Raw genomic sequence first — 56,092 nt, 5'->3', positions numbered from 1 at the left:
CTTTTCACTGGTGTGAATCGCATTGCCGTGTGCTGCCTTCCCACTCTCAGTAGCGGGTAGCCTGAATCCCATACCCCAAGGACAGGAGGCCCCGGTGGCTGGAACAACAGTGGCTTCAACATCTGTGCCTGACAAATCTCTTCTCGAGACCACCGTGGCCGAGCTTATGGCTGAACTGGCGGCACTGGAAGAACCCCGCGCCCGTGAGGTGAATGAGAAGCATGGCGATGACCATGGGGTAAACCTCAGCAAGCTGCGCGCCGTCGCGAAGCGGCTAAAGACCCAGCAGGATCTCTCGCGGGAGCTCTGGGACACGGGTGACACCGCCGCCAGGTTGCTGGCACTCCTGATCTGCCGTCCCAAGGCCTTTGAGCGGCAGGAGTTGGACAGCATGCTGCGCGAAGCCCGGACTCCCAAAGTGCAGGACTGGCTGGTGAACTACGTCGTCAAGAAAAGCCCGCACTCCGAAGATCTGCGGCTGGCATGGTTCTCCGATCCAGACCCCGTGGTGGCAAGCGCCGGCTGGGCGCTGACCTCCGAACGAGTCGTCAAGAAGCCCGAAGGCCTGAACCTCGTCCAACTGCTCGATGCTATTGAGGCCGAAATGAAGGGCGCTGCGGACCGCCTCCAGTGGGCCATGAACCACTGTCTGGCACAGATTGGAATTGAGTTCCCGGAACACCGGGCCAGGGCCCTGGACATCGGTGAGCGCTTGGAAGTGCTGAAGGACTACCCGACGCCGCCTAACTGCACGTCGCCTTTCGCGCCGGACTGGATCAATGAGATGGTGCGGCGAAAGGCAGTCAACTAGGGCTGGTCAGCCCCTGTTCCGGTGCATCATCCGGTAGGTGAGCTCCGCAAGGAGCTCTTCGTCGGAGAGGTGCGAGGCCCGGGCGACGGGAGCACTGGGAACTGTGACGCGGGGAGGTCCTGGGCGTGATTCGTCACCTGAGCGCATGTCGTCAGGGGTGATCATGTCCGGAGCGAAGTTCGACTTACCTTTTAGGACCTCCGATACGGAACCTGCCCTCCAGCCCAAGGCGTGCTCAAGCTTGCGCTGGTTGATCTCCTGCGTCCTGCGGGTCCCTGACTCCAGTGTTCGGACTGTCTTGATGGCAGTACCAGCCTGCTTGGCCAACTGGACCTGGCTCAGGCCTTGGGCCAGGCGTTCTTCTTTGATCAGGCGGCCGATAGTCTGCAGTGCTTCAAGTTCATCCACGATTCCCAGTTTTCCATAGGCAATAGTAGGCAATCAAATCAGGGCTCGCGGAATGGTGGGGCGCTGAGTCTGCCCACAGCCACCTATGCGACCGGAAGAGGTCTGTACGCAGAAAAGAGAAGGCTACTTGGTATCAATGCGGTTACTTTATGTGTAAGCGCTTGCATTCGGTGAAGGATCATGGCTAGTGTGAGCGTCACCACATCAATTGCGCCGCCGAATCTTTGTACTCAGCGAGGAGTCTTTAGCATGAAGAAAACCAAGTACCTGCTACCGGTCGCAGCCGCCGGTGTTCTGGCACTTACCCTTTCCGCCTGTAGCGGAGATGGTGGCGGTGGAGGATCCACCGCCGGCTCGGATGATTGCTCCGCCTACGAAAGCTATGGCAAGCATGACGGCAAGACCGTCTCCGTTTACTCGACCATCGTCGACATCGAAGCCACAAACCTCGAAGAATCCTGGAAGCAGTTCGAAGACTGCACAGGTATCACCGTCAAGTACGAGGGCAGCAAGGAATTCGAAACGCAGATCGGTGTCCGTGCCCAGTCCGGCACCGCCCCTGATGTGGCGATCTTCCCTCAGCCCGGCCTTCTTGCCACCCAGGCACGGGCAGGCTATTTGAAGCCCGCTCCGAAGACCGTCTCTGATCTCGTGGACAAGAACTGGTCCCCGGACTGGAAGAAGTACGGCACCGTGGACGGCACGTACTACGCCGCTCCGATGCTCGCGAACGTCAAGGGCTTCGTTTGGTACGCGCCCAAGACCTTCAAGGACAAGGGCTGGGAAGTTCCCAAGACTTGGGACGAAATGATCGAACTGTCCAAGAAGATCGCTGCGGATGACCCGAACGTGAAGCCTTGGTGCGCCGGTTTCGAATCCGGTGAGGCAACCGGCTGGCCTGGCACGGACTGGATCGAGGACGTGGTCCTGCGCGCCCACGGACCCGAGGTCTACGACCAGTGGGTAGCTCACCAGATCCCCTTCAACGACCCCAAGATCGTTGACTCCTTCAACAAAGCCGGCGACATCCTGCTCAACCCGGACATGGTGAACGGTGGCTTCGGTGACGTTCGCACTATCCTCAGCACCGGTTTCGCCCAGGCTGGCCAGCCGGTTCTGGATGGCACCTGCGCCATGCACCACCAGGCCAACTTCCAGGCAGCCAACTGGCCTGCAGGAACCAACGTTGCTGAGGATGGCGACGTATGGGCGTTCATCACCCCGCCGATTGACGAAAGCAAGGGCAAGGCAGTCACCGGCGGCGGCGAGATGGTGGGCGCATACAAGGACACCGCTGAAGTTCAGTCGTTCCTGGCATACCTGGCCAGCGCAGACTTCGCCAACAACCGCGTAAAGCTTGGTGGCGTAGTCAGTGCCAACAAGGGCCTGGATCCCAACAACGCACAGTCGAACCTTGACAAGCTGACTGTCCAGATCCTTCAGGACCCGGAGACTGTTTTCCGTTTCGACGGCTCTGACCTGATGCCGAGTGCAGTTGGTTCCAACTCCTTCTGGAAGGGAATCGTGCAGTGGATCAACGGCACGTCCTCGCAGGATGTTGCCAACAGCATCGAATCCAGCTGGCCTAAGAGCTAACTCCCACAGTGCTGCCTCCCCTGACTGGAACTGCCAGCCGGGGAGGCAGTGCTTTTCCCGGCACTTAGTGATTCACTCACGCCCCGGAGGTTGGGTATGGAATTTATTGGAGAAAAACTCCTACAAGTAGTGATAGCCCTGGCGATATTCGCAGCGGTTATCGGCCTCATCATGCTGCTGGTGGACAGGGCACCTAAATCGGTCAAGGACAAAGTAACCGTTGCGGGCTTCCTTGCCCCCGCGGCCATCCTGATGCTGGTTGGCCTGGTCTATCCGGCCGTTCGCACCTCAATGCTGGCTTTCACGGATGCCGGCGGCAACGTCAACGGCTTTGATAACTTCGTATGGATGTTCACGCAGCCCGAGGCTCTGACCACGCTGCGGAACACCGTAATTTGGACCGTCCTGGTTCCGTTGCTGTCCACGGGCTTTGGGCTTGCCTACGCGGTGTTCATTGACAAAGCCCGTGGCGAGCGGGTTCTGAAGTCACTGGTCTTCATGCCGATGGCCATCTCCTTTGTGGGCGCCGGCATCATTTGGAAGCTCGTGTATGACTACCGCGGTCCAAACATCGAGCAGACCGGTGTCATCAACTTCTTCCGGGACGCCTTGGGCATGGACCCTAAGCAGTTCCTCTTGGACGCCCCGGAAAACACCTTCTTCCTGATCATCGTCATGGTCTGGATCCAGACCGGCTTTGCCATGGTGATCCTTTCTGCAGCCATCAAGGGGGTCCCCGTGGAACTCATCGAGGCAGCCCGCCTGGATGGGGCCAACGCCTGGCAGCAGTTCCGTAACGTCACGATTCCAGGTATCCGCGGTGCCCTGGTGGTGGTTCTGACAACTATCACGATCGCCACGCTGAAGGTGTTCGACATTGTCCGAACCATGACGGCAGGCAACTACGACACGTCTGTGGTCGCCAACGAAATGTATACGCAAGCCTTCCGCGCCGGTGAGCCGGGACGTGGTGCCGCCCTGGCTCTGGTCCTGTTCCTCATGGTGCTGCCGATCGTCGTGTACAACGCTCGAGTCCTTCGCAAGCAAAGGGAGATCCATTGACAGCCACGCCAGCCCCGAAAGAGGCCTCGAAGGCCACCCGGCAGCGTCCTGGATCCGACCCCACGGAGGACGCCCAACCGATCACGCGTCGGGTCAAAACGAAGCTCACCTCGAAGTGGGCAACAGCGGCAGCCATCATCATCGCCGTCGTATGGTCCGTGCCGACGTTCGGCCTCTTTGTCACCTCGTTCCGTCCGGCAGCCAAGCAAGTGGGTCCCCGCTCCGACGGCTGGTGGAATGCGTTCACTGATTGGCAGTTCACGTTCAAGAACTATGTGGATGTCCTGACTCCCGCAGGTTCACAGTCCGCCAATCTCTCGCAGTACTTCGTCAACTCCATCGCGATCGTCATCCCGGTCACCATCTTTGTGCTGGTGTTGGCGTCCATGGCCGCGTACGTTTTCGCGTGGGGCAAGTTCAAGGGCCGCGACGCACTCTTCATCTTCGTCTTTGCCCTGCAGATCATCCCGCTCCAGATGGCGCTGATTCCGCTCCTGCAGTTCTTCACGCAGACCCTGCAGCTCCCGGCCGGCTCCTACGCGCAGCTGTGGATTGCCCACACCATGTTCGGCCTCCCGCTGGGCATCTTCCTGCTTCACAACTTCATCTCGGAAATTCCCGGTGAAGTCATTGAGGCAGCAAGGGTGGACGGCGCTGGACACAGCACCATCTTCTGGCGGATTATCCTGCCGCTATCGGTTCCTGCGCTCGCCTCGTTGGCTATCTTCCAGTTCCTTTGGGTCTGGAATGACCTGCTGGTGGCATTGGTGTTCTCCGGCGGTACGGCAGATGTTGCTCCCATTACGCAGCGTCTGGCAGAAATTTCCGGTACGCGTGGTGCCAGGGACTACCTGAACCCTGCAGCAGCATTCGTCTCCATCATCATTCCGCTCCTGGTGTTCTTCGGATTGCAGCGCTACTTCGTGCGCGGCCTGCTTTCCGGCGGCCTCAAGGGTTAGGAACTGCAGCCTCGGTTACGCAGCGCGTTACATCGCTGCGTAACCGAGGGCTGCAAAGCACAAGTACACATTTAGGGTGAAGGCGGAGCAACGGCGGCCGGAGAGGGGAGCCTGTGTCAAAAACAACGGGTAGGTCCCAACGCGGCGGTCATACCGGCGTCAGCATTGAGGACGTTGCCGCTGCTGCCGGAGTTTCCACCGCGACAGTTTCCAGGGCGGTCCGGGGACTGCCCCGGGTGTCGCCCGCGACCCGGGAAAAGATCCTCGAAGTAGCCAGTTCCCTAGGGTACGTGGCGTCGTCGTCGGCCTCGGGACTCGCGACAGGCCGCACCCGCACCATAGGCGTGCTGGCCCCCTTCGTCAGCCGGTGGTTCTTCTCCAAGGCCATCGAAGGTGCGGACCGGGAACTACATTCACGCAAGTACAACCTTTCGCTGTTCAATCTGGGCGGTCACGGCAGCAACCGGGAGCGGCTCTTCAGCTCCACCATGGTCTACAAGCAAATCGACGCTCTGCTGGTGCTGTGTATGTCGTTGACCGAGGAAGAGCTGGAACACCTCCACAAGATCGATATCCCGCTGGTAGTGGTGGGTGGTCACGTTGAGGACTGCGCGTACATAGGCATCAATGATTACGACGCCGCGTCCACCGCCGTGCGGCATCTGCTGGACCTGGGCCACAAGGACATCGCGTTGCTCCATGGCGACGACGAAACGGACCTGAACTTCGACGTCCCCCGGGTGCGTATCCGTGCTTTCCAGGAAGTAATGACCGACGCCGGCCTGGAAGTCCGCCCCGAGTGGGACCAATGGGGGGATTTCACGGTGGCCAGCGGACAGCAGGCTTTCAATCGGCTCTGGAGTCAGCCCGGCCGCAAGCCAACGGCCATTTTCTGTTCCTCGGACGAGATGGCGATGGGTGTCATTTTCGAAGCAGCCCGCCACGGGGTCCGGGTACCCGAGGACCTCTCGGTCATTGGGATCGACGACCACGATTTCTCGTCGTCAGTGGGTCTCACCACGGTGGGGCAGCGTCCCGATAACCAGGCCGAGCTCGCCACCAAAATGCTGTTGGATGAACTGGACGGCAACCCGGGAGCGGTGCATTCAGAGGTGGCACCCCACAAACTGATCGTGCGCGAGACAACGGCCCCGCCAAGCTAGTGCCGAAGCCGGGCTAGTGCCGAAGCCAAGCTAGCGCCACGCCAAGCTAGGAAGCGCGCGCCAACTGCCGGATGGGAATCCACCGCGAGGCGAGTCGTCGGTAGGCGGCCGCCGCTCCGGTCATGTCGCCTTCAGCGAGGCACTCGATCCCCAAGCGAACATCCATGGGGGACTCGTCCGGGTACACCTTGTCAGCTACGGCACCGTAATCCAGCTCCACCATGGACTGGACGTGGAAAAGCTCCAGCCATTCCGTAAGCTGCGTCAGGTCATCCAGCATGTCCAAATCCGGTGCGGCCAGCGCCAAATGGGCCACGGCGAACCGCGCCCGGTCCAGGGCCTCAGTCAGGGGCGTCCATACCCGGACGGTCAGGATGCGCCCCTCGGATTCCACCACGTCCTTGCGGTCGGACTCGCTGAATAGCGAGAACCAGCTGAACGGGATTCCCCATGTTGAGGCACGGGTATGCACGCGTTTGGCGGCCTCCCCGGCATTGATGCGATCGATCCTTGCCTGGTGCTTGTCGCGCTGCGAGACCGGAATGAGGAGGTCGGCCAGCGGGCTGTGCACACCGTCCATGAGCGCGTTGGCCGCCAAGCCAGCCCGAATCACCAGCTGGCTGGGGCAGTAAAGCAACCGTCCGGCGTCGTTATCTTCTTTCTCGGACACAGCGGCGTGACGCCCGCTGGGCACACGCGTCATCCGGACCAAGTCCGTGCGGCCCGTGGGGAAAGGATCGCCGCCGGAGCGCGTGATGCGTCCCAGCGAGGCCTGGAGCTCTGCATTCTCGACGGCGGCCCTGGACCCGTTCTTGCTGCCCTCCGCAACGAGTTGGCGCTGCTGTTCAGGCGGGAACGCCTCCAGGGGCTCGTAAATGCGAAGCGACGAAGAGAACGGCAGACCTGCCTGGCCCCGATACAGGTTTCCAGTCATGTCAGCCGCCCCTTTCGTTAGTGACCTTGTAGTTGGTCTGCGAGGTACTTAGCCTGCGAGCTCCACGATGACGGGAGCGTGGTCCGAAGCGCCCTTGCCCTTGCGCTCTTCGCGGTCGATGGAAGCTCCAATGACGCGTGATGCCAGCGCCGGGGAGGCGAGGCAGAAGTCGATGCGCATGCCTTCCTTCTTGGGGAAGCGCAACTGCGTGTAGTCCCAGTACGTGTACACCCCGGGGCCCGGAGTGTAGGGACGGACGACGTCGGTGAACCCTGCGGTTTCGAAGGCGTGGAAGGCGGCGCGCTCGGGTTCGCTGACGTGGGTGTAGTTGTTGTTGCGGAAGAGCTCGATGTCCCACACGTCGTCGTCGAACGGCGCAATGTTCCAGTCACCCATGAGCGCGATCTGGGCGGTCGGATCAGACTTCACCCATTCGGCCGCGTGGCCCTGAAGAACGTCAAGCCACTTGATCTTGTACGGCATGTGTTCGTCGTCCAATGAGCGGCCGTTGGGAACGTAGAGGCTCCAGATTCGGATGCCGCCGCAAGTGGCTGCGATGGCACGGGCTTCCTGCGCGGGATCCTTGCCTGCCTTGCCGAACGCAGGCTGGTCCAGGAAAGTGCGCTGCACGTCCTCCAAGCCCACACGGGAAGCGATGGCAACACCGTTCCACTGGTTCACGCCAAAGTGCGCAACCTCGTAACCCATGCGCTCGAACAGCTCCCAAGGGAAGTTCTCGTCCTTGCACTTTGTCTCCTGGATGGCCAGGACATCACAGTCGCTGCGCTCAAGCCAGGCTTCTACACGGTCGGCACGGGCGCGGAGGGAGTTCACATTCCAGGTTGCTATCTTCACAGCCACTAACTTACCGAACTTGGCGCTAAGCGCATCCCCTGCCGCCCTTTTTGCCGTTCACAACCGGCGCATAACCACCGCGGGCCCACCGCGCAACCAGCGCTCAGCTAGCGCGCGAACAGCGGCGGTGAACTGGCCAGCTTGCGGAGCCCGATGCCTGAAGCGATGAGGAGCAACCCTGTCAGGATCGCGAACCCTGCCAGCATCCACACCAGGCTGAGGAAGCCGAGTCCGGGGTTGAAAAGGACAACAATCCCGAACACCGTAGTGACGAGTCCCGTCAGGAACCAGATACCCCAATTACGAATGAAGCTCCTGGCGGCCAAGGACAGAATGATTTGGGAAAGGCCCAGGACCAAGGCCCACAATCCGATGAGTAGGCCGATTGCTGCTGCGGTAATTCCGGGCAATGCAATGGCCACAATGCCGGCGGCGATGGAGATCAGGCCACCCACTACAGTCCAGCGGGAACGGCCGGCGGGGTCGTAGAAATAATGGGCCACGCTGGTAATGCCGTCAATGATTGCGAAAATGCCGAACATGACAACTACCACCAACGCAGTAGCGCTCGGCAAAACAATGATCAACAGGCCAAAAACTATGGAAAGGGCTCCCCGGACGAGCAAGGCAGTTCCCGGGTTTTTGAACATTTTGCGATCCGCTACGTCCGACATACGGTCAGCGTAACCAACGGCGTGCCTTTACCGCATCCCCTCGCGCCGGATAGCTGTGGCAATTGCTGCGGCCCGCGTCTCCACACCGAGTTTGGCGTAAATGTGGGCGAGGTGGGTTTTGACTGTTGCTTCGGAAATGAACAGGCGTTTTCCAAGATCGCGGTTGCTGAGTCCCTCTGTGAGGAGGCTGAGTAACTCGGCTTCGCGGGGAGTGAGGATCTCGTCAGGGTTCCGCAGTTGTTGGAACAGGCGTGAGGCCACCGGTGCACTCATCACGCTCTTCCCCTGCACAGCGCCGCGCACGGCTGCGAAGATCTCCTCCGGGGCGGCGTCCTTGAGCAAATAGCCCATGGCTCCGGCATCTACTGCGCGGACGATGTCGGCGTCGGAATCGTAGGTGGTGAACACGATGACGGCCTGCTTGGGGTTCCACTGCCTGAGCAGCTTGATGGCTTCGATGCCATCCATTCCAGCGCCCATCGCGAGGTCCATGAGGATAACCGCGGGCGTATGCTCCTGCGCGGCTTCCAGTGCTTCCTCGCCGGAGGCCGCTTCCCCGACGACGGCGATATCACCTTGGGTGCCCAACAGCGCCTTGAGCCCGCTCCGGACTACGGTGTGGTCGTCCACGAGGAGCACGGAGATAGTGTTCACAGCGCCTCCTTCAGGACATTTGCCGGGTCAGCCAGCCGGGTCAGCGGGAACTGCGCCGCAATGATGGTTCCTTCGCCTGGCGAGCTCTCCACAGACAACTCTCCGCCCAACTGTTCCACACGCTGTCGCATGGCCCGCAAGCCGTATCCTCCGTTTGCCGACGGCGGAGGTACCGCTGCGGGATCAAAGCCGCGGCCGTCGTCGAACACGTCCAAGGTGACCGCGTCCGGGAGGTACCCCAAGGTCACACTGGCGTGCTCCGCGTGTGCATGGAGTTTGATGTTGGCAACGGCGCTTTGGGTGACGCGGAGCAAGGCATGCCGCACCTCGGAAGGAAGGGGCCGGGGGTCACCCGTGACCTGAATGTTGACGGTCTCAAAGTACTGCCGGGCGGCGTGTTCCAAGGCCTCCGGGAGCGGGCCTGTCTCAAGGCCCGGGGCGGAAAGTTCGTGCACCAGGCTTCGGGTATCGGCGAGGTTGCGCCGGAGCAAGTCTGTCGCCTTGCGTACGTCTTGGTGGGCGGTTTCAGCGGGCCACGCGCGCTGGGCGGCCTCGAGGAGGAGAAGGCTGCTGGCCAAGCCCTGGGTGACGGTGTCGTGGATCTCGCGGGAAACGCGCTCGCGCTCCGTAGCAATTCCGGCTTCACGTTGCTTGGTGGCGAGCTGCTCCTGGGCTTGGGTGACGTCGTCGAAAAGCCTGCGTTGCAGTGCCGCGTCACGCTCGATCTTGTCGTAGATCAGAGTGAGCAGCGCACCCGCAGCGAGCGGACCGAGCAGCATGGCGATGTCCGTCCAGTCGCTCATCCGGAAGAGACCGAGGGCGGTGGCGGCCGCCGTCGCACCTCCTGCAACATAGCCGGCCCAGCCCCGGAATGCCGTCCGAGTGAGGAAGAAAATGGCGAAGGAACACCACGCGAAGCTCGGGGCGATGACCACCAACGCGGCCCAGGCTGCAACCAACGCCACCATCCACGGAACCCACAGCTGTTGCTTGCGATGGTCCGGGTGCTGACGGTGGACCAACAAGGCGGTTACCGCGTACAGCGCGCATACCGCAATGGCCAGGGCAACAGTCCACAAGTTGTCCGCGGGGGAGTGGCGCATGACGTACCTGACCGCAGAGGCCACCATCAGGACGGCAAAGCCCAAGTGCACAACTGCATCGATGCGGCCATCAATCCGCATGCTGCTCCCATTGCTGGGCTTTGGCCGTGGACGTGCAGTTGGCATGGGTGGTTCCCGTTCCGGGTTTCGGTGGAAGACGTTCTTTCCATGCTAGATCCCGATGCAGCCATTGGTCTCTCCACCTTTTGGCTGATACCGGCGGCGGAAAGGCTGAGGCCGGGAGGGGCGCCCGGCCGATGTGGCAGCGGGCCATCCGCGGAAGCATGGAGCTGTACCCGATGCTTACAACGAGGAGACCCCGTGAAGAAGTCCAACAAGATGATTGCCGCCGCCGCTGCAGGAGCACTGTTGCTCACCGGCGGTGTCACTGCCGTGGCCAACGCAGTGTCACCAGCCGCCGCGCCTGCCGCCGCACCGGTGAAGGTTGCCGCTGACGTTCTTCCTGCCCCGGAGAACGTCGTAGCCCAGAACCGCATCTCCGTGGGGGCGTCCAGCAAGGCCGTCAATGCCGCGCTCGCAAAGTGCCAGGCCGACAAGCTGCCGTTCGTGACCGTGGCACTGGTTGACCGCTTCGGAACCGTGCAGGCGCTTCTTCGGGGTGACAACGCCGCCGAGCACACCATCGAAGCCGCCAAACAGAAGGCCTACACGGCAGCAGCTTTCGGTGCTCCCACCAGCGAGCTTGCCAAGCGCGTCAACGGTAACGGCCCGTCCATCGCCGACCTCCCCGGCACCTTGTTCCTGCCCGGCGGCGTTCCGCTGAAGGTCAACGGCGTTTCAGTGGCGGGCATCGGAGTTGGCGGCGCACCCGACGGTGCCCTCGACGAAGCCTGCGCCACCGCCGGTGCTGATGCGTTGGCTGCGGCCGCGAAGTAGCCTCGACAGTATGGATTCCCTGAAGGGGCGGGGCCTGGCCGCGGGTTCGGTGATCGGCGCTGGTTTGCTGATCGCCGGGCTCGTGGCCGGCTGCGCACCGTCGTCGCCTGCTGATCAGACGTCAGGCACATCCGGCACGCCAGGTGCAGGCACGACGCCGGCCGCCTCCGCTTCCGCCCCGGCCGCCTCCGCTTCCAGCCCGGCCCCGGCTGCCGTACCACCCGGCTCGACCGCGACGGCGAGCGCAAGTCCCGGCCCGACGTCGTCGGCTGCGTTGCCACCCAAACTGTCACCGGAGGCCCAAATCGAAACCGACCGACTCCTGATCCTCGCCGCAAAGGCCAACGACGTTGCCCGTGTTCGCGGACTAATCGCGGCGGGTGGGAACGTCAACGCGAAGGACGACATCCAAGACTCCGCGTTCCTCTACGCCGGCGCTGAAGGCTTCAACGAGGTCCTGCAGCTGACGTTGGCTGCAGGCGCGGATGTTCGCAGCACCAATCGGTACGGCGGCACCGCGCTGATCCCGGCCAGCGAACATGGACACACCGGGACGGTCCGGGTTCTGATCGCAGCAGGTGTGCCCGTGGACCACGTCAACAACCTGGGCTGGACGGCCATGCAGGAAGCCATCCTGCTCAACAACGGCGGGCCCAATCAGCAGGACGTGGTCCGGCAACTCCTGGCTGCCGGAGCCAACCCGGACATCCGCGACCCCCAAGGCCGAACCGCCCTGCAGAACGCAGAGCGGCTCGGGTTTGCCGAGATCGCGGCGCTGATCCGGAACCGCTGAGATGAGCTACCCAACTAGGTCGCAGATCAGGTCGTTCCCAGCGCTGCGAACGACCTGATCTGCTACTTACTTGGGTTAGAGGGCTTCCAGCACACTCACATAGTTGGCGATGCCCACTCCGCCCATGTTCTGGACCGCGCCCCGGCGGGCGTTGGACAACTGCATGTCACCCGCTGTGCCGCTGAGCTGCATCGCGGCGATCACGTGCTGCGACACGCCGGTGGCTCCCACAGGGTGGCCTTTCGCCTTGAGTCCGCCCGAGACGTTGACGGGTAGCTTGCCGTCCTTATAAACCCAGCCCTCCTGGACCGCCCGCGAGCCCTCGCCACGGGGAGTGAGGCCCATGGCTTCGTACATGATGAGTTCGGCGATGGTGAAGCAGTCGTGCACCTCCGCAAAGTCCAGGTCCTGAAGGCCCATTCCTGCCATGCCCAGCGCACGCTCCCACGAAGCCCTGGTGGCAGCGAACTCAGTGGGATCGCGCTTCTCCGCCGGAAAGAAGTCGTTGGCGTGGCCGAAACCAGCCAGGCGCACCGGCGCGGTTGCGCCTCCGGTAGCGGACGTGGAAAGCACGACGGCGGCGGCACCGTCTGAGACCGGCGAACAGTCCGTGCGCCGCAAGGGTTCGGCCACCATGGGGTTCTTCTCGGAAATGGTCCGGCAGAACTCTTCGCCGAAATCCCGATGCATTTGGGCGTAGGGGTTGTCCATGCCGTTGTGGTGGTTCTTGGCAGCAATTGAACCGAGGACATCACCGAGGCCGCCTTCGAATCCCGGACCGGTGATGTCGGCCCCATAGCGCTTCCCGTAATGCTTGGCGACCTCAGCGAACAAGCCTGTAAATCCCGTGGAAGAGGCTTTTCCTGCCATCTCGTATGAAGCGCCGAGCAAGGCCGCCCCCACAACGTCGGCGCCGGCGTCGGTCATCTTCTCCGCCCCGATCACCAGGACGTTGCGGGCAGTCCCGGACAGGACGGCTTTGACACCTTGCTGGAAAGCCGCGGAACCGGATGCGCAGGCATTCTCGGTGCGCGTCGCGGGAACGTTAGCCAGATCTGCGGACAACTGAAGTGCCAGCGACGACGTGAATCCCAGAGGCTGCATTCCGGAGTTGAACTGCCCGAGGTAAATTTCGTCGATGTCCTTGGGATCGAGCCCAGAGTTCTTAATCGCTTCGCCGGCAACCTGGACAATCAGCGACTCCAAGGTGTCATCAGCCAGTTTGCCGAACTTGCTGTGCCCCCACCCAGTGAGCAGGATGTCCTTGCCGAATTGGTCCTTCAGGCTCATGCGCTTGCTCCTTCAAGTGTTTGTTCAACAGAGGCGAGCGCCACTGTGAACTCTGCCTCGGTCTTGCTGCGGATCTCTTCCACTGTGACGCCAGGGGCGAGGCGGGTCAGCAGCAGCCGGGTGCCGCCGTCGGGTGTTTCCGCCGTGGACTGTGTTTCCTCGATGTCGAAAACGGCGAGGTCCGTGATGATGCGGTCAACGCACTTGAGTCCCGTGAGCGGGAGCGTGCATTCAGTGACGATCTTGGCCGAACCGTCCTTGGCGTTGTGCTCAGTGAGGACCACCACCCGCGGTGTCCCGGCTACCAGGTCCATGGCCCCGCCCATGCCTTTGACCATCTTGCCGGGGATGGTCCAGTTGGCCAGATCCCCCGAGCCGGATACCTGCATGGCACCCAGGATGGCCACCTTCACGTGTCCGCCGCGGATCATGCCGAACGACGTGGCGGAGTCGAAGATGCTGCCGCCGGGGGTGATGGTGACGGTTTGCTTGCCGGCGTTGATAAGGTCGGCATCTTCCTCGCCCTCATACGGGAAAGGGCCCATGCCGAGCAGGCCGTTCTCACTTTGGAGGACCACCCGCACGCCTTCGGGCAGGTTGTTGGCCACCAACGTGGGAATGCCAATGCCGAGGTTGACGTAATCGCCGTCGTGCAGTTCTTCGGCCGCGATGGCGGCCATTTGGTCTCGTGTCCATGCCATGGTGATGTTCTCCTTTGCTTCTAAACCGTGAGTGCTTCGCGCCGGGGCCGGACCGTGCGCTGTTCAATGTCCTTGACACGATCCGTGGCTTGGACCAGCCGCTGGATGTAAACGCCCGGGGTGACGATGTGGTTCGGGTCCAGCTGGCCGGGTTGAACAATGACCTCAGCCTCGGCGATGGTCACTGCACCCGCTGTGGCAACCACCGGATTAAAGTTGCGGGCTGTGTACCGATAGATCAGGTTTCCGTCCGTATCCGCAGTGTGGGCGTGGACCAGGGCGACGTCGGCGGTGATGGCGCGCTCGCGGACGTACGTCACGCCGTCGAACTCTTCCAGCGGCTTGCCTTCGGCAACCAAGGTCCCCACCCCGGTTCGCGTGTAGAAGGCTGGAATGCCGGCGCCGCCAGCGCGGAGACGCTCGGCGAGTGTGCCCTGCGGCGTGAACTCCACTTCCAGTTGGCCGGCGAGGTACCGCTCGGCGAAGAGCTTGTTCTCGCCCACATAGGAAGCGATGACCTTCCGGACCTGGCCTGCTTCGATGAGGACGCCGAGCCCCTTGCCGTCTACGCCCATGTTGTTGGACACGATGGTGAGATCCTTGGCACCGGACTCGCGGACGGCGTCGATCAGGTCAGCGGGGATGCCGCTGAGTCCAAAGCCTCCGACGGCGATGGTCAGGCCGTCTGCCATCAGGTCATGTAACGCTTGGGCGGCGCTCGCTTGGATCTTGGTCATGCTCGACTCCTCTTTGAGCTCATTGCCGATGCATCCACTTTGTGGACTGCTCTAACTCCTGAGAAGGAGCCTAGGTTGCCTCTGATAGTCGGTCAACGGACCTACCCGCCACATACTCAGGGTATGGACACTAGAATGGAAGGTGTCCATAATATGGATGAAATCTCTTGTGGAGGGTGCTGTGGTGGTTCAGGGAGCACAAGTGGTGGGCCGGGTGGCCCTGCTGCTTCGGCTAGTGGGACGTAAGCCCGAAGGCATGTCCCTGGCGGGCTTGGTGCGGGAGTCCGGCTTGACCCGGCCGACCGTTCACCGGCTTCTGACCTCCTTGGCCGCGGAGGGTTTACTGGAACACGATGCGGCCTCCGGGAAGTGGGTGTTGGGGCCGGAGATCTTCCTGCTGGGATCAGTGGCCGCTGCACGTTTTCCCATGGAGGACATTGCGCGGCCGTCGCTGCGGAGGCTGGCTGCCGAAACTGGAGAGAGCGCCTTCTTCTCCATTCGTCGTGGCAACGAAACCGTGTGCGTGCTGCGGGAAGAGGGCTCGTTCCCCGTGCGGTCCTTCGTGCTGCACGAAGGCGTGCGCTTTCCGCTGGGGGTCGCTTCGGCCGGCACTGCCATCATGGCTTTCCTGCCTCCCGACGAACAGGAATCGTTGTTGGGCGACTGGGCTGCGCATGCCGGCGACTTTGCGGCAGGCCACCCTGCAGAAGTAGTTCGGGGCAATCTGGAACGGACGCGGCTGGCTGGATACTCCGTCAATCCCGGTTTGATCCTGGAAGGCAGCTGGGGCATGGGTGCGGCTGTGTTTGATAGGCAGGGACGGCCAGCGTGGGCTCTTTCCTTGACGGGAATTGAGCCGCGATTCCGTGCAGACCGCCAGGAGTTCCTCGGGAAACTGTTGCTCGAGGAAGCGCACAGGATGACGGCGCGCCTACAGGGATCCTGACCCAAGTAGGTAGCAGATCAGGCCGTTCCCAGCGCTGAGAACGGCCTGATCTGCTACCTAGTTGGGGGAGTCGAGGTCCAGCCGCATCAGCACTCTCGGGAAACCGTTCAGGACCGACGTCGTCTCAGCCACCTTCTTGAAGCCGGCCTTCTCGAATAATCTGCGGGTACCCACGTACGCCATGGTCAGGTCCACCTTGCCGCCTTTGTTGTCCACGGGGTATCCCTCAATCGCGGGCGCGCCGTGGCTCTTCGCGAAGTCAATCGCCCCGCGGAGCAGCTCGTGGGAGATTCCCTTGCCGCGATGCCCGGGCCGCACCCGGATGCACCAGACCGACCACACCTTGGTCTCATCTACGTGGGGGATCCTGCGGTTCTTCGCAAAAGTAGTGTCCTCGCGAGGGTGGACCGCTGCCCACCCAACTACTTCGTCGCCGTCGTACGCCAGAACGCCGGGAGGCGGGTCTTCGGCCACGAGCTTCTTCACCAACTTCCCGCGCTCCTGTTTCTGGAGCTCTTGGTTCAGTTTCGATGGAATCCTGTAGCTGAGGCACCAGCACACGTTGGCATCGGGGCTCTTGGGCCCCACCATGGTCTTCACGTCATCGAACACCGTCGCGGGCCGAACCTCGATTGCCATGCGGACCATCCTGTCATCGGGTCTGGATGCAGGCAACGGTTTCCGCCGAAGGCGAGAGTCGTCAGCTTCGGAGATACGCGAGCACGGCCAACACTCTTCGGTGGCCCCGGTCCATGGCGGACAATTGCAGCTTTTGGAAGATGTTGCCAATGTGCTTGCTGACAGCAGTTTCAGTAACCACCAACCGCGCGCCGATGGAAAGGTTGTCCAAGCCTTCGGCCATCAGGCCAAGGACCTCGCGTTCCCGGGGCGTAAGCGTGCTGATGGGATCGCTGGCTCCTCGGCGGCTCATTAGCTGGGAGATCACTTCGGGGTCCATGACGGTCGCGCCGCCGGCCACGCGTCGGAGGGTGTCCGTAAACTCGGCCACCTTTCCCACGCGTTCCTTGAGGAGGTAACCCAGGCCGGCGGCACCCTCGGACAACAGATCACCGGCGTAGCGGTCCTCCACATACGCGGAGAGGACCAACACTGGAAAGCCGGGTCGCCGTCGTCGGGCTTCACGCGCGGCCAGCAGGCCTTCATTCGTGAAGGTGGGCGGCATTCGGACGTCCAGGACGGCGGCGTCGGCATCATCCAGGACTGAAAGGAAGTCGACGGCGTTGTCCACAGCCGCGATGACATCGAAGCCTTCGCTTTTGAGGAGAAGTGACAGGCCTTCACGGAGGAGGGCGTCGTCCTCGGCGATTACAACCCGCACGGCAGTTCCACCTTCACAGTTGTAGGCCCGTTGGCCGGGCTTTGAAAATCGAGGACTCCCTCGAAAGCGGCCGCCCGACGTCGAATTCCTGCGAGCCCGCCGCCGGGACGTTCAAACGCTCCGCCGCGGCCATTGTCCTCCACGGAGATCAGAAGTTTGTCTACGGAACCAGGAGTCGCCCCACCGCGTTTGACCATAACGGACAGCCGGGTAGCGGCACTGTACTTATTGGCATTGGTCAAGGCTTCGGCCACGATGAAGTAGCTGGCCGACTCCAGTGCAGCCGGCACCCTGCTCAGATCAGACACCATCAAGTTGCAGGGAATCGCTGAGCGTCCCGTCAGGGCCGAAAGGGCTCCCTCCAGGCCCAGCTCGTCCAGGATTGGCGGGTGGATGTCGTGTACCGCTGTTCGCAACCCGGCCAAGGCGTCAGTTGCGGCTTGTTGGGCCCTGCGGACGTGGGGAAGTGCGTCTTCCGGACTCTTTTCAAGGGTTCGTTCGGCCAACCCGAGCATCATGACCACTCCAACCAGCCGGTTTTGGGCGCCGTCGTGTAAATCGCGCTCTATCCTCTTGAGCTCTGCGGAATGCGCATCCAAAGCAGCGGCACGGCTGGCGGTCAGCGCCGTCACCCGCTCCACGAGGTACGACCTCCCGGGAAGGGACAGCATCTTCGCCTGGAGCCAGGCAAGCCCGGCAGCCGCTCCCGGAATCAACCACCAGGAAACTGCTGCGTACCCGGCGCCAATCAGCAGCATCCACCACGCGCCGTCCCAGGACGTCACGGGATAAAGGCTAACCACCGGTTGGTCCGGAGGAAGGAGGTACCAGTAGGTGGGAATGAGCAACGAGTTCAAGGCTCCAAAAGGAAACGCGATACACAGGAGCGTGACGATCGGCATTCCCAACCCATGGGCCGTCAGCCATAGCAGGTCCCGGCCTGTGCTGCGGGAGAAAACCAACCGGAGCCTCTCTTCGAAGGAAGGGTTCTTGGGGATGGGAACGTAGTTTTCGATCACGGGCATACCGGAGTGGCTGGCTGTTCGACGGCGGGCTATCGCCGCCCACCAGCGCAGGCCGGCCACCGCCCGGGGTGCAATGAGCCATCCGCCGCTGAAGAGGAACAACGGTATGAGTAGCGCGGCAACCATGAACATGGCCATGGAGATGATGCTGGCCAGCAGTTCACCAACAAGGTAGCCGTAGGCGCGCAGCCATGGCCGAAAACGAGTTTTGATCATGCCTTCAGTCTGCCGCAGCGGTATGAGCCTTGGCGGTATAGCCAGCTCCACCTTTAAGAGGGTGGCCCGCACCATCGTGCTCGTTTTCGCCGGTCCGTAGCGTCGAAGACATGAAAAGTGACGCATCTGCAAAAGTGCACCGACCGGTGGAAACCGTCCCCGGAGCCGCCCGAATTTCCAGCAGTCGGGACCCTCGTGGCTCGGGCACTGCGCGTGATGTGAGCGTGGACTTCATCCGAAGCTTCTGTCTTGTGGTTGTGGTTGCCCTCCACGCCCTGATGGTAGGTGTCAGCATTGGTCCGGAGGGACCTGTACTTGAGAATGCCTTGGACGGCAACCCTGGGTTCGCCTCCCTGTCCTGGCTGGTCCAAATCATGCCGCTGTTCTTTATTGCGGGCGGCTTCAGTTCCATCACGCAGTGGCGTCGAATGCAGCTCCGGGGCGGTACCGCCGGCGATTACATCCGGCTCAGGCTGCTGCGGCTACTCGTTCCCGCTGTGGTCCTGGTGGCCGTGGTGGGAGCGGCATTGTTGGGTATGGGGGTAAGCGGTGTTCCTGCAGAAATTGTTGGAACTGCCGGGTATCGGATCAGCCAGCCATTGTGGTTCCTGGCCGTCTACCTGGGATGTTCTGTGCTTGTTCCCCTGATGGCGTTCGCGCACGGGAAGGCAAGAATACGCAGCCTGGTAGGGCTCGGACTTGCCATTGCCGCGGTGGACAGTGGGCGGATGCTCCTGGAACTTCCTGCTTTCGGGTATGCAAATCTTGTCTTTGTGTGGATCTTCATCCAGCAGCTGGGTTTCTGGCTTGCCGATGGCTCCATGGGGCGGATGTTCAGCGCGGCGCGGAAATGGGCTGCTGGATTGTCGCTGATGCTGATGATGTACCTCTTCGCCTCCGGTTGGTACGCAGGGGACATGTTCAGCAACCTCAACCCGCCGACCGGCGCCTTGGCGCTCCTGGCAATCGCGCAATTAATGATCTTCTCCCTTGCCCAAAAGCGGATCAGGTGGTGGGCGGAAAATCCAAGGGCCAGGTACCTCATCGAAGTGGTGGGCTCCAAGGCCATGACGATCTACCTCTGGCACATGCCTGTCATGGTTGGCCTTGCGGGGCTGCTGCTCGTAGTGCCGGTACACCTGCCGGTGCCTGGCAGTGCAGATTGGTGGCTGGGCAGGCCCTTGTGGCTCTTGGCTGTTGCCTGTTTGCTCCTTCCCCTGGTTCGCGCCTTGGGGCGATTCGAGCAGGTCAAGGCCGCCTCCCGTCCCGCTTTCACCTACCCAAGGGCCGTGCTCAGCACCGTGAGCGGTGTTGTGGGGGTAGTGGTTCTGCTTGTTGACGGGATCACGCCGGTCACGGCTGCTGCCAGCGTTTTTCTTTTTTGCTTCGCGCTCCGCGGTCAGCTCCTCCTGAGGAAGTGAAATAGCGGCTGCGGCATGGCGGCCCCGCGAAGAATTTAAAAACTTTTTCAATCCGCACCCATCCACCCCGTCGCAACCTCCGAATAGCTGGTGAGACACAAACCGCTGGTGAAGCAAAAGCAACACTTGCAGCCCGTGTCCCACCACCCACTGGACCCAACGCCCTGGTTCCAAAAACAAGGAGAATGACATGTTGTCCACAAAGCGCCCCGCCCTCGCCTTCGTTGGCCTCACTGCAGCCGCCCTTCTCGGTCTCACTGCCTGTGGTGGTTCAAGCAGCTCCAGCACGCCGGCTGCTTCCTCTGCCGCCCCGGAAACCTCCATGGCGGCACCGTCGCCGTCGGCCTCCGCTATGACTTCCGCCGCCATGGATCCGGCCGCTAACCTTGTGGGCCCCGGCTGCGCCGGTTACGCCGCACAGGTTCCGGACGGTGCCGGTTCGGTAATGGGCATGGCCCAGGACCCGGTGGCCGTAGCAGCGTCCAACAACCCGTTGCTCAAGACCCTGACCGCCGCCGTTTCGGGCAAGCTCAACCCCAAGGTGGACCTGGTTTCCACCCTGAACGGCAGCGAATTCACGGTGTTCGCACCGGTTGACGATGCCTTCGCCAAGATCGACCCCGCAACAATCGAGACGCTCAAGACGGACGATGCCCTGCTGAGCAAGATTCTCACCTACCACGTGGTCCCCGGCCAGCTGACCCCGGACCAGATCGTCGGCACCCACAAGACTGTCCAGGGTGGCGAAGTGACGGTTGGCGGCACCAAGGATGCCCTCACGGTTGACGGAGCTTCCAACGTGATCTGCGGTGGCGTTCAGACCGCCAACGCCACGGTTTACCTGATCGACTCGGTGCTGATGCCCAAATAGGCTTTAGCTTCCACCAGCACTAACAAAAAGCAGGCGCCGGAATCCGGCGCCTGCTTTGTTGTGTTGGAATCAGCGTGTTGTTGCTAGCGGCTGAAGTCAGTGTCGACGTAGGCACCGGCCCTGTTGTGTTCCGATCCGCAGGGGCAGCGGTCAACCTCGATCCGGACTGTCACCGGTTTGGAAGCGTCCAGGGTGAGGGTCACGTCCTCGTTGGCCTGGTTGCCGGGGCTGGCCTGGGTGTTGAGACGGAGAGTGCCGTTGGCAGAAGTGTTGGACATGGTGGACCTTACTGACGTGTGAATGGGGGTCAGCCGAAAAGCTGGGTTATTTGTGGTCGGAATCCTGTTGGGGCTTGCCGACCAGGGGAATGGTTCCCGTGGGCGTTCCCCCGGGGCAATCGGAGTCCGTGCACTTTTCGGCGCAGTCGTGTTTGGTGACGAGGTCGAACTGAACGCCGCCATGTTGCTCAACGCCCGTTCGGATGGCTCGTTGCACCACCGAGGTGGCCAAGCGCTTGTGCAACTGGAGCGGGTCCCGGCGAAGGTCCTTGACCAGTGCGAAACAGAGCAGCAGCATGACGATCACGAAAGGCAGGGCTGCCACGATGGTTACTCTTTGCAGGCCCGACAAGGCTTCCGATGGTTTATCGCCGCCGGCAAGCAGCATGACCGCGGCCACTGCGCCGGTGAGGCTTCCCCAGAAGATCACCACTCCCCGACGCGGATGCTCAGCACCATTGGAGCTGAGGGATCCCATCACGATGGAGGCTGCATCGGCGCCGGTGACGAAGAAGATCGCCACCAGGACCATGGCCAGGACGATGACCGCTGCTGTCAGCCAGCCGGGCATGCCCAGGTTCTTCACGAGGTCGAAGAGTGCGCCATCAAAGTTGATGGAAGGAGCTCCATCCACCATGGTCACAAGACCGGGCGTACCGGCCTTGTCTGCTTCTTGCTGGACGTGGAAGGCGGCACCGCCGAAGATGCCGAACCAGATGACGCTAACGACGCTGGGCACCAGCAGAACGCCGGTAACGAACTGGCGGATGGTGCGTCCACGGCTGATGCGGGCGATGAACATGCCGACGAAGGGCGTCCAGGAGATCCACCAAGCCCAGTAGAAGATGGTCCAGCTGGTCATCCAGCTGCGCAGGGACTCGTCTCCCACGGCTTCGGTCCGTGACGACATTTCAGCGAGGTCCCTGGCGTAGTCGCCTACAGCGGAAGGGATCAGGTTAAGGATGAACAGGGTTGGTCCGGCTACAAACACAATCAGGGCGAGAACAACAGCCAGGACCATATTGATGTTGGAGAGCCACTGGATGCCTCGGCTGATGCCTGACACAGCGGATGCCACGAAGCAGAAGGTCAGGATGGCCACAATGACCACGAGCACGGGAGTGCCGATTTCACCCAGCCAACCATTCGACGTCATGCCGCTGCCGATCTGGAGGGCGCCGAGACCCAGCGAAGCGGCAGTTCCGAAGAGCGTGGCGAAGATGGCCAGGATGTTGATGAACTTCCCGAGCGGCCCTTCCACCATGCGGATGCCGAAAAGTGAGGTGAAGGCTGCCGAAACCAGTTGCTTGCGGCCCAAACGGTAGGTCCCGTATGCCATGGCGATACCGACCACTGCGTACATGGCCCACGGGTGCAGGGTCCAGTGGAAGATCGATGTTGCCATGGCGGTTTGGATGGCTGCCGGAGTGCGGCCGTCCACGGTTCCCGGCGGCGGCGAGATGTAGTGGTACAGCGGTTCGGCCACACCGTAGAACATGAGCCCGATGCCCATGCCGGCGGCGAACATCATGGCCACCCAGGAAATGGTCCGGAACTCGGGCTTCTCGCCGTCCTTCCCCAGTGGGATATTGCCAAATTTGCCGAGGGCAAGCCACAGGACGAAGACGACGAACAGTGAAGCCAGGACCATGAAGAGCCAGCCGGTGTACTCCATAACCCAGTTCAGGGCGCCTTTGGAGGTATCTGACAGGCTGTCCCGTCCGACAAATCCCCAGACCACGAAGGCGACGGCGATGGCGCCCGTGATCCCGAAGGTGACTTTGTCGAGCGTAAGTTTGCGGTTCCGGCGGGCCGAAACGGCCTGCTCGGTCTTGGCGTGGCGCAGCTCTTCCATGATCTGTTCGTATTCCTCAGAATCGGGAAGGGTCTCAGCGCCTCCATCCTCAACGTCGAGGGCGGCCAAGTTTGTGTCGTCGGGGGAGATCCTGATGATTTCCTCAGGGTTCTCCGCGTGGGCAGGTAACTCCTCGGGTGTTAGAGGTTTTGTGTCGCTGTTTATAGCCATGAGCGGGTCCTTTGCTCGGCGAGTCATGGGTTTGCGTTTATACATGGCCCTGGAAGGTGAGGCCGAAGGGAAGGCTGGGGGGCTTCCCCGCTGACCATGATTTGCTGTCCCGGATCTGCACTTCATGAGCGTAGATGGGCAGTTTCATGGGGCACCTCATTGGTCGGACGGGTTGGTTGAACGCTGGGCTCATGGAGCCCTGAAGGGCGTTCCGCATGAATCAACAACATTCGCGCTAAGCAACAGAGTGCGCCCCGTCACACTCAAAGTCAAGGACTTTTCCTTGTTTGCCGACACTTTGACGCAGCGACTGGGAGCCTGAGTGTTTGTTGCGTATGATGGTCTACGTTGCGCCTAGAGCATCTTGAATCCCCGCAGCAAAGGCTTAGCGGTGCCTGTAACCCATCCGCGCACTGATGGTTAGCCCCGCCTCGCGGAGGCCGTCGATAAGCCCCGGCTGGTCCTCGGGCGAGAAGCGGAACGCCGGGCCCGAGATACTTACCGCGGCGATAACACTTCCCGAGTGGTTGAAGATCGGTACGGCTACGGCAGTGAGGCCGATTTCAAACTCTTCATGAACCGTGGCGTAGCCGTTGCGTGCAACGTCCAGCAGCTGCTTTTCCAACTCTCCGCGGTTTGTAACCGTACGTGGCGTTCGGGCGGGTAAGCCCACGGCCTTGAGAACCTGGGTTCTCTCGTCGGCGGTCAGCGCGGCAAGAAGGACCTTGCCACTGGATGTGGCGTGCAGCGGCGTCAGACTGCCCACCCAGTCGTAGGTGGCCAGTGTTGAGGGCCCCATTGCCTGGTCCACGTTGACGGCGTAGTTCGACCGCAGCACAGCCAAGTTGACGGTTTCCTTGTATTCAGCCGCCAGGGCCTCCAGGACTTGGCGCGCCTCATGAACCACGCTCAGCCTTCCAGGGATGGAAGACGCCAGGCGGAGGATTCCAAAGCCCAACTGGTACTTGCCGCGTTCACTGTTCTGCCGGACCAGTTCGCGGTTGACCAAGGAGCCGACCAACCGGGAGACGGTGGACTTGTGGACGCCCATTTCTTCAGCGATGTCGCTCACGCCGGCATCGCCTTCCCGGGCCAGGATTTCCAGGATTTGGAGTGCGCGGTCTACTGACTGGACGCCTCCGCCCTGGGCGTCTACGTCCTTGTCGAAGTCCGGGTTGCTGCGTGCGGCCATGGTGCCTCGTGTCGTTGTCCAGGCAGGCCGCCCTGAGCCGGTAGCCCCGTTCGGCCTGCACCCTCGTCTTTCCTCATCCTAGACGGAGTTTGCACGGACCCTTTCACACCATGGGCGCTCCGGTGATTCACCCACTCATGGCAGCCTCCCGGACAGCCTTTCGCGGGTTGGCCAGGCGCTCCCTTCCGGCATAGACGTTGAGGCTATGTCCCCGGCTGAAGCCAACCAGGGTCACCCCGGTCTCTGTAGCAAGATCGACAGCGAGGCTGGAGGGCGCGCTGACGGCGGCGAGAACCGGAATGCCGGCCAAGGCTGCTTTCTGGACGAGTTCGAACGATGCCCTGCCTGAAACCTGCAGGACCAGTCCTGCCAACGGCAGCAGGTCCTGTCGGAGGGCCCAACCCACCACTTTGTCCACTGCATTATGGCGGCCGACGTCTTCCCGCAGACACAGCAGCTCAGGGCCCGGACCATCCACCCTGAACAGCCCAGCTGCGTGGACTCCTCCGGTTCTGTCGAAGACGGCCTGCGCTTCGCGGAGGCGGTCCGGGAGGTCGGCCAGGACATCCACTGGAACCTGTAGACGGTCCAAGGATGTATCGAAGTGGATGGTCTTGCGTACGGCGTCAATGGAGTCCGTGCCGCAGATGCCACACGAACTCGACGTATATACGTGGCGCATGGTGTCCGGCAGGGGAACGTCCGGCCGTAGCTGGGCTTCCACCACGTTAAAGGTCTGCACCCCGTCCCTCTCGCCTGCACAGAACCGGAGGGAGATCAGCTCCGAAGGGCTGCGGATGATGCCCTCGGACACCAGGAATCCAGCCACCAGGTCAAAGTCGTCGCCCGGCGTCCTCATGGTCACGGCAAAGGATTTGCCCGCAATCCTGATCTCCAAAGGTTCTTCGGCGGCCAGAACATCCTCCTTGAACCGCACGGAGTGTTCGGTGTCCGCTGCATCCAAGTGGAAACGATGGATTTTCCTGCGCTGGGTCATGCGTGCCATGCGTCGTACCCTCCTGGTTGGTCCGGAGAATGGATGGGTGCTGTCCACGGCAGCGGCAGGACGGGTACGGGCGCTCCGGCTGCGACGCCTTCGGGGGGAACAGCCATATATCCGTCTGCCCAGGCAAGCCCGCGCATCATCCCCGGGCCCGTGCGTGAGGCAGGGAGCGCCAGATCGTGGATAAGGGTGCAGGGCATGAGGCGTGTCCGCCTTGGGTCCGGGTCGATGTCCGCCCCGGAGGTCATTAGCACGGCTCTCCGAAGAGGTCGGCTTCCCATAGCGGCCAGCAAGGGTTCCCCAAGGGTCATCAGCGCCATCATCGCGGCCAGCGGATTGCCCGGAAGTCCGATGACGAAACGACCATCAGGAAGTTCCGCCAACACCGCCGGATGTCCCGGCCGCATGGCGATTTCGTCCAGGAGGAGCCGACCCCCGAGTGCCGCAACGGCATTGCGGAAGTGGTCTGTCCCGGATTTTCCCGTCCCGCCGGTAGTGATCGTTACGTCGGGCGGTAAGCCGTCAGGAACGCGGCCAAGCGCAGCCATCCACTCCTGGTACGAGTCGCCTATCCGGAGCTGACCGTTCGGTTCCCCGCCCAGCTGCGAGATCACGGCATCCAGCTGCGGGCCGAACGCGTCGCGGACCTGTCCTGGCGCTGGCTCGCCTGAGGTGACCACTTCAGAGCCTGTAAGTACGACGGCGACCCTCGGCTTGCGCTGCACCTGAACGTGATCGTGGCCTGCCACGGCGGTCAGGGCAATGTGAGCCGGATTGAGGAGCGTGCCCGCGGGTATGAGGACATCTCCGGCTGCGGCTTCTTCTCCGGCGGGACGAATGTGCCGGCCCGGAAGTGTCTCACCCGGCTTGGAGTCGTGCCTGAGTGAGAGGTTCCCGTCCCCGGATGCCTGGCCGCTTTCCTTGCGCAGGACTGCCGTGGCGCCGGCTGGAACGAGCCCGCCGGTGGCGATGACGCTGGCTTCGCCCGGCGACAGCGGCAGCCCCGCCGTCGTTAGTATCCAAGGGCCGCTGCCGTTGATGGCCCAGCCGTCCATGGCTGATGACGCGTAATGGGGCAGGTTCCGTTGAGCGGTGACGGGGCTCGTCAGGGTGCGCCCGATCGCCTCGCCGAGGGTGACTTTCGACGACGGGAGTGGATGGGCGCAGTGGTACGCCAGTTCACGTGCTTCGGCCCACGAGGGTGCGTGCCGCGGTTCATTGCTCAACGAGGACCCTGCATGAGTGTCGGTGACGGTTGCTTGTGCAAGCATGGATGCCCGCTTCCTGGGGTGGTGCTTCCTGTGAAACGCAGATACCGGGGACTGCCCGGCCTTCCCGTAATTCTTGCCGTGCAGTCCCCGGTATCCGTGTGGTGCGTGCTGTTCAGACGTGTATTAGGACTTCACATAACCGTTCGGATTCAGCACGAACTTTGTTGCCGCTCCGGCGTCGAATTCGGCGTAGCCGCGCGGAGCGTCCTCGAGCGGGATGGCTTGGGCGTTGACTGCCTTGGCGATCTGGACCTTGTCATGGAGGATGGCCATCATCAGCTGCCGGTTGTATTTCATGACCGGGCACTGGCCAGTGGTGAAGGACAGGGATTTGGCCCAGCCGGTACCAAGGGACAGCGAAAGTGAGCCGTGCTTGGCTGCATCGTCGATTCCACCCGGATCGCCCGTGACGTAGAGCCCGGGAATGCCCAGGGATCCGCCGGCGGCAGTGATGTCCATGAGGGAGTTCAACACAGTGGCAGGAGCCTCGTGTGAGGCATCCTTACCGTGGCCGCGGGCTTCGAAGCCCACCGCGTCCACGCCGCAATCCACTTCCGGAACGCCAAGGATCTGTGCGATCTGTTCCTTCGGATCGCCGTTGGACACGTTGACTGTTTCGCAGCCGAAGGAACGCGCCTGCGCCAGGCGGTCCTCGTTCATATCGCCCACAATCACGACGGCGGCGCCAAGCAGCTGTGCGCCCACGGCGGCGGCAAGGCCCACGGGCCCGGCACCTGCGACGTAAACTGTGGATCCCACGCCCACGCCGGCAGTGACGGCGCCATGGAAGCCGGTGGGGAAGATGTCCGAGAGCATGGTCAGGTCCATGATCTTTTCCAGGGCCTGATCGCGGTCCGGGAAGCGCAGCAGGTTCCAGTCAGCGTAAGGGACCAGGACGAACTCTGCTTGTCCGCCCACCCAGCCTCCCATGTCCACGTAACCGTAGGCGCTGCCGGGGCGGTCGGGGTTGACGTTGAGGCAGATGCCGGTCTTCTGCTCCTTGCAGTTCCGGCAACGGCCACAGGAGATGTTGAACGGCACCGAGACGATGTCGCCTACCTTGATGAACTCGACGTCGGGTCCCACCTCCACCACTTCGCCCGTGATTTCGTGGCCGAGGACCAGGTCCTGCGGGGCTGTGGTGCGGCCCCGAACCATGTGCTGGTCCGAACCGCAGATGTTGGTGGTCACAGTGCGGAGGATCGCTCCATGAGGTACTTTCCGGCCGACGTTGGCCGGGTTGACGCCCGGTCCGTCCTTAAGCTCAAACGTTGGGTAGTCGGTGTCGATGATCTCGACGACACCAGGTTCCTTGTAGGCGACTGCTCTGTTTCCTGACATGGTCACTCCCTCTTCTTTGGCTATTGCTTTACTGCTGCCCAACGGTCCGAAAGCGGTGCTTCGATGAGGAAATACCTCCCCAGGTTTCAGGCCATCGAAGCACCATTCACGGACAATCGAACAGCTGATATTTCCATCAGTACGTGATAGATATATCAGTCATACTATGTGACGCAGCTCATGGTGTACAGCTGCTCCTAGGCCTGCTCCAACCGGATGATCACGGACTTGGAGGTGGGCGTTCCGCTGGTGTCCGCCACGGAGTCCAGAGGCACCAGGACATTGGTCTCCGGGTAGTACGCGGCGGCACAGCCTTTCGGAGTTGAATAGGAGACGATGCGGAAGTTCTCGGCCCGTCGGTCCGTTCCTTGGAATTCGGAGATCAGGTGCACCATATCGCCGTCGGCAAAGCCCAGCTCGGTGATGTCGTCAGCGTTGATGAGCACCACGCGACGCCCACCATGGATGCCACGATAGCGATCGTCCTTGCCGTAGATGGTGGTGTTGTACTGGTCGTGTGAACGCAGGGTCTGTAGGACCAAGCGGCCAGGCGGGATCTTGATGAACTCCAGCTCATTGCCGGTGAAGTGTGCTTTTCCTGATGCGGTGTCGAACTTCCTGGCATCGCGCGGCGGGTGTGGCAGGACAAAACCGCCCGGGTGCTGAATCCGTGCTTCGAAGTCTTCAAAGCCGTCAAATACCGCTTCAATGTGTTTGCGGATCAGCGAGTAGTCGTCCCTCATGGCCAGCCAGGAAGCCTGCGGGGTGTTGGGCCTGCGCTGGTGGCCGTCTTTGAACAGCCTGTCTGCAAGGTTGCACACAATTGCAACTTCGGAGTGGAGGTGCTCACTTGCAGGCTTGAGGCGTCCCCGTGATGCGTGGACGGCGCTCATGGAGTCTTCCACGGTGACCCGCTGGTCGCCGGTCCGCTGGGTATCCTTCTCCGTGCGTCCCAAAGTAGGCAGGATCAGCGCCCGGCGTCCCGTGGACAAGTGCGAGTGGTTCAATTTGGTGGAGATCTGAACGGTCAGCCGCGTGTTGGCCAGGGCTTGCTCGGTGACGTCGGAATCGGGGGCAGCCCGGACGAAGTTGCCGCCCATGCCCATGAAGAAACGGACTTTACCGTCCCGCATGGCGCGGATGGCTGCCACGGTGTCAAAGCCGTGCTCGCGCGGAGACCGGAACTCGAATTCCTGGTCCAGCCGGTCGTGGAACGTCTCGGGCATTTTCTCGAAGATGCCCATGGTGCGGTCACCCTGGACGTTCGAGTGGCCTCGCACAGGACAAACGCCCGCGCCGGGCTTGCCGATGTTGCCCTGAAGCAGGAGAACGTTGACTACATCGCGGAGGGTGGGTACTGAGTGTTTGTGCTGCGTCAGGCCCATGGCCCAGCACACGATGGTGGCGCTGGAAGCGAGCATCCGTTCACCTGTGGAATGGATCTGCTCAAGGGTGAGGCCGGTTGCCTCCACAATGTCTTCCCACTCCACCTTTTCCAGATAGCGCAGGTAGTCGTCGATGCCCACGGTGTGGTTATTGATGAAGTCATGGTCCAGGACCGTTTTCAGGCCGGGGGTGTTCCGTCCGGAAGCTTCGGCTTCCAGCAGGTATTTGCCCAGGCCTTGGAAGAGGGCCTGATCGCCACCGGCACGGATCTGCAGGAAGTCGTCCGTCAGTTGGGTTCCTTGAATCATGCCGGCAACATGCTGCGGGTTCTCGAAGTGCAGGAGCCCGGCTTCGGGAAGGGGATTAACGGACACGATGACTGCGCCGTTTTTCTTCGCCTTTTCCAGCGCACTGAGCATGCGCGGGTGGTTGGTGCCGGGATTCTGCCCGGCCACGAAGATCAGCGACGCCGTCTCCAGGTCCGTCAGGCTAACGGAACCCTTGCCGATGCCGATGGTTTCCACCAGTGCGGAACCGGAGGACTCGTGGCACATGTTGGAGCAGTCCGGGAGGTTGTTGGTGCCCAGGCCGCGAACCAGGAGCTGGTACACGAATGCTGCTTCATTGGAGGTCCGGCCGGAGGTGTAGAAGACCGCCTCGTCGGGGTGCTCCAGGCCCCGCAGTTCCTCGGCCATGAGGTCATAGGCTTCCTCCCAGTCAATGGCCCTGTAGTGGGTAGCGCCTTCGTCCAGGAACATCGGGTGGGTGAGTCGGCCTTGCTGGCCCAGCCAAAAGTCGTCGCGGGTCTTCAGGTCGGCAATGGAGTGCAGAGCGAAAAACTCCGGCGTGACACGGCGCCGTGTGGCTTCCTCGGCCACTGCTTTGGCACCGTTCTCGCAGAACTCTGCCGCGTTGCGTTTTTCGTGCTCGGGCCAGGCGCACCCCATGCAATCGAAGCCATCCAGCTGGTTCACTGCCAGCAGGGTCTGAACACTGCGCAGTGGTCCCATCTGTTCCAGCGAAATCTTCAAGGCGTTGGCAACAGCGGGGATGCCCACGGCCTTGGTCTTGGGTTTGGTGACGGTCAGCTTTGACTCGTCGATGTTCTCGCGGGGAGCTTTGGAATGCATGGGGAACCCTTCAGATCCGGGAAGTGGAAGCAGTGAGCAGCGTGGTGCGGGACTGTTGCCGGGCGGCTTCAACCGTGTGCAGCAGCAAAAGCGCGGTGGTCACTGACCCGACGCCGCCCGGAACCGGGCTCAGGCCCGCTGCGACGCCGGTGACGCTGGCTTCGTCAACATCACCCACCAGGGAACCATCGGGCAGGACGTTCGTGCCGACGTCGATCACCACAGTCTCCGGGGAAAGGTGGCTGCCCTTCAACAGTCCTGTCCGCCCGGCGGCAACAACCACGATGTCGGCCGGCTGGGTAAAGCGTTCCAGCGGCCCTGATTTGGAATGGCAGATGGTGACGGTCGCGTCCCTTTCGAGGAGGAGTAGGGACAGTGGCTTGCCCACCACGGCGGAACGCCCGACGACGGCCACGTTACGCCCGGCGACCGGAACCTGGAAGTGATCCAGCAACTCCACCACGGCCTGGGCGGTAGCGGGTGCGAAGGCAGGCTGCCCCACAGCCAAGCGGCCGAGGCTGAGCGGATTGGCGCCGTCGATGTCCTTTTCCGGAGCGATGAGGCCCACCAGGCGGTCAGCGCGGACGGCCGCTGGGAGGGGCGTCTGGAGGATGATGCCGTGGACGGATGGCTCGGCGCTGAGGTCCGACAGGACGCTGGCCAGCACTTGTTCGGTGGCATCGTGACCAAGATCGACGATCCTGCAACCGATGCCTGCGCGTCCGGCTGCACGCTCAATGGAACGGACGTACCAGTGCGTCGATTCGTCGTCCGTTGCCACAACAACGGCCAGGACCGGGCGGATGCCCGCGTCATCCAAGAGGGTGGCCTCCTCATTGGCGCGCTGCTGGATGTGGGCAGCGAGCGGCTTGCCGGATAGCACTTTGGTGTTCCCGCGCACTTCGGTGGTCATGAGAGGATCCTTTCGCGGACGCGCTGCACCAGGGCATCGGCGGCGAGAACCACTTTGTCCTCAATCCCGTTCGTCTGTTCCGCCAGGCGGGAACGGGCTTCGCCGTGCTTGATGGCAACAATGTTGATGTCGATGTTGACCCGGGCCGTGGTGGCAGCTGCGCGTGCTGCATCGGCAGCAGCGGCGATGTCGCTGATGACGTTGGGATTCGCCACGTCAAAGAGTTCCGTGGCAAGATCCACCACTTCGCCGGCAACCTTGATGAGCTGCGCGGGGGTATGGGCGGCCTGAACCAAGGCCTCCTGGATGGCGGCGGTCTTTATTGCCTTGAGTTCGTCGGATTCCGAGGGGAGCTTGTAGGAGTCGATGACCGACTGGAAGGCGTGCTCGTCGGCGTCCGCGAGACGCAGGGCCTCAACGATCAGGTGGTCGGCGGCGCTGGTGATCCGGGTTACCAGTGCGGCGTGCTCCTCATACTTGGCACCGGTGGTGTACCTGGCCACCATGGCTACCAAGGCAGCACCTTGGGCGGCATGCAAGGCAGCGGCTGCGCCTCCACCGGGAGTGGGCTGACGAGAAGCGAGCCTGGAGAGGTAATCATGGATGGTTTCTGAACTGATCATGGGTCTTCCTGGCTGAAGGGGGAAAGCAGCGGCCCGGACCCGGTCGGTGCAAGGGGAAGGGTCCGGGCCGCATGCGTTGGTGGCTGCGTGGGCTGTTAGCCCCGGAGCCGGCTCATGGTGGGGTCGTACAGCGGATCTTCGGTAACGGTGGCCTGGATGCGGCGTCCGAAGTACTCAATTTCCACGGAGTCTCCGAGGGACACTGCAGAGGGCAAGTAGGCGTAGGCAATCGGCTTGCGGACGGAGTAACCGTAGGCTGCGCTGGTGACGTAACCCACCGCTTGGTCCTTGTAGAACACCGGTTCCTTGCCCAGCACCAGGCTCCTGCCGTCGTCGACGGTCAAGCAGCGCAGGCGGCGGGCAGAGCCTTCCTCGCTGCGCCCTTCCAAGGCGGCTTTGCCGACGAAGTTCTCCTTGGTCATCTTCACGGCGAATCCGAGGCCGGCCTCATAGGGGTCGTGCTCGGTGGTCATGTCCGAGCCCCAGGAGCGGTAGCCCTTTTCGAGTCGCAGCGAGCTGAAAGCGGCACGGCCCGCGGCGATGACGCCGAACGGCTGGCCGGCCTTCCACAAGGCGTCCCAGAGGCGCTGCCCGTTGTCGGCGCTGGTGTAGAGCTCCCAGCCCAGTTCACCCACGTAGGAGAGCCGCATTGCTGTGACAGTGACTCCTCCGATGGTGACTTTCTTGGCACGGAAGTACTTCAGGCCGTCGTTTGAGAAGTCGTCGCTGCTCACCGTGCTGATGAGGTCACGGGCGAGGGGGCCCCACAAGCCGATGCAGCAGGTGCCACCCGTGGTGTCGCGGACCTGGACCCAGTCTCCGGCGCCTCCATTTTCGGTCTGGTGCCGGGCTGCGCGCTCGAAGTAGGCGGTGTCCATGTTGCCGTTGGCGCCAAGCTGGAAGGTGTCTTCGCTCAGGCGGGCCACGGTGATGTCGCTTCGTACGCCACCGGCTTCATCCAGAAGCAACGTGTAGGTCACGGCGCCGGGCTTCTTGGCAAGGTCGCCGGTGGTGAGTTCCTGCAGCAACTTCAAGGCTCCCGGGCCGGAAACTTCGAGACGCTTCAGCGGCGTCATGTCGTACATCGCCACTGCTGTACGGGTCTTCCAGGCCTCAGCCGCGGCGATGGGCGAGCTGAACATTCCGGACCAGGCGTCGCGGGCCGGCGGCTGCCAGTCGTCCGGCATTTCCTTCAGGAGTTCGGCGTTGGCTTCGAACCAGTAGGGGCGCTCCCATCCGGCGCCTTCCAGGAAGTAGCCGCCCAACTGCTTGTGGCGGGCATGGAAGGGGCTGACGCGAAGGTTGCGGGGAGAAAGCTTGGGCTGGAGCGGGTGCATTACATCGTAGATCTCCACGAAGTTCTGCTGGGAGGTTTCGCTGACGTATTCGGGGGTCAGCTGGACCTCTTCGAAGCGGTGGATGTCGCAGTCTCCCAAGTCAATTTGGGACTTTCCGGTGGTCAGCAGCTCGGCAACTGCCCGGGCAATACCGGCCGAGTGGGTGACCCACACGGCTTCGGCCACGAAGAAGCCGTCTACTTCCTTGGATTCGCCTACCAGCGAACCGCCGTCAGGGGTGAAGGAGAAGATGCCGTTGAAGCCATCCTCGATTTCGCTTTCCCGCAGTGCCGGCAGGATCTGCTTGGTTGCTTCCCACGCGGGAAGGAAGTCTTCCAACGTGAAGTCCAGGCGCGAAGGCATGTTGTGTTCGGTGATGCTGCTCGGCTCGTAGCTTCCCAGTTCATCGAGATCCACTGGCATGGGGCGGTGGGCGTAGGAGCCAATGCCGTAACGGTCACCGTGCTCGCGGTAGTACAGGTCCTGGTCCTGGTGGCGCAGGATCGGAAGCTGGGCGCCGTTGGGAAGTTCGTTCTTACCCCTCTGGGCGGGAACCGGTGTGGTTTTCACATACTGGTGAGCCAGCGGGAGGAGCGGAACGGACATCCCGATCAACTCGCCCACCTTGGCGCCCCAGAAGCCGGCGCAGGAAACCACGATGTCTGCCGGGATCACGCCGTCGGGGGTCTCGACGCCGGTCACGCGGCGGTTGGACTGCTCGATTCCGGTGACTTCGGTGTTGCCGATGTACTTCACACCGGCGGCTTCAGTGCGCTTGATGAGCAGCTGGACGGCGCGGGCAGCAAGAGCCAGGCCATCGGTGGGGACGTGGAGGCCGCCGAGGATGTCTTCCTCATTGATCAGGGGGTACAGCTCCTTGCATTCCTCGCGGGAGAGGATCTTGCCGTCGATGCCCCACGACTGTGCGTAGCCGAGCTTGCGCTTCAGGTCAGCCAGGCGGGTCTCGGTAGTGGCAACTTCAAGGCCGCCCACCTGGTTGAAGCAGCTTTGGCCGTCCTCCGTGAGGGACAGCAGCTTCTCCACTGTGTACTTGGCGAAGAGTGCCATGGACTTCGAGGGGTTCGTCTGGAAAACCAGGCCTGGTGCGTGGGACGTTGAGCCACCGGGCATGTTCAGGGGTCCTTGGTCCAGGACGGTGATGTTGTTCCAACCGCGGGTGACCAGTTCGTCGGCGAGGTTGGTGCCAACAATCCCAGCTCCGATGATGACAATGCGAGGCGTGGATGCCATGGGGGTTCTCCTGCTGAAGTTAATAGGGGTGAGTCTGCTGGTGTTCTGGTGCTTGGTTTAGCGGAAAACCACTGTGCTGGTCTGATCCAGCAGCACGCGGTGTTCGCAGTGCCACCTGACAGCGCGGGACAAGGCCAGGGCTTCGGCGTCCTGGCCGACGGTTGAGAGTGTGGTGGGACCGTAGCTGTGATCGACGCGGATGACTTCCTGCTCGATGATCGGTCCCTCGTCCAAGTCAGCGGTGACGTAGTGGGCAGTGGCACCCACCAGCTTCACGCCGCGGTCATAGGCCTGGTGGTAGGGGCGGGCACCCTTGAATCCCGGCAGGAAGGAGTGGTGGATGTTGATGGCGCGTCCTTCGAGGGCGCGGCACAGGTCGTCCGAAAGTACCTGCATGTACCGCGCCAGCACTACGAGGTCTACGTTGTACTCTTCCACCAGGTCCAGGAGGCGCTGCTCAGCGTCTGCCTTGGTCTCCGGGGTTACGGGAATGTAGACAAAGGGCAGGCCAGCGGCTTCAGCCATGGCGCGGTGGGTCTCATGGTTGGAAGCAACCACCACGAGGTCACCGCCGAGGCTGCCGCCCCGCCAGCGGAAGATGAGGTCATTGAGGCAGTGCCCGAACTTGGACACCATTACCAGGACGCGTTTCTTGGTTTGGTCGTGGAAGCTGAACTTCATCTCGAAGCGGTCAGCAATCGCACTGAATTCCTCTTCGAGCCGCTCCGGAGAGTAGGACAGCGGGCCGGAGAAAGCGGTCCGCAGGTGCAGTGTCTGGCGGAGTCCGTCGTCGAACTGCTGGTGCTCTTCGATGTTGAAACCGCGCTCGAAAAGGAAGGTTGTGACTGCCTGAACAATCCCGGCGCGTTCGACGCACGACAATGTGAGTACGAACTTCTGTGCTTGCTCTTCTTTGAGCGTTTCTGGCTTCGGTAGGGTGCTTACCGGTGAGTCTGTCGCCACGAGGGTCATGTCTCCTCCTTAAGATATATTCCTGGGTCCTGTACTGATATATTAGGATTGGATTCAGCGTATACTGGTGTTCAGGGCAGGTCAATAGATTTTTTGCTTGTGAAGAAAGGGAGAGCGCTGTGGCTTTTGGAACTCTGGCAGTCACTGGCGAGGCCACGAAGAAATCCTTGGCTGACGTCGCGTACGAACGCCTCCGGGATCGCTTGTTGATGCTGGACATCAAACCTGGCGACCTCCTCAATGATGACCAACTCGCCCGTGACTTGGAGATTGGCCGGACGCCGGTCCGTGAAGCATTGAAGCGCCTGGAGTTGGATCGGCTTGTCATCACTTATCCCAGGCGGGGGACGTTTGCCACCCGCGTCGAAGTAACTGACCTGGCCTTTATCTCGGAGATCCGGGCGCAGCTGGAACCCTTGGCTGCCGCGAGGGCTGCACGGGTCGCTTCGGCTGCCACTAAAGAACATCTCCGCGAAGTCATGCGCGCAGTGGAGGACTTTGACGTCAGCGCGGCATCGGTGGTTGAAACCCTGCGACTGGACGCCAGCGTTCACCAGGGCATCTACGCGGCGGCTGCGAACCCGCACCTCGAAGACATCCTGATTCGCTATGACAATTTGGCTACCCGCATCTGGTGCATGGTCTTGGATCGGCTGCCTGATCTTGAGCATCATGTGCGCGAGCACCTTGACCTGCTGAGGGCCGTCATTGACGGTGATGAGGATCGGGCTGCCGAATTGGCCCGCGTCCATGTCAGCGGCTTTGAGCACGCTGTGCGGCAGGCGCTTTTCGCAGCCTAGGTTGGCGCCGATCCCACTGTTGACTCCGGGCTTCGGTGCTTGCATACTGAAGACTCCCACTAATATATCACCCGGATATCACGCGTTTTCTCCTACACTCCGCTGAATCCGGGCGCTTGTGATGCAATCACAGCCTTCAGCCCTTGGAGTATCACGTGACGACAAGACCCCACCTTTTTGAACACATCCCCTTGACTGGAGGCAGTCGCGTCAAGCGGGGCATGGCGGAGATGCTCAAGGGCGGCGTCATCATGGACGTCGTTAACGTCGAGCAGGCCCGCATCGCCGAGGATGCCGGTGCCGTGGCTGTCATGGCGCTCGAGCGTGTCCCGGCCGATATCCGCGCCCAGGGCGGCGTGTCCCGCATGTCGGACCCGGACATGATCGATGCGATCATCGCTGCCGTGTCCATCCCGGTCATGGCCAAGGCCCGCATCGGCCACTTCGTCGAAGCCCAGGTCCTGCAGTCCCTCGGTGTTGACTACATCGACGAGTCCGAGGTCCTGACCCCGGCCGACTACATCAACCACATCGACAAGTGGAACTTCACCGTTCCCTTCGTTTGTGGTGCCACCAACCTCGGTGAGGCCTTGCGCCGCATCAACGAGGGCGCGGCGATGATCCGTTCCAAGGGCGAAGCCGGCACCGGCGATGTTTCCAACGCCACCGGGCACATGCGCAAGATCCGTTCCGAGATCGCAAAGCTCGCAGCCCTTCCCGAGGACGAGCTCTATGTTGCGGCCAAGGAACTGCAGGCCCCGTACGAACTGGTCAAGGAAGTTGCCGCCACCGGCAAGCTCCCCGTAGTCCTGTTCACCGCCGGTGGCATCGCCACCCCGGCTGACGCTGCAATGATGATGCAGCTCGGCGCCGACGGCGTGTTCGTTGGTTCCGGGATCTTCAAGTCCGGAAACCCGGCAGAACGTGCCGCCGCCGTCGTCAACGCAACCGCTTACTATGACGACCCCGACGTCATCGCCAAGGTCTCCCGTGGCCTCGGCGAAGCCATGGTGGGCATCAACGTCGACGATATCCCCCAGCCGCACCGCCTCGCAGAACGCGGCTGGTAAAGGGCATGACGGATCTTGCTATCGTCAAAACCGTTCACGGCCGCGGCCTGCGGAAGGACTGGGCTCAGCTGACCGGCCACACGGTGGAGGTGTGGTTGATGGGGTCCCATGTTCTTACCGGCGTGGTGGAGCAGGCTTCCGACGACGACTCGGTGCTGTGGATTGCGGCGGAAGGCCTTTCCACCAGGCGGCTGTTCGATAAGTCGACGGGCTACCAGATATGGGCCTGAGCAGCCACGACGCCTCGGATGTAACAAACTGACGGGGTGTGAAGCACGCCACTACGTTCTCGTATATTAGTCATCGCACTTCTAATATATTCGCGCTTCCCGCAGCGTCGCGGGAAGCAGGCCAAGGAGAACCATGGGACTTAGCTCCACTCTGGATTCAGCACGTTTTTCTCCCTTTCATCGCAAACTGGTAGTCGGCTGCATGGGCGGCCCGCTCCTCGACGGATACATGCTGAGCATCATTGGCATTGCGATGGTGGGGCTGACGGCGCAATTTGGCGCCAATGAGCTCGAAGTCAGCCTCATCGGCGCTTCGGCCCTGGTGGGTATCTTTTTCGGCGCCCTGTTCCTTGGGCCGTTGACCGACAAAATCGGCCGGCGCTTGATGTACACCATTGATTTGTGGGCGCTGGTGATAGCGTCCGCCCTTCAGTTCGTGGTCCAGGATGCGACCCAACTGATCATCCTTCGCTTCATTGTGGGACTCGCAATCGGGGCTGACTATCCAATCGCCAGCGCATTATTGGCGGAATGGCTGCCCCAGAAGCGGCGGGGGAAGATGCTTGGCATGTTGATCACGGGCTGGTTCGCCGGCGCTGCGCTGGCTTCCCTGGTTGGGTTCATCATGTCCGAGGTCTTCGGCCCTGAAAGCTGGCGGTGGATGTTGGGTAGCTCTGCCGTGTTGGGCATTGCTGTTCTGGCCATGCGGCACGGAATTCCTGAATCACCCCGCTGGCTGCTGAACAATGGCCGGCGGAAGGAAGCTGAGGATGCACTGCGTGTGGGACTGGGCGACCAGGTGGACGCGGCTGCCGTGTTTGCCGCCGAAGCGCAGTCTCCCGCCCGGACAGCGGCCAAGGGAAAAGTTGACTTCTCCTTGTTGCTGCGCCGTCCATACCCCAAGCGACTGTTCTTTTGCAGCGCTTTCTACATTCTTCAAGTGACACCGCTGTTCGCAATTTTCACTTTCGGGCCGGTCATCCTCAGTTCGTTCGGGCTGGGTGAAGGAAATCTGGCCAACCTTGGCTCTGTGATCATCAACGCGGTCTTCCTGCTGGGGTGCCTTCCCGCCCTTCGTTTGGTCGAGACAGTGGGACGCCGGCCGCTCATCATTTGGAGCTTCGCCCTCATGGCACTCCCGCTCTTCGTCCTCGGATTCGCCCCCGGAGCGCCTGTGGCGGTCATCATTGCATGCTTCTGCATGTACGCCTTCTTCTCGGGAGGTCCCAACATCCTCGAATGGGCTTACCCCAGCGAACTCTTTCCCACCGAAGTGCGGGCAAGTGCCATCGGCATCACCACCGGTGCAAGCCGGATCGGCGCTGCCATAGGCACCTTCGTGATCCCCTTCGCCCTGCGGGATTGGGGCATTGGGCCCACCATGCTCGCAGCCGCGGGACTCACCGCGCTCGGATGGCTGATCTGCGTCTTGATGGCCGAAGAGACCAAGGGAATGTCGTTGGCGGCAGCCGCCGGCGGCAAAGAAACAAACCCGGCAGCAGCCAAGGAGAACCAGGTGGACATCGCATCCGTCTAATGGCAGGCGCCCACTAAGCCGCCCGTCCAAGACCTGGTGAGTGGCGCCGTCGGACATTCTTATACGTATTAACGGCCCTTATGCGCCTGCCACCGCACAGTCCGTGTGGTGGCGGGCGCATAAGGCGTGCCCGGGCGTCCCTCAGCGGTCGTCTTCAGGGCGGGCCGTGAGGATTCGGTGGGCACTCTCCTGGAGGATGCCCAGCGACTCCTGGATCAGGGGCGATGCGATGCTGCCCCTGCGCACCGCTGCCACGATGCGTCGCGCAGGCTTTCCCTTGCCGGTAATGCGGAGTCGGACCACGTTCTCGGCATTATGCAGCGGCGCCAGTCGCGGCAGCAGGCCCACGCCCAGTCCAGCGCCCACAAACGCGATTTGGGTTTCCCACTCCACGGCCTCATGGGCAATGCGCGGTGTTACCCCCACGGCCGTGAACGCCGCTGTGAAGAGGGCGTGATAGGTGGACCCGGCGGATTCGGTGATCCACGGTTCGGACGCGAGCTCTTCCAGCGTGACCGTTTCCCGCGACGCCAACGGATGATCAGCCGGAATGATCACGTCCAGGGGGTCGTCGAGCAGCACCGTCTGTTCGAAGCGCGGATCGTCCTCAACATAGGTGTCGGACTGCATGGCAACGATGACCGCAAGATCGATTCGCTCGGCGACCAACAGGTCGAAGCAGCGGGCCGGATTCGCCTCGAGTACCTGCACCTCCAGCAGTGGGCGCGTGGTGCGCAAAGTAGCGGCCAGCGGAGCCAGCAACTGGGCCGCCGCCGTCGAGAATCCGCCGAGACCGAAACGGGACTGTACCTGGTCGCCGGCCTCCATGGCCGCTGCACGCAGGCGCTCCCATTCGGCGATCAGCGTGTCCGAACCAGCTACCAGAAAGCGGCCCGTGGCGGTCAGCCGCACACCCCGGCCGTCCTTGGTCAGCAACTGCATGCCGAGCATCCGCTGGAGCTCCCGCAGCTGCGCGGAGACGGCGGAGGGAGAATATCCGGTGAGCTCCGCGGTGGCACCGATGGTGCCGCAACGGGCAAAAACTCTAAGTGTGATGAGCCTCGCATCAATCATGCACCTATTGTGCACGGTTATCTTCTGAATCTTGCGCTTTTGTTGCGGATCAATGATCCCTAATCTCATGACTATAAGGATTTCGACAACGCCGCTCGCACCCCACGCAGCCGTGGTCCCACGAAACACACATTTACCCCACGCCTCCCGGGAGGAAATACATGTCTGCTCCAGTCTTGCCCCTCAACTCACGCGGAAAACTCGCTTCATCTTTGCCTGCAGAGCAGCTGGCGGAGATCAGCGAACTGTTCGAGTTCCGGCGCAAGGGATATTCCCTCGATGCGCCTTTCTACACCGATGCCACGATCTTCAAGATCGATATGGAAGCCATTTTTGGCCAGCACTGGATCTTCGCAGCCAGCATCGCCGAACTGCCGGAGCCGGGCGACTACGTCACCGTCGACTATGGTCCCTACTCCCTGATCGTGCTGCGCAATGACGACGGCGGCGTGAACGTCCTGCACAACGTCTGCCGCCACCGCGGCGCCCGCGTCCTGACCGAGCCGGCCGGATCAACAGGCAACCTGGTCTGCGGCTACCACTCCTGGACCTACTCCCCGGAAGGCAACCTGATCCACGCCTCCGCGCCGGGGGAGACGAAGTTCGACAAGGGCTGCTTCGGCCTCAAGCGCGCCCACAGCCGCGTAGTTGCCGGGCTGATCTTCGTCTGCATTGCGGACGAGCCGCCCACCGACTTTGACGAGACCTCCAAGATCTTCGAGCCCTACCTCGCGCCCCACGATCTCTCCAAGACGAAAATCGCCTACCAGCAGAACATCGTTGAAGAGGGCAACTGGAAGCTCGTCATGGAGAACAACCGTGAGTGCTACCACTGCGACGGCCACCCGGAGCTCGCTTGTTCCCTCTTCCCCACCTGGGGCCTGACGGAGGGCCTGATTCCGGCCCACCTTGAAGAGGTATGGGACCGCAACAAGGAAGCACAGGCATCGCTCGAGGAGCGCTGCCGCCGCTATGGCCTTCCCTACGAGGTGGTGGAAGAGCTCGACACCCGCATTGCTGGAATCCGCATTTCACGTGAATCGCTGGATGGCGACGGCGAATCTTTCTCGCCCGATGGGCGCAGGCTCTCCAAGAAGCTGCTCGGCGATTTGCGTGACTTCCGGCTTGGCCGCTGCTCGATGCACCTTCAGCCCAACAGCTGGTTCCACTTCCAGAGCGACCACGTCATCACGTTCGGGGTCTTCCCCATCAACGAACACCAGTCCCTGGTTCGCACCACGTGGCTGGTAGCCGACGACGCCGTGGAAGGCGTCGACTACGACCTGGAGAAGCTCACCTACACCTGGAAGCAGACCAATCTGCAGGACAAGGCCTTTGTGGAGCTGTGCCAGACGGGCGCCGGCAGCCCCGCCTACGAGCCCGGCCCGTACATGAAGAGCGAATACCAGGTGGAGGCATTCATCAACTGGTACGTGCAGCGCGTCCAGGAGCACTTGGCATGACGGAACTCCTCACTGAGACGTTAGTCCAGGAGCCACATCGCATTCGCGGTCTTGAGATGCCGTGGAACAGGGTCATGGGCAGCACCGAGGGACCCGCCAGCGCGGCACGTGCGTTGGGTCCTTGGCATCCGCAGGAGTTCATGGCCGAATGCGTCGAGATTGTTCCCGAAGTGGGCGGCATGATGACCTTCGTGTTCCGTCGCACCGATGGCGCACCCTTGGCGTTCCGTGCAGGCCAGTACGTTAATGTTGCTTTCCCGGTGAACGGCGAGGACGAGGATCCGGTGGACCGCAGCTACTCGCTGTCCAGCGCTCCCACCAAGCCGTGGACTTTCGACATCACAGTCAAGCGCGATGCCACGGGCTTGGTTTCACCGTGGGTGCACGAGAACATCAAACCCGGCACCGTCCTGGAAATGCTCGGACCGGTCGGGGCATTCCACCTGCCCGACGCCGATCGTCGGGCCCGGTATCTCCTGCTGGCCGCCGGTGCAGGCATCACTCCCATCATGTCCATGGTGCGGACCATTCACTCCCTGCCCGGACAAGCCGATGTGGTGGTGCTTTATCACGGGGCAGAGGCCGGAGGCTTTGCCTTCAACAAGGAGCTGGCCTACATCGCGTCCGTTGACTCGCGCATCAAGGTCTTCTACTCCTTAGGCGACCGCAGCAAACCCGACGGCTGGGAAGGCCTTAGTGGAAGGCTGACGGCGGCAATGCTGGAGGAGGTTGCCCCCGACGCCAACGGCCGGCAGGTATATGCATGTGGGCCCGAAGGCTACTTGAACACTGCCACCGAGCTTTTGGGCAACGTGGGCGTGGACGATACTTCCATCCACATGGAATTCTTCACGGGAGATCGGCAGACGATCCTTGAGTACCAGGCAGAGCTCGCGCTTGCGGTGGACATTGCCGAGGAAATCGCTGAGGAAATTGCTGACTCCGCTGAGGACTACTACGAAAGCCAGCCCACAGCGTTCGGGCTCTACGAGCCCGGCTATGACGCCGAGGGGCCCCTGAAGGCTTCGGGGCTGCCGCTGGAAACTGTCGACCCAGATGCGGCCGAAGGATCCGAAGACGGTTCGGATGCGGGGGCGAAAGCCGATGCGCCTGATGCATCGAGCTTCGAAACAGTAGGAACGGGAAGCCTCACCCTGTCCTTCATGCGAACGGGCATCAATGTGCGCATCGACCCCACCGAGCACATCCTGGGTCCTGCCCAGCGTGCCGGGGTCAGGATTGGCGCGAACTGCAAAGAGGGCATGTGCGGTTCCTGCAAGGTGGTCAAGCTTTCAGGAGAAGTGGAGATGAACCACCAAGGTGGCATCCGCGCCCGTGAAATCGATGCGGGCAAGTTCCTGCCCTGCTGCTCCACCGCGCAGACCGATATGGTGATTGACGCGTAGTACGACTACCTAAGTCCCGCACTGTGGGCCAACGCAATGGCCTCAGTGCGGGACCGGACGTCAAGCTTCCGGAAAAGGTTCCGGAGGTGAAACTTCACAGTATTTTCGCTGATACCAAGGTCAGCGGCAATCGAACGATTACGCTGGCCGGCAGCCAGCAACTGAAGAACTTCAAGTTCCCTTCCGGCCAGCCCCCATTCTGCTACGTCCCCAGCGGGAGTCGACGGCGGATCCAACGGCAGGACCACGGAGATATCGGCGCCCCATCCCTGCATGACGTCCACGTTCATGGTCCCGTCCACGGCCTGCACACGTTGAAGCAACCGTTCAAGCGTGGGACCTTCAGGGGAAAGCTCCCCGCCGCCGTCATCCCTGACATTGATCAGCAGGTTCTCGCCATCGCAGTCCCATTGCGTCCGGACCCGATGAACATCAGACTGCTCGGCGATAGCCAGGACCAATCCTCGAACCACAGCCCTGGCGGCGTGGGCCACCTCGCCGGGCAGTGCCCTTCCGTTTGCGGGCGGTTCGATGAACTGGATGTCGATGTTGCTGAAGTGCATGAGTGGCCTGAGGTCTTCCCGAAGCCTCTCGAACGCCTTGGCGACAGGCTCTTCCACAAGGTTGCTGGTGCGGTCACTGAGGGTCCGGAGGCCAACCAGGGCCTTGGCGGTTAGATCGGTCACGACCGTACGGGCCGCACGATCGTCCAAGGAGTTTGAACGTAACGCCGCGAGCACAGTTTCCAGGGTTGTTGAGTGCTGGTCCACCAGCTCGCCGGTGACGCGGACACGTTCCGCCGATGCGGCCCGCGACTCCAGAAGATACGACGGCGGCGCGTCGCTCACTTTCTCTTGGATCCGCGCCGCTGCAAGCTTCCAAAGGTAGGTCACCATCCGGAAGGATCCACTGTCCGCATCGACGGCAGTGGGCACCGGATCGGTGAGGACCAACAGGGCGTTGCTTGGTGCGTAGCGGAATGCGAGGACGTCCCGCTGCTGCCCGCCAATCATGGCGGACCCCCGCCACGGTCCTTCCCCGTCCACTAAGGCACGCAAGCGTTCCAGTTCCGGGATGGAGACCCTGCTGACGATGTCCTCGGCACCGGCCTTCTTCTGTGGGCGGCCCGTGCAGTCCTCAGTGAAGATGACCAGGGCGCTCGATGTGAGGAAGGGAAGGGTGGCCACGCGAAGCTCGTCGGCAATGCCCATCAAGGGCGCTTTAGCGATGGACGCGACCGCATCCAGAAGGGGCCAGTGGAACTCAGTGGGCTGTGGCATGCCACTAAGCCTAAAGGACTTGCATTCACCTGCCTACCCGAACGGGTGGTTATTACTGTCCATTTTTGGCGTTACCCCTACCTGAACTAGCCGGAACAATTGTTGTAGGCCCCTTGAGGGAATAGGCACACCCACCTGCAAAAGGAGTGAACATGAACCTCACCGCAGAAACAGCAACGACCACCAGTGACGACGTAGCCAGTAACGTATCCCTGATCTTGGGCGAGATGGGACACACAGCCTCCGGCATTGACTACGGACAAGTGTCCCGCCTTGCCGAAGAGATCAGTGGTGCTGAACGCGTCTTCCTCGCCGGAGCCGGTCGGAGCGGCTTGGTCTTACGGATGGCAGCCATGCGCCTCATGCACCTCGGAAAAACCGTACACGTTGCGGGTGACACCACAACACCCGCCATCAATGCAGGGGATCTGCTGATTGTCGCTTCCGGTTCGGGTACTACTTCAGGGGTAGTCAAAGCGGCTCAAACAGCGCTCTCGGCGGGAGCCCAGGTTGCTGCAATCACCACGAACCCATCTTCCCCGTTGGCTGGTCTTGCCCAGGCAGTGGTGGTTATCCCGGCGGCCCAGAAGACGGACCACGGCTCAGATGTTTCGCAGCAGTACTCCGGCAGCCTGTTCGAACAGTCGCTCTTCCTGGTGACCGAGGCGGTTTTCCATTCTCTCTGGGGCGCCACTGACGAACCCGCGGAGCAGCTCTGGTTGCGTCACGCCAATCTGGAGTAGACCAAACACCCTGAGTTTCCCGCACCACCCTCATAACCACCCGATTCACCAACCATTCCAAAGAAGGAAAAAACACCATGAAACTGCAAGTTGCGCTCGACCTCCTCACCATCGAAGACGCCCTGGAACTCGCCGGCAAAGTAGCCGAGCACGTTGACATCATCGAGCTGGGCACCCCGCTGATCAAGGCCGAGGGTCTCTCAGCCGTCACGGCAATCAAGGAAGCCCACCCCACCAAGATCGTGTTCGCGGACATGAAGACCATGGATGCAGGCGAGCTTGAAGCCGACATCGCCTTCAAGGCAGGCGCCGACCTGGTGTCCGTCCTCGGAACGGCGGACGACTCCACCATTGCCGGTGCAGTCAAGGCGGCACAGTCCCACAACAAGGGCATCGTGGTGGACCTGATCGGCGTAGCTGACAAGGTTTCCCGCGCTAAGGAAGCCCGCGCCTTGGGCGCAAAGTTCGTCGAGTTCCACGCTGGACTCGATGAGCAGGCCCAGCCCGGTTACGACCTGCGTGGACTGTTGAACGCCGGCGAGGAGGCCCGCGTACCGTTCTCTGTGGCAGGTGGAGTGAACGCATCTACTATCGGAGCCGTGCAGCTGGCCGGTGCCGACGTCGCGGTCGCTGGCAGCGCAATCTACAGTGCAGCTGATCCGGAACTGGCTGCAAAGGAACTCAAGGCAGCAATTCAGTAGTTCCTAGGGTTCTGTCCGCCGCAGCTCGGCCTTTTCCACAAGCTCAGTGATCCAGGGCCGTTGCGCACGGTGGAGTGTCAGGCCCTCCGGAAGTCCCTGAACCTGGGATGTAGAGCCGGTGACATCAATGGTGATGCGCCCGCTCCCCATGGGGGCATTGCTGATGTGCAGGTCACCGTATGATTCCGGCATTACGGGATCCAGCCAGACGCCGCCCAACGAAATGTGGGCGTCGTAGCGCATGAGCCCGGTGATTAGCTGGATGGGAGTGGTGGCAGCCCATGCCTGTGGGGAGCAGGCAGTCGGATACGGCACTGGTTCCCTGAACTGTCCGCGGTCAAAACCGCAGAACAGTTCGGGGAGCCTGCCGCCCGAAAACTCGGCAGCTTCGAGGAGGGCAGTGGCAATGCGCTGCGCTTCCTCCACATAGCCATAGCGGAGCAGTCCTGCCGCTATCAGTGCGTTGTCATGCGGCCAGACCGACCCATTGTGGTAGCTGGCCGGGTTGTAGGCGCCCATGTCACTGGCCAGTGTCCGGACGCCCCAGCCGCTGAACATTTCCGTGGACATCAGCCGTTCGGCCACGAGGGGTGCCTTATCCTCATCCACCAACCCAAACCACAGGCAGTGACCCATGTTTGAAGCACACGCATCCACGGGTCGCTTGTCCTTGTCCAAGGCCACCGCGTAATAGCCCTCGTCCGGGAGCCAAAACTCCTCGTTGAACTTCTTTTTGAGGCGATCCGCGCGTTCCCGAAGCTCGGCTGCCAAGGTGAGGTCGCCGTCGTCGTAAGCCATCCAGGCGCGCGCCATATAGGCGCCATGCACGTACGCCTGGACCTCGCACAGTGCCAGTGGCGGCTCGGCAATGGTGCCGTCGGCAAAGTTGATGCCGTCCCAGGAGTCCTTCCAGCCCTGGTTGATGAGGCCGTGCTCGTTGGGACGCCCATATTCCACAAAGCCGTCGCCGTCCCGGTCGCCATAGTCCCTGATCCACTCGAGCGCGCGATCCGCATTGGGGAGGAGCTCCGCAATCACGTCCTTGGCGAAGCCCCACCGGCTGACGGAACCCAAGACGATAACAAACAGGGGAGTGGCGTCCACGCTGCCGAAGTACGCGGACTTGCCGCCCAGGGCCAAGCCGCTGGACACGTCCAGCCGAACTTCATGCAGGATCTTGCCCGGTTCTTCCTCGCTGTTGGTGTCCACTACCGTTCCCTGACGGTCAGCCAGCGTGCGGAGGGTTCCCAATGCCAGTGACGGGTCAACGGGAAGTGCCATCTCTGACGCCCACAAGGAATCGCGGCCAAACAACGTCATGAACCAGGGTGCCCCGGCGGCAACAACCACCCTGTCCGGATGGTCCGGGTCCTGGATCCGCAACGCGCCCAAGTCCTCGTAGCTGCGCCTCAGGGTGCGTTCGATGGAGCGGTTCCCAACCTGCAGGCGGGGGATCTTGGCCACCCATTCTTCCCGGCGACGATCGCTGGGAGACAACTCGCCGCGGGCCGGATGGGCGAAGGGCGTCCCTGCACCGTCAAGGGTGGGGACGACGCTCACGCGGGTGCTCCAGCTCCCGGAAGGCGGAATCTTGGCCGTGAAGCCCAATGCTCGAGCCCCTGCGCCGGCGCCCTCGGCCCGGATCGCCACACTCTTCCGGATTCCCTCCCACTTTCCGCGGATCTCCAAGGTGTCGCCCTCCGGAATGCGGGTTTCCGTCCATTCCCTGGTTATTCGAGCTTCCTTCACTTCAAAGAGGTCAGCGAAATCCGATTCGGCAGTCAGCAGGATCCGGCACTCTGCAGGCCGCTTGGAGTAGTTCCGGACTGTAATTTCTTCCAGGATTCCCGCCCCGACTTCCCGCAGCCGTTCCACCAGCAGCGGGCTGTCCGCGTACCCGTCCGAACGCGGTACCCGGCCTGCGAACAGGGCACGGTAAGGTTCCCGGGTTTCAGCTGCCAGGGGTTCGATCATCTGCCCGTTGACGGTCAGCTCCCAACGGGAGAGTATCCGGGTGTCCAAATGGAAGACGCCATGGGGAAGTTCGGGGTGGATGTCCCCATTGGCAGAGGAAATGCAGAAGGACGAGCCCTCCACCAAGGTGACCGTTCCGGAGCCCAGTGGCCCCGCTGCGGTGTCTGCATTCCATCCAGCCACTTGATGCTCCTTACCAGTGAGCTTGCGGATCGCTTGAGCCCTAGCGGCCGCTCAGCGGGCGGCCTTCTGCATGGATGTAAATGACGGTACGCCGGAGTGGGTGCGCACACCAGAGCCCGGCCATGCCCGGCGCATATGCCGAGGGCAAACCCGTCCGCAACCCAGAGTTAATCTGTTTTCCTCGTCCGGGCAACCAGAACGGGTCTATAGTGAGGGATAGGACATTCGCTGATGCAGCCCGGCGGCCCGCATTTCTTCCGACGCCGGAGGCCCCGTAATGACCGACACCCAAATTGGCAGCTTTATTCGCGACTGTGTGGTGTTTGAGGACGACACTGAGAACGGCTTGGACTTTGACACTTTCTACGGCCTGTACATCAGCTGGTGCGTTCTCGGACGCAAAATCCCCATCCCCGACTCCGCTTTCAAAACAGCCCTTGAACTCCAGGGACTGAAACCCATCAAGGTCAGTGGCCAGCGAATTTACCCCGGCATGAGCATGGTAGGTGCAGCTGCGCGGGACTACGTAGTTAACAGTGTTCCCATGTGGAGCGAAACCGCCACCGACATCCCGGTTTCCGAAATTCGCCAACAAGCAGTGGCATCCATCGCCTGATCCCATTCCAGCAAGCGTTCAGCCCATGCCCCTAGGATTCTTAGGGGGCATGGGCTGTTCCTGTTTCCGGAGGTTCTCGCTGAAAGGCTCTAATGAAACCGTCCATCGTTTGGTTTCGCGACGATCTGAGGGTCGCCGATAACCCGGCCTTGCGTGCCGCCGTCGACGACGGCGCGGCCGTTGCCCTCTACGTTCTTGACGAAGAATCGCCGGGAATCCGCCCCCACGGAGGCGCCGCGCGCTGGTGGCTCCATTACTCGCTGACCGCCCTCCGTGAGGATCTGGACAAGCTTGGTGTTCCCCTGCTGCTCCTTCGTGGACCAGCAGCTGACGTCGTTCAAAAGTTCACGACGGCGATTGGTGCCGGCGGGCTGTATTGGAACCGGCGGTACGGTTCCGCTGAGCGAACGGTCGACGCCGGCATCAAGGCTTGGGCGGGCGAGGCTGGACTGCATGTCTCGAGCTTTCAGGCTTCCTTGCTCCATGAGCCGTGGGAAGTGACCACCAAGACCGGCGGGCAATACAAGGTCTTTACCCCTTTCTGGCGGACCGTTTCTGCGCAGGACTTCCGCGAGCCGTTGGCCGTCCCGGAAGCGGGCCACGGATTCACCGGCAAACTGCCGGCCCATGACCAATTGGAATCGTGGCAACTGGTTCCCACCACACCGGACTGGTCCGGCGGACTGGCCGAAATGTGGACGCCAGGCGCTGCCGCAGGGCACAAGCGGCTGGCCAAGTTCGTGGCGGAAGGTCTTTCCAATTACAGCGAGGGCCGTAACCGGCCGGATACGGATGGGAGCAGTTGCCTGTCGCCGTACTTGCGCTGGGGTGAGCTAAGCCCGTTTGAGGTGTGGCATGCCCTGGGCTCCAAGCGATCGGAAAGCGCCTCCATCTATGCTTCCGAATTGGGCTGGCGCGAGTTCTGCTGGCACCAGTACTTCCACAATCCAGGGCTCGCAACGGCCAACCTTCGCCCGGAGTTTGATCGCTTTCCGTGGGCGTGGCCGGGAGTTACGCGTAACGGCGGCAGTAACAGCAACGGCGGGCACCCCGGCCACGAGTCAGCGCCGGAGGAATTCCTCGCCTGGCAGCAGGGTCGCACCGGCTTTCCCATGGTGGACGCGGGGCAACGGCAGCTTTGGCATACGGGCTGGATGCACAACCGTGTCCGTATGGTTGCCGCGAGTTTCCTGGTCAAAAACCTCGGCATTCATTGGCAGTTGGGGGAGCAATGGTTCTGGGACACCTTGGTGGATGCCGATCCGGCGTCGAATCCAGCCAACTGGCAATGGGTAGCAGGCTCCGGGGCGGATGCTTCGCCGTTCTTCAGGATCTTCAATCCGGAGGCTCAGCGTGTGAAGTTCGATCCCCAGGGGAAGTACATTGCCCACTGGATTCCCGAGTTCGGAACACCCGAATACCCGGAGGAAATCGTGGACCTGAAGACAACACGGGCGGAAGCGCTGGAAGCGTACAAGGAGATGAGGGAGGTCCACTAAGGGCTCCCCGCGGTTCAGCTGGGCCGACTATAGGCTTGGGGGCATGTCAACCGAGCTCATCCTAAAAATCGTCATCGGGGCACTCGTCGCAGGGCTCCTCGCAGTGGGTACTTGGTGGGCCCGGAAGCACCCCAACCGGTCCAAGGAGTATCCGGAACGGCTGCGCCTGCCTAAAGTGGTGCCGTTGATTGGCTGGCTTTTCCTTGGACTCGGCCTCCTCATGATGCTGGTCTCGTTCGCCTATGCTCCTTCTCCTCTGGGTGCCCGAATCACCGCGGTTGCCATCTTCCTGGCCGGCCTTGCTTTCGTGCTGATGTACCGCAATTGGTACGTGGCCCCGCGCGCCCATGACGTTGCCTTCCGTACCGTGCTCGGCAAGGAGCATGTAGTTCCCTACAGCGACATTGCGCACTACCAGGTGCAGGTGATGAAAGGGCAGCCGATCCTAACGGTCAAGTCGGTCAATGGAGCGAAACTTCGCCTGAATATCCGCAGTTTCAACGTGGCAACCCTCATGACGGCCATCGATTTCCACAAGGTGACCGGCCATTGGCCTGCCCGGGCGGACGAGGTGGGCGGTGGTCCCGAGGCAGAAAAATACCCCTCTGGAAATTAGTAGGAAGTCCGAGTATATTCGGATTCAGAGATGACCTGGATCACAGTTGGTCACGTGTTCCGCAAGGGTCCCAGCACCCGGCGGCACGGCAGTCATTCACGATGCAAAGGAGCATTCCACCATGGTGCGCGAGCTTTCCCACTACATAGACGGCCAGAGGATCGAAGGCACGTCCGGTCGGTTCAGTGATGTCTACGATCCCTGCACGGGCGAAGTCCAGGCCCGGCTTCCGCTGGCCAGCGCGGACGAGGTCCGCAACGCCGTCGCAAATGCCGAAAAGGGTCAGCTCGAATGGGCGGCAATGAACCCGCAACGCCGGGGACGCATCCTGCTCAAGTTCGTGGACCTGGTCAACCAGAACATGGATGAACTCGCAAAGCTCCTTTCCTCCGAACACGGCAAGACCTTCGCCGACGCCAAGGGGGACATCCAGCGCGGCATAGAGGTAGTTGAGTTCTCCGCCGGGGCACCGCATCTGCTCAAGGGTGAGTTCTCGGACAACGCCGGCCAAGGGATCGACGTCCATTCGCTGCGCCAGCCACTGGGTGTCGTCGCGGGCATTACGCCCTTCAACTTCCCTGCCATGATCCCGTTGTGGAAGTCCGGACCGGCGCTCGCCGCCGGCAACGCCTTCATTCTCAAGCCCTCCGAGCGGGACCCCTCTGTTCCGCTGCGCCTTGCTGAGCTGTATAGCGAAGCCGGTGTGCCGAACGGCGTCTTCAACGTGATCAACGGCGACAAGGAAGCCGTGGATGCGCTGCTCGAAGATCCGCGGGTGAAGGCCATCGGATTTGTGGGATCCACACCCATTGCCCAGTACATCTATGCCACGGCAGCTGCGCACGGCAAGCGCGCCCAATGCTTCGGCGGTGCGAAGAACCACATGGTGATCATGCCCGACGCCGATTTGGACATGGCCGCCGACGCCCTGATTGGTGCCGGGTACGGATCCGCAGGCGAACGATGCATGGCAATCTCTGTTGCCGTGCCTGTTGGCCAGGAAACCGCAGACGCATTGGTGGCCAAGCTGACCGAGCGTGTGAAGGACCTGAAGGTAGGCCACAGTCTGGACAAGGATTCGGACTTCGGTCCTGTGGTGGCTGCTTCTGCCAAAGAGCGGATCGAAGGCTACATCCAATCGGGCGTGGACGAAGGCGCAACACTGGTCACCGATGGTCGAGGCCTCACCGTGGACGGCTACGACGGCGGGTTCTGGGTGGGCCCAACGCTCTTCGACAACGTCACTAAGGACATGAAGATCTACAAGGAAGAGATCTTCGGTCCTGTCCTCAGCGTGCTGCGCGCGGCTGACTACGACGAAGCGCTGAGGCTCTGCAGCGAACACGAGTTCGGCAACGGCGTCGCCATTTTCACCCGCGACGGCGACTCCGCCCGTGACTTTGCCAGCCGGGTAGAGGTAGGCATGGTGGGCATCAACGTGCCGATTCCGGTGCCGATCGCATACTACACATTCGGCGGCTGGAAGGCGTCCGGTTTCGGCGACCTCAACCAGCATGGCGCCGATGCCTTCCGCTTCTACACCAAGACCAAAACCGTGACGTCGCGGTGGCCTTCCGGCATTCGCCAAGGTGCCAGCTTCATCATGCCGGCAGGCAGCTGATGGGGGGCTTGGAAACAGAAGACGTTCTCTTTGAGCGTCGCGGCCACCTCGGCATCGTGACCCTCAACCGCCCGAAGGCAGTCAATGCGCTGAACGATGGAATGGTGAAAGCCATGCTCCGGCAGTTGACCGCTTGGGCTGACGACGACTCCGTTGCCACCGTCCTGGTACACGGCGCGGGCGACCGCGGGCTGTGCGCCGGCGGCGACATTGTGGCCATCTACAAGGACATGCTGCACGGTGGCACCGCGACAGCCGGGTTCTGGGCTGACGAATACCAGCTCAACGCGCTTATCGCGCACTACCCCAAACCGTACGTCGCATTCATGGACGGGCTCGTCCTGGGTGGCGGCGTGGGCATCTCCGCGCATGGCTCGGTTCGCGTGGTCACCGAGCGGACGCGCACCGGCATGCCGGAAACCACCATTGGATTCGTGCCCGACGTCGGCGGGACCCTTCTGCTTTCACGCTCGCCTGGGGAGGCAGGAACGCATGCCGCGTTGACCGGGGCGCATTTGTCCGGCGCGGACGCACTGTTCCTGGGCCTTGCGGATTATTTCGTGCCGTCGTCCGAGCTGCCCGCGCTGGCGGAAGCGTTGGAAAGCTCGACGGCGGAGGCCGCCGTCGAGCGCTTTGCCCAAGCCGCGCCGGAGTCAGCGTTGGCGGCGGAGCGGGAGTGGATCGATGCTGCTTACGCCCATGAGGATGCCGAAGAAATCGTCCGGAACCTGCGCGCTTTGGGCGGCGAGGCAGCCGCTGCCGCAGGCACGATTGAAGCCAAATCGCCGACGTCGGTAAAGGTGGCGCTTGAGTCGCTGCGGCGGGTCCGGGGGCTCTCTTTGGAGGAGGCGCTGGATCAGGAATATCGGGTAGGGCTCCGCTGCCTGGCCGGACCCGATTTTCGGGAGGGCATCCGCGCGCAGGTGGTGGACAAGGACCGCAACCCGCAGTGGAAGCCGCCGACTCTCGCCGAAGTCCGGGAGTCCGACGTCGAGGGCTACTTTGCCTCGCTCGGCGAGCGGGAGCTGGGGCTTTCAGCCAGTCCAGTCCAGTCGATTTGAAGGAGACGAGCATGACAGAGAACGCAGCCGTGCCAGATATCCAAGCCCCGGCAACGGGACTCATCGCTTTCCTTGGCCTGGGCCATATGGGGGGTCCCATGGCGGCCAACCTGATCAAAGCCGGGCACGATGTGATTGGCTACGATCCCGTTCCGGCGGCCGTTGAGGCAGCCCGGGCTCACGGAATTCCGATGGCATCGACGGCTCATGAGGCTGCTGCGGAAGCGGCCGTGGTGTTGACAATGCTGCCCAGCGGTAAGCATGTGTTGGAGGCCTACCGTGGTGTTGACGGCCCTGGGCTGCTTTCTGTTGCGAAGCCGAACACTTTGTTCCTGGACTGTTCCACCATCAACGTTGATGAAGCCCGCGAGGCCGCTGTAATCGCGTTGGAAGCCGGTCACCGTTCAGTGGACGCCCCTGTCTCGGGTGGTGTGGTGGGGGCCGAAGCAGGCACCTTGACCTTCATGGTGGGCGCTTTGCCGGAGGACTTTGAGACCGTGAAGCCCATTTTGGAGCTCATGGGTAAGAGGATCGTCCACTGCGGCGATCACGGTGCAGGACAAGCTGCCAAGGTCTGCAACAACATGATCCTGGGGGTGTCCATGATTGCCGTTGCCGAAGCATTCGTGCTCGGCGAGAAGCTCGGGCTCACGCACCAGGCGTTGTTTGATGTAGCCTCCAACGCGTCCGGCCAGTGCTGGGCGCTGACCACGAACTGTCCCGTTCCCGGCCCGGTTCCCACAAGCCCCGCTAACCGCGACTATCAGCCGGGCTTTGCCGGTGCGTTGATGGCCAAGGACCTGCGCTTGGCCGTGAACGCGTTGGAAAGCACGGGCGTCGCAGCGGAAATGGGTCCTTTGGCCTCGCGTATCTACGACGCCTTTGCCGCGGGTGAAGGTGCTGGAAGGGACTTCTCGGGCATCATCACGGAGATCCGCGACAAGTCCGTGTGAGAGGTTGGAACTGAACTTATGACGAGCATGGTGGAGAGGGAGAGCATGACTGAGCAGTACCAGAACATCGTGGTGGAACGCCGGGGACGGGTTGGCTTGGTGACGCTGAATCGGCCGGAGGCGTTGAATGCGCTAAATACCGCCCTCATGAACGAACTCGTGGACGCAGTGACGGCCATGGACACTGATCCCGACGTTGGCGCCGTGGTGATCACGGGATCCGCCAAGGCCTTTGCTGCAGGTGCTGACATCAAGGAAATGTCCTCCAACAGCTATATGGAGATGTATGCCGCGGACTGGTTCCGGCGTTGGGAGGACCTCACACGCCTGCGCATCCCGGTTGTTGCTGCCGTGTCCGGTTTTGCCTTGGGTGGTGGCTGCGAACTGGCCATGATGGCCGACTTCATCATCGCTGGGGACAACGCCAAGTTCGGCCAGCCCGAGATCAACCTCGGCGTGATCCCGGGAATGGGTGGCTCTCAGCGGTTGACCCGGGCCGTGGGCAAAGCCAAAGCCATGGACATGGTTCTGACTGGCCGGTTCATGGACGCCGATGAAGCCGAACGCTCCGGTTTGGTTTCACGGGTGGTCCCTGCAGCCGAGGTGATCGACGAAGCAGTCAAAGCTGCCGAAGTCATTGCGTCCAAATCCAAGCCCGCCGCGATGGTGGCAAAGGAAGCCGTGAACGCAGCCTTCGAGATGGGCCTGGCACAGGGTGTTCTGTTTGAGCGCCGGGTGTTCCACTCGCTCTTCGCCACCGAGGACCAGAAGGAAGGCATGGCCGCGTTCAGCGAGAAGCGCCAACCGGAGTTCAAGCACCGGTAGGGGGTGAATGGACTAGACGGCGGCGAGTGGCTGCTGTTTGAGTCCGGCCAGCCGTATTTGAAGTTCGTCGGAGGTCGGAGGGTTGGCGCCGGGCCGACTGACGGTGATGGCTGCGGCCGCGGCTGCGGTCTGTCCGACGACCTCTAGGGCTGTTGGTGCAAAGGCCTGTTCGGCTCTGGTCACCAGCTCGGCGATGAGTGCGGACATGTAGGAGTCACCGGCGCCGATGGTGTCTGCAACGGTGGTCTTCACTGATGGGATGTTGAGGCGTTTCCCGGGCGTGGCAAGTAGAGCACCTTCAGCGCCTCGGGTGATAACGGCCAGCCGGGCCCCCTGTTTGAGCAGACGGGATGCTACGTCGTCCGGCGAGGACGTGGGATACAGCCAATGAGCGTCTTCGTCGCTGAGTTTGACGACGTCAGTAAGAGGGAGCAGGTCCTCGAAGATCTTCTTTGCTTCGGCGTGGCTCCCAAGGAGGGCCGGGCGGATGTTGGGGTCGTAGGTGATCAGGCAGGAGTCGTGGCATTGTTCGAGGAGAGTGCGCACGGTAGTGGCTCCCGGGGCCAGGAATGTGGCGATGGATCCGGTATGGACGATTTTCGGAATCATGGCCGGTGCTACAGGGGCAAGTTCCCATAGGATGTCGAACTCGTAGCTGGCCGAACCGTCCGTTGCGAGGGTAGCCGTGGCGGTGGCGGTGCGGGTAAGGGACTTTGCCCCGGCTAGTAGCTGGACGCCTGCGCTTTGGAGGTGGGTGGTGATCGCGGCTCCGTGTTCGTCCTCACCAATCGCTGTGAGCAGCCCGGTCCGTACCCCGAGGCGCCCAAGGCCGTAGGCGACATTCGCGGGGGAACCGCCTGGGTAGCTGATGGTTCCTTCCCGGGTATTCACAATGTCGACCAGGGCTTCGCCGATGACGAGAACGTCCAGCTGGTTAGGGGCAGAGGCTTCCGGGTGAAGGTTGTGCATCTCGGTTCTTTCGTTGGTCACCGGTAATACGGCGGAGGTATGGGTCCGTCCGCGGACCTGTCGGCAGGTCCGCGGACGGAGATAGGGGGCCGAATGGACGGAAGGTCCGGCGTGCCAGTTAGGCCTTGGCCGCACCTGTCATGATGGCGACGGCGTCGGTCATGGTGTGGGACTGCGGGGTGATGGTCGCCGCGCATTTGCCTAGTCGCTGAATGTGGATGCGGTCTGCGACGTCGAACACGTGAGGCATGTTGTGGCTGATCAGGATGACCGGCAGCCCTCGGTCACGGAGG

Annotated in this window: 53 protein-coding genes (1 of these 53 running past the window's edge); 25 read left to right on the top strand and 28 right to left on the bottom strand. The window is 62.0% G+C overall.

Going from position 1 to position 56,092, the window contains the following annotated elements:
• The first annotated feature begins 94 nt into the window (after positions 1-94).
• On the top strand, positions 95-811 hold the full coding sequence (locus ACIQTW_RS11165; protein ID WP_402936862.1) for a DNA alkylation repair protein: 717 nt from the start codon (positions 95-97) through the stop codon (positions 809-811).
• A gap of 6 nt (positions 812-817) precedes the next feature.
• Here the strand turns inward: ACIQTW_RS11165 and ACIQTW_RS11160 are convergent, their stop codons facing one another.
• The gene (locus ACIQTW_RS11160) at positions 818-1,219 is read right to left on the bottom strand and encodes a helix-turn-helix transcriptional regulator (RefSeq protein ID WP_017199223.1); all 402 of its coding nucleotides are present in this window, start codon (positions 1,217-1,219) and stop codon (positions 818-820) included.
• A 249-nt stretch (positions 1,220-1,468) separates the two neighbouring features.
• Here ACIQTW_RS11160 and ACIQTW_RS11155 point away from each other — a divergent pair, with 249 nt between their 5' ends.
• From ACIQTW_RS11155 to ACIQTW_RS11140, 4 genes are all read left to right on the top strand, one after another.
• Positions 1,469-2,815: an ABC transporter substrate-binding protein gene (locus ACIQTW_RS11155; RefSeq protein ID WP_402936861.1), complete on the top strand. Its 1,347-nt coding sequence runs from the start codon at positions 1,469-1,471 to the stop codon at positions 2,813-2,815.
• A 96-nt stretch (positions 2,816-2,911) separates the two neighbouring features.
• On the top strand, positions 2,912-3,877 hold the full coding sequence (locus tag ACIQTW_RS11150; protein ID WP_402936860.1) for a carbohydrate ABC transporter permease: 966 nt from the start codon (positions 2,912-2,914) through the stop codon (positions 3,875-3,877).
• Positions 3,874-4,836: a carbohydrate ABC transporter permease gene (locus ACIQTW_RS11145; protein ID WP_402936859.1), complete on the top strand. Its 963-nt coding sequence runs from the start codon at positions 3,874-3,876 to the stop codon at positions 4,834-4,836. Before ACIQTW_RS11150 ends, ACIQTW_RS11145 begins: the two co-directional genes overlap by 4 nt.
• Positions 4,837-4,949: 113 nt before the next feature.
• Complete coding sequence (locus tag ACIQTW_RS11140; RefSeq protein WP_402936858.1) at positions 4,950-5,999, top strand: LacI family DNA-binding transcriptional regulator; 1,050 nt, start codon at positions 4,950-4,952, stop codon at positions 5,997-5,999.
• Positions 6,000-6,045: 46 nt separating this feature from the next.
• Here the strand turns inward: ACIQTW_RS11140 and ACIQTW_RS11135 are convergent, their stop codons facing one another.
• From ACIQTW_RS11135 to ACIQTW_RS11115, 5 genes are all read right to left on the bottom strand, one after another.
• Positions 6,046-6,933, bottom strand: coding sequence for a hypothetical protein (locus tag ACIQTW_RS11135; protein WP_402936857.1), 888 nt, complete (start codon positions 6,931-6,933; stop codon positions 6,046-6,048).
• 48 nt (positions 6,934-6,981) lie between these two features.
• The gene (locus ACIQTW_RS11130; RefSeq protein ID WP_402936856.1) at positions 6,982-7,788 is read right to left on the bottom strand and encodes an exodeoxyribonuclease III; all 807 of its coding nucleotides are present in this window, start codon (positions 7,786-7,788) and stop codon (positions 6,982-6,984) included.
• Positions 7,789-7,895: 107 nt separating this feature from the next.
• Entirely contained in the window at positions 7,896-8,462 is a 567-nt protein-coding gene (locus ACIQTW_RS11125) for an HdeD family acid-resistance protein (RefSeq protein ID WP_402936855.1), read from the bottom strand.
• 27 nt (positions 8,463-8,489) lie between these two features.
• Entirely contained in the window at positions 8,490-9,116 is a 627-nt protein-coding gene (locus ACIQTW_RS11120; RefSeq protein WP_402936854.1) for a response regulator, read from the bottom strand.
• Positions 9,113-10,345, bottom strand: coding sequence for a sensor histidine kinase (locus ACIQTW_RS11115; protein WP_402936853.1), 1,233 nt, complete (start codon positions 10,343-10,345; stop codon positions 9,113-9,115). Before ACIQTW_RS11115 ends, ACIQTW_RS11120 begins: the two co-directional genes overlap by 4 nt.
• A 195-nt stretch (positions 10,346-10,540) precedes the next feature.
• On the opposite strand from ACIQTW_RS11115, the gene ACIQTW_RS11110 reads away from it, so the two are divergent.
• Both ACIQTW_RS11110 and ACIQTW_RS11105 read left to right on the top strand, forming a co-directional pair.
• Positions 10,541-11,116 carry a heme-binding protein gene (locus tag ACIQTW_RS11110; protein ID WP_208295724.1) on the top strand — a complete coding sequence of 192 codons (576 nt, stop codon included), beginning with the start codon at positions 10,541-10,543 and terminating at the stop codon, positions 11,114-11,116.
• Positions 11,117-11,126: 10 nt separating this feature from the next.
• Positions 11,127-11,909 carry an ankyrin repeat domain-containing protein gene (locus ACIQTW_RS11105; protein WP_402936852.1) on the top strand — a complete coding sequence of 261 codons (783 nt, stop codon included), beginning with the start codon at positions 11,127-11,129 and terminating at the stop codon, positions 11,907-11,909.
• Between the two features lie 75 nt (positions 11,910-11,984).
• Here the strand turns inward: ACIQTW_RS11105 and ACIQTW_RS11100 are convergent, their stop codons facing one another.
• The 3 genes from ACIQTW_RS11100 to ACIQTW_RS11090 are packed head-to-tail and all read right to left on the bottom strand — an operon-like array spanning position 11,985 to position 14,637.
• Positions 11,985-13,199, bottom strand: coding sequence for an acetyl-CoA acetyltransferase (locus tag ACIQTW_RS11100; RefSeq protein ID WP_402936851.1), 1,215 nt, complete (start codon positions 13,197-13,199; stop codon positions 11,985-11,987).
• A complete protein-coding gene (locus ACIQTW_RS11095) occupies positions 13,196-13,900 on the bottom strand; it encodes a CoA transferase subunit B (protein WP_402936850.1) in 705 nt (234 codons plus the stop codon). Before ACIQTW_RS11095 ends, ACIQTW_RS11100 begins: the two co-directional genes overlap by 4 nt.
• Before the next feature lie 20 nt (positions 13,901-13,920).
• A complete protein-coding gene (locus ACIQTW_RS11090) occupies positions 13,921-14,637 on the bottom strand; it encodes a CoA transferase subunit A (RefSeq protein ID WP_402936849.1) in 717 nt (238 codons plus the stop codon).
• A gap of 157 nt (positions 14,638-14,794) precedes the next feature.
• Here ACIQTW_RS11090 and ACIQTW_RS11085 point away from each other — a divergent pair, with 157 nt between their 5' ends.
• Positions 14,795-15,583, top strand: coding sequence for an IclR family transcriptional regulator (locus ACIQTW_RS11085; protein WP_402936848.1), 789 nt, complete (start codon positions 14,795-14,797; stop codon positions 15,581-15,583).
• Between the two features lie 57 nt (positions 15,584-15,640).
• Here ACIQTW_RS11085 and ACIQTW_RS11080 read toward each other — a convergent pair whose 3' ends face one another.
• The 3 genes from ACIQTW_RS11080 to ACIQTW_RS11070 all read right to left on the bottom strand — a co-directional run bounded on the left by ACIQTW_RS11080 (position 15,641) and on the right by ACIQTW_RS11070 (position 18,163).
• Complete coding sequence (locus tag ACIQTW_RS11080; RefSeq protein WP_402936847.1) at positions 15,641-16,222, bottom strand: GNAT family N-acetyltransferase; 582 nt, start codon at positions 16,220-16,222, stop codon at positions 15,641-15,643.
• A gap of 61 nt (positions 16,223-16,283) precedes the next feature.
• Positions 16,284-16,922 (bottom strand): response regulator, encoded by a 639-nt coding sequence (locus ACIQTW_RS11075; protein ID WP_402936846.1) that lies wholly within the window; start codon positions 16,920-16,922, stop codon positions 16,284-16,286.
• Entirely contained in the window at positions 16,910-18,163 is a 1,254-nt protein-coding gene (locus tag ACIQTW_RS11070; RefSeq protein ID WP_402936845.1) for a sensor histidine kinase, read from the bottom strand. Before ACIQTW_RS11070 ends, ACIQTW_RS11075 begins: the two co-directional genes overlap by 13 nt.
• A gap of 110 nt (positions 18,164-18,273) precedes the next feature.
• On the opposite strand from ACIQTW_RS11070, the gene ACIQTW_RS11065 reads away from it, so the two are divergent.
• Positions 18,274-19,584, top strand: coding sequence for an acyltransferase (locus ACIQTW_RS11065; protein WP_402936844.1), 1,311 nt, complete (start codon positions 18,274-18,276; stop codon positions 19,582-19,584).
• 190 nt (positions 19,585-19,774) lie between these two features.
• The gene (locus tag ACIQTW_RS11060; RefSeq protein WP_402936843.1) at positions 19,775-20,455 is read left to right on the top strand and encodes a fasciclin domain-containing protein; all 681 of its coding nucleotides are present in this window, start codon (positions 19,775-19,777) and stop codon (positions 20,453-20,455) included.
• A gap of 83 nt (positions 20,456-20,538) precedes the next feature.
• Here the strand turns inward: ACIQTW_RS11060 and ACIQTW_RS11055 are convergent, their stop codons facing one another.
• The 11 genes from ACIQTW_RS11055 to purU all read right to left on the bottom strand — a co-directional run bounded on the left by ACIQTW_RS11055 (position 20,539) and on the right by purU (position 35,178).
• Positions 20,539-20,733: a hypothetical protein gene (locus ACIQTW_RS11055; protein WP_402936842.1), complete on the bottom strand. Its 195-nt coding sequence runs from the start codon at positions 20,731-20,733 to the stop codon at positions 20,539-20,541.
• A gap of 46 nt (positions 20,734-20,779) precedes the next feature.
• Complete coding sequence (locus ACIQTW_RS11050; protein ID WP_402936841.1) at positions 20,780-22,759, bottom strand: BCCT family transporter; 1,980 nt, start codon at positions 22,757-22,759, stop codon at positions 20,780-20,782.
• A gap of 385 nt (positions 22,760-23,144) precedes the next feature.
• The gene (locus tag ACIQTW_RS11045; protein WP_402936840.1) at positions 23,145-23,951 is read right to left on the bottom strand and encodes an IclR family transcriptional regulator; all 807 of its coding nucleotides are present in this window, start codon (positions 23,949-23,951) and stop codon (positions 23,145-23,147) included.
• Between the two features lie 127 nt (positions 23,952-24,078).
• Entirely contained in the window at positions 24,079-24,957 is an 879-nt protein-coding gene (gene fdhD / locus ACIQTW_RS11040; RefSeq protein ID WP_402936839.1) for a formate dehydrogenase accessory sulfurtransferase FdhD, read from the bottom strand.
• Positions 24,945-26,225: a molybdopterin molybdotransferase MoeA gene (locus tag ACIQTW_RS11035; protein ID WP_402936838.1), complete on the bottom strand. Its 1,281-nt coding sequence runs from the start codon at positions 26,223-26,225 to the stop codon at positions 24,945-24,947. The genes fdhD and ACIQTW_RS11035 overlap by 13 nt, the downstream gene beginning before the upstream one ends.
• A gap of 123 nt (positions 26,226-26,348) precedes the next feature.
• The gene (gene fdhA, locus ACIQTW_RS11030; RefSeq protein WP_179016476.1) at positions 26,349-27,566 is read right to left on the bottom strand and encodes a formaldehyde dehydrogenase, glutathione-independent; all 1,218 of its coding nucleotides are present in this window, start codon (positions 27,564-27,566) and stop codon (positions 26,349-26,351) included.
• A gap of 197 nt (positions 27,567-27,763) precedes the next feature.
• Positions 27,764-30,082, bottom strand: coding sequence for an FdhF/YdeP family oxidoreductase (locus ACIQTW_RS11025; RefSeq protein WP_402936837.1), 2,319 nt, complete (start codon positions 30,080-30,082; stop codon positions 27,764-27,766).
• A gap of 10 nt (positions 30,083-30,092) precedes the next feature.
• Positions 30,093-30,995 carry a bifunctional 5,10-methylenetetrahydrofolate dehydrogenase/5,10-methenyltetrahydrofolate cyclohydrolase gene (locus ACIQTW_RS11020; protein ID WP_402936836.1) on the bottom strand — a complete coding sequence of 301 codons (903 nt, stop codon included), beginning with the start codon at positions 30,993-30,995 and terminating at the stop codon, positions 30,093-30,095.
• Positions 30,992-31,618, bottom strand: coding sequence for a cyclodeaminase/cyclohydrolase family protein (locus ACIQTW_RS11015; protein WP_402936835.1), 627 nt, complete (start codon positions 31,616-31,618; stop codon positions 30,992-30,994). The genes ACIQTW_RS11020 and ACIQTW_RS11015 overlap by 4 nt, the downstream gene beginning before the upstream one ends.
• Positions 31,619-31,713: 95 nt before the next feature.
• The gene (locus tag ACIQTW_RS11010; protein ID WP_402936834.1) at positions 31,714-34,206 is read right to left on the bottom strand and encodes an FAD-dependent oxidoreductase; all 2,493 of its coding nucleotides are present in this window, start codon (positions 34,204-34,206) and stop codon (positions 31,714-31,716) included.
• A gap of 57 nt (positions 34,207-34,263) precedes the next feature.
• Positions 34,264-35,178: a formyltetrahydrofolate deformylase gene (gene purU, locus ACIQTW_RS11005; RefSeq protein WP_402936833.1), complete on the bottom strand. Its 915-nt coding sequence runs from the start codon at positions 35,176-35,178 to the stop codon at positions 34,264-34,266.
• 119 nt (positions 35,179-35,297) lie between these two features.
• Between purU and ACIQTW_RS11000 the strand changes: the two genes are divergently transcribed.
• The 4 genes from ACIQTW_RS11000 to ACIQTW_RS10985 all read left to right on the top strand — a co-directional run bounded on the left by ACIQTW_RS11000 (position 35,298) and on the right by ACIQTW_RS10985 (position 38,815).
• Positions 35,298-35,978, top strand: a complete 681-nt coding sequence (locus ACIQTW_RS11000; RefSeq protein ID WP_402936832.1) for a GntR family transcriptional regulator — start codon at positions 35,298-35,300, stop codon at positions 35,976-35,978.
• A gap of 155 nt (positions 35,979-36,133) precedes the next feature.
• Positions 36,134-37,048, top strand: coding sequence for a pyridoxal 5'-phosphate synthase lyase subunit PdxS (pdxS, locus tag ACIQTW_RS10995; RefSeq protein WP_179016473.1), 915 nt, complete (start codon positions 36,134-36,136; stop codon positions 37,046-37,048).
• Between the two features lie 5 nt (positions 37,049-37,053).
• The gene (locus ACIQTW_RS10990; protein ID WP_402936831.1) at positions 37,054-37,278 is read left to right on the top strand and encodes a hypothetical protein; all 225 of its coding nucleotides are present in this window, start codon (positions 37,054-37,056) and stop codon (positions 37,276-37,278) included.
• Positions 37,279-37,411: 133 nt separating this feature from the next.
• Entirely contained in the window at positions 37,412-38,815 is a 1,404-nt protein-coding gene (locus tag ACIQTW_RS10985) for an MFS transporter (RefSeq protein WP_402936830.1), read from the top strand.
• Positions 38,816-38,956: 141 nt separating this feature from the next.
• Here ACIQTW_RS10985 and ACIQTW_RS10980 read toward each other — a convergent pair whose 3' ends face one another.
• Positions 38,957-39,889, bottom strand: a complete 933-nt coding sequence (locus ACIQTW_RS10980; protein ID WP_364307492.1) for a LysR family transcriptional regulator — start codon at positions 39,887-39,889, stop codon at positions 38,957-38,959.
• A 161-nt stretch (positions 39,890-40,050) separates the two neighbouring features.
• On the opposite strand from ACIQTW_RS10980, the gene ACIQTW_RS10975 reads away from it, so the two are divergent.
• Both ACIQTW_RS10975 and ACIQTW_RS10970 read left to right on the top strand, forming a co-directional pair.
• A complete protein-coding gene (locus tag ACIQTW_RS10975; protein WP_091464975.1) occupies positions 40,051-41,352 on the top strand; it encodes an SRPBCC family protein in 1,302 nt (433 codons plus the stop codon).
• A complete protein-coding gene (locus tag ACIQTW_RS10970; protein WP_402936829.1) occupies positions 41,349-42,758 on the top strand; it encodes a ferredoxin reductase in 1,410 nt (469 codons plus the stop codon). The genes ACIQTW_RS10975 and ACIQTW_RS10970 overlap by 4 nt, the downstream gene beginning before the upstream one ends.
• A gap of 5 nt (positions 42,759-42,763) precedes the next feature.
• On the opposite strand, the gene ACIQTW_RS10965 is transcribed toward ACIQTW_RS10970, so the two are convergent.
• Entirely contained in the window at positions 42,764-44,038 is a 1,275-nt protein-coding gene (locus ACIQTW_RS10965) for a LuxR C-terminal-related transcriptional regulator (protein ID WP_402936828.1), read from the bottom strand.
• 152 nt (positions 44,039-44,190) lie between these two features.
• Here ACIQTW_RS10965 and hxlB point away from each other — a divergent pair, with 152 nt between their 5' ends.
• Together hxlB and hxlA are read left to right on the top strand one after the other, a co-directional pair.
• Positions 44,191-44,781: a 6-phospho-3-hexuloisomerase gene (gene hxlB, locus ACIQTW_RS10960; protein WP_402936827.1), complete on the top strand. Its 591-nt coding sequence runs from the start codon at positions 44,191-44,193 to the stop codon at positions 44,779-44,781.
• Between the two features lie 77 nt (positions 44,782-44,858).
• On the top strand, positions 44,859-45,482 hold the full coding sequence (gene hxlA / locus ACIQTW_RS10955; RefSeq protein WP_402936826.1) for a 3-hexulose-6-phosphate synthase: 624 nt from the start codon (positions 44,859-44,861) through the stop codon (positions 45,480-45,482).
• A gap of 3 nt (positions 45,483-45,485) precedes the next feature.
• Here hxlA and ACIQTW_RS10950 read toward each other — a convergent pair whose 3' ends face one another.
• Positions 45,486-47,639: a glycogen debranching N-terminal domain-containing protein gene (locus tag ACIQTW_RS10950; RefSeq protein WP_402936825.1), complete on the bottom strand. Its 2,154-nt coding sequence runs from the start codon at positions 47,637-47,639 to the stop codon at positions 45,486-45,488.
• A 277-nt stretch (positions 47,640-47,916) separates the two neighbouring features.
• On the opposite strand from ACIQTW_RS10950, the gene ACIQTW_RS10945 reads away from it, so the two are divergent.
• The 7 genes from ACIQTW_RS10945 (at position 47,917) to ACIQTW_RS10915 (ending at position 54,830) form a co-directional block, all read left to right on the top strand.
• A complete protein-coding gene (locus ACIQTW_RS10945; RefSeq protein ID WP_178993452.1) occupies positions 47,917-48,255 on the top strand; it encodes a hypothetical protein in 339 nt (112 codons plus the stop codon).
• A 92-nt stretch (positions 48,256-48,347) separates the two neighbouring features.
• Positions 48,348-49,754 carry a cryptochrome/photolyase family protein gene (locus ACIQTW_RS10940; protein WP_402936824.1) on the top strand — a complete coding sequence of 469 codons (1,407 nt, stop codon included), beginning with the start codon at positions 48,348-48,350 and terminating at the stop codon, positions 49,752-49,754.
• Between the two features lie 43 nt (positions 49,755-49,797).
• On the top strand, positions 49,798-50,370 hold the full coding sequence (locus ACIQTW_RS10935; RefSeq protein ID WP_402936823.1) for a hypothetical protein: 573 nt from the start codon (positions 49,798-49,800) through the stop codon (positions 50,368-50,370).
• A 121-nt stretch (positions 50,371-50,491) separates the two neighbouring features.
• A complete protein-coding gene (locus tag ACIQTW_RS10930; RefSeq protein ID WP_402936822.1) occupies positions 50,492-51,991 on the top strand; it encodes a CoA-acylating methylmalonate-semialdehyde dehydrogenase in 1,500 nt (499 codons plus the stop codon).
• Complete coding sequence (locus ACIQTW_RS10925) at positions 51,991-53,052, top strand: enoyl-CoA hydratase/isomerase family protein (RefSeq protein WP_402936821.1); 1,062 nt, start codon at positions 51,991-51,993, stop codon at positions 53,050-53,052. Before ACIQTW_RS10930 ends, ACIQTW_RS10925 begins: the two co-directional genes overlap by 1 nt.
• Positions 53,053-53,063: 11 nt before the next feature.
• Positions 53,064-54,005: a 3-hydroxyisobutyrate dehydrogenase gene (gene mmsB / locus ACIQTW_RS10920; RefSeq protein ID WP_402936820.1), complete on the top strand. Its 942-nt coding sequence runs from the start codon at positions 53,064-53,066 to the stop codon at positions 54,003-54,005.
• A 45-nt stretch (positions 54,006-54,050) separates the two neighbouring features.
• Positions 54,051-54,830 carry an enoyl-CoA hydratase gene (locus tag ACIQTW_RS10915; RefSeq protein ID WP_402936819.1) on the top strand — a complete coding sequence of 260 codons (780 nt, stop codon included), beginning with the start codon at positions 54,051-54,053 and terminating at the stop codon, positions 54,828-54,830.
• 12 nt (positions 54,831-54,842) lie between these two features.
• On the opposite strand, the gene ACIQTW_RS10910 is transcribed toward ACIQTW_RS10915, so the two are convergent.
• Together ACIQTW_RS10910 and ACIQTW_RS10905 are read right to left on the bottom strand one after the other, a co-directional pair.
• Entirely contained in the window at positions 54,843-55,799 is a 957-nt protein-coding gene (locus ACIQTW_RS10910; RefSeq protein ID WP_402936818.1) for a carbohydrate kinase, read from the bottom strand.
• A gap of 118 nt (positions 55,800-55,917) precedes the next feature.
• Positions 55,918-56,092, bottom strand: partial view of an ATP-binding cassette domain-containing protein gene (locus ACIQTW_RS10905; RefSeq protein ID WP_402936817.1) — the 3' portion only. Its footprint extends 620 nt past the window's final position; only the last 175 of its 795 coding nucleotides appear in the window; the start codon falls outside the window, past its right edge; the stop codon is at positions 55,918-55,920.

The organism is Paenarthrobacter sp. NPDC090517 (assembly GCF_044769165.1).
Taxonomy (GTDB): Bacteria; Actinomycetota; Actinomycetes; order Actinomycetales; family Micrococcaceae; genus Arthrobacter.
Note: the sequence above shows the minus strand (reverse complement) of the source record. Positions and strands in the feature narration are given on the sequence as shown.

What these genes read in the sequence shown, in the direction of transcription:
- fdhA (WP_179016476.1), bottom strand. Translation starts at nt 27,566, where the DNA reads ATGTCAGGAAACAGAGCAGTCGCCTACAAGGAACCTGGTGTCGTCGAG.
- ACIQTW_RS10990 (WP_402936831.1), top strand. Translation starts at nt 37,054, where the DNA reads ATGACGGATCTTGCTATCGTCAAAACCGTTCACGGCCGCGGCCTGCGG.
- ACIQTW_RS11095 (WP_402936850.1), bottom strand. Translation starts at nt 13,900, where the DNA reads ATGGCATGGACACGAGACCAAATGGCCGCCATCGCGGCCGAAGAACTG.
- ACIQTW_RS10935 (WP_402936823.1), top strand. Translation starts at nt 49,798, where the DNA reads ATGTCAACCGAGCTCATCCTAAAAATCGTCATCGGGGCACTCGTCGCA.
- hxlA (WP_402936826.1), top strand. Translation starts at nt 44,859, where the DNA reads ATGAAACTGCAAGTTGCGCTCGACCTCCTCACCATCGAAGACGCCCTG.
- ACIQTW_RS10915 (WP_402936819.1), top strand. Translation starts at nt 54,051, where the DNA reads ATGACTGAGCAGTACCAGAACATCGTGGTGGAACGCCGGGGACGGGTT.
- ACIQTW_RS11100 (WP_402936851.1), bottom strand. Translation starts at nt 13,199, where the DNA reads ATGAGCCTGAAGGACCAATTCGGCAAGGACATCCTGCTCACTGGGTGG.
- ACIQTW_RS11125 (WP_402936855.1), bottom strand. Translation starts at nt 8,462, where the DNA reads ATGTCGGACGTAGCGGATCGCAAAATGTTCAAAAACCCGGGAACTGCC.
- ACIQTW_RS11035 (WP_402936838.1), bottom strand. Translation starts at nt 26,225, where the DNA reads ATGCTTGCACAAGCAACCGTCACCGACACTCATGCAGGGTCCTCGTTG.
- ACIQTW_RS10975 (WP_091464975.1), top strand. Translation starts at nt 40,051, where the DNA reads ATGTCTGCTCCAGTCTTGCCCCTCAACTCACGCGGAAAACTCGCTTCA.
- ACIQTW_RS11115 (WP_402936853.1), bottom strand. Translation starts at nt 10,345, where the DNA reads ATGCCAACTGCACGTCCACGGCCAAAGCCCAGCAATGGGAGCAGCATG.
- ACIQTW_RS11015 (WP_402936835.1), bottom strand. Translation starts at nt 31,618, where the DNA reads ATGATCAGTTCAGAAACCATCCATGATTACCTCTCCAGGCTCGCTTCT.
- ACIQTW_RS10910 (WP_402936818.1), bottom strand. Translation starts at nt 55,799, where the DNA reads ATGCACAACCTTCACCCGGAAGCCTCTGCCCCTAACCAGCTGGACGTT.
- ACIQTW_RS11155 (WP_402936861.1), top strand. Translation starts at nt 1,469, where the DNA reads ATGAAGAAAACCAAGTACCTGCTACCGGTCGCAGCCGCCGGTGTTCTG.
- ACIQTW_RS11060 (WP_402936843.1), top strand. Translation starts at nt 19,775, where the DNA reads ATGTTGTCCACAAAGCGCCCCGCCCTCGCCTTCGTTGGCCTCACTGCA.
- purU (WP_402936833.1), bottom strand. Translation starts at nt 35,178, where the DNA reads ATGACCCTCGTGGCGACAGACTCACCGGTAAGCACCCTACCGAAGCCA.
- ACIQTW_RS11045 (WP_402936840.1), bottom strand. Translation starts at nt 23,951, where the DNA reads ATGGCCGCACGCAGCAACCCGGACTTCGACAAGGACGTAGACGCCCAG.
- ACIQTW_RS10925 (WP_402936821.1), top strand. Translation starts at nt 51,991, where the DNA reads ATGGGGGGCTTGGAAACAGAAGACGTTCTCTTTGAGCGTCGCGGCCAC.
- mmsB (WP_402936820.1), top strand. Translation starts at nt 53,064, where the DNA reads ATGACAGAGAACGCAGCCGTGCCAGATATCCAAGCCCCGGCAACGGGA.
- ACIQTW_RS11105 (WP_402936852.1), top strand. Translation starts at nt 11,127, where the DNA reads ATGGATTCCCTGAAGGGGCGGGGCCTGGCCGCGGGTTCGGTGATCGGC.
- ACIQTW_RS11010 (WP_402936834.1), bottom strand. Translation starts at nt 34,206, where the DNA reads ATGGCATCCACGCCTCGCATTGTCATCATCGGAGCTGGGATTGTTGGC.
- ACIQTW_RS11135 (WP_402936857.1), bottom strand. Translation starts at nt 6,933, where the DNA reads ATGACTGGAAACCTGTATCGGGGCCAGGCAGGTCTGCCGTTCTCTTCG.
- fdhD (WP_402936839.1), bottom strand. Translation starts at nt 24,957, where the DNA reads ATGGCACGCATGACCCAGCGCAGGAAAATCCATCGTTTCCACTTGGAT.
- ACIQTW_RS11025 (WP_402936837.1), bottom strand. Translation starts at nt 30,082, where the DNA reads ATGCATTCCAAAGCTCCCCGCGAGAACATCGACGAGTCAAAGCTGACC.
- ACIQTW_RS10930 (WP_402936822.1), top strand. Translation starts at nt 50,492, where the DNA reads ATGGTGCGCGAGCTTTCCCACTACATAGACGGCCAGAGGATCGAAGGC.
- ACIQTW_RS11150 (WP_402936860.1), top strand. Translation starts at nt 2,912, where the DNA reads ATGGAATTTATTGGAGAAAAACTCCTACAAGTAGTGATAGCCCTGGCG.
- ACIQTW_RS11055 (WP_402936842.1), bottom strand. Translation starts at nt 20,733, where the DNA reads ATGTCCAACACTTCTGCCAACGGCACTCTCCGTCTCAACACCCAGGCC.
- ACIQTW_RS11065 (WP_402936844.1), top strand. Translation starts at nt 18,274, where the DNA reads ATGAAAAGTGACGCATCTGCAAAAGTGCACCGACCGGTGGAAACCGTC.
- ACIQTW_RS10965 (WP_402936828.1), bottom strand. Translation starts at nt 44,038, where the DNA reads ATGCCACAGCCCACTGAGTTCCACTGGCCCCTTCTGGATGCGGTCGCG.
- ACIQTW_RS11080 (WP_402936847.1), bottom strand. Translation starts at nt 16,222, where the DNA reads ATGGCAATCGAGGTTCGGCCCGCGACGGTGTTCGATGACGTGAAGACC.
- ACIQTW_RS10985 (WP_402936830.1), top strand. Translation starts at nt 37,412, where the DNA reads ATGGGACTTAGCTCCACTCTGGATTCAGCACGTTTTTCTCCCTTTCAT.
- ACIQTW_RS11085 (WP_402936848.1), top strand. Translation starts at nt 14,795, where the DNA reads ATGAAATCTCTTGTGGAGGGTGCTGTGGTGGTTCAGGGAGCACAAGTG.
- ACIQTW_RS10945 (WP_178993452.1), top strand. Translation starts at nt 47,917, where the DNA reads ATGACCGACACCCAAATTGGCAGCTTTATTCGCGACTGTGTGGTGTTT.
- ACIQTW_RS10970 (WP_402936829.1), top strand. Translation starts at nt 41,349, where the DNA reads ATGACGGAACTCCTCACTGAGACGTTAGTCCAGGAGCCACATCGCATT.
- ACIQTW_RS11090 (WP_402936849.1), bottom strand. Translation starts at nt 14,637, where the DNA reads ATGACCAAGATCCAAGCGAGCGCCGCCCAAGCGTTACATGACCTGATG.
- ACIQTW_RS10980 (WP_364307492.1), bottom strand. Translation starts at nt 39,889, where the DNA reads ATGATTGATGCGAGGCTCATCACACTTAGAGTTTTTGCCCGTTGCGGC.
- hxlB (WP_402936827.1), top strand. Translation starts at nt 44,191, where the DNA reads ATGAACCTCACCGCAGAAACAGCAACGACCACCAGTGACGACGTAGCC.
- ACIQTW_RS11020 (WP_402936836.1), bottom strand. Translation starts at nt 30,995, where the DNA reads ATGACCACCGAAGTGCGCGGGAACACCAAAGTGCTATCCGGCAAGCCG.
- ACIQTW_RS10940 (WP_402936824.1), top strand. Translation starts at nt 48,348, where the DNA reads ATGAAACCGTCCATCGTTTGGTTTCGCGACGATCTGAGGGTCGCCGAT.
- ACIQTW_RS11050 (WP_402936841.1), bottom strand. Translation starts at nt 22,759, where the DNA reads ATGGCTATAAACAGCGACACAAAACCTCTAACACCCGAGGAGTTACCT.
- ACIQTW_RS11070 (WP_402936845.1), bottom strand. Translation starts at nt 18,163, where the DNA reads ATGATCAAAACTCGTTTTCGGCCATGGCTGCGCGCCTACGGCTACCTT.